The organism is Citricoccus parietis, from assembly GCF_042433045.1.
GTDB lineage: Bacteria > Actinomycetota > Actinomycetes > Actinomycetales > Micrococcaceae > Citricoccus > Citricoccus parietis.
Genome location: NZ_JBHLWH010000014.1, coordinates 230687 through 276454, shown reverse-complemented (window position 1 = coordinate 276454; position 45768 = coordinate 230687). Strand labels below are relative to the sequence as shown.

General features: G+C 69.6%; 40 protein-coding genes, 1 tRNA gene and 1 pseudogene (1 of these 42 running past the window's edge). 23 read left to right on the top strand and 19 right to left on the bottom strand.

Annotation, left to right across the window (positions count from 1 at the left end; translation table 11 throughout):
- Positions 1-127 precede the first annotated feature (127 nt).
- The 3 genes from ACFFIO_RS06245 to ACFFIO_RS06235 all read right to left on the bottom strand — a co-directional run bounded on the left by ACFFIO_RS06245 (position 128) and on the right by ACFFIO_RS06235 (position 4194).
- On the bottom strand, positions 128-1846 hold the full coding sequence (locus ACFFIO_RS06245; RefSeq protein ID WP_378040724.1) for a DEAD/DEAH box helicase: 1719 nt from the start codon (positions 1844-1846) through the stop codon (positions 128-130).
- Positions 1847-2241: 395 nt separating this feature from the next.
- A complete protein-coding gene (locus ACFFIO_RS06240; protein WP_378040723.1) occupies positions 2242-2796 on the bottom strand; it encodes an NADPH-dependent FMN reductase in 555 nt (184 codons plus the stop codon).
- A gap of 126 nt (positions 2797-2922) precedes the next feature.
- Positions 2923-4194 carry a DNA recombination protein RmuC gene (locus ACFFIO_RS06235; RefSeq protein WP_378040722.1) on the bottom strand — a complete coding sequence of 424 codons (1272 nt, stop codon included), beginning with the start codon at positions 4192-4194 and terminating at the stop codon, positions 2923-2925.
- Positions 4195-4396: 202 nt separating this feature from the next.
- Here ACFFIO_RS06235 and ACFFIO_RS06230 point away from each other — a divergent pair, with 202 nt between their 5' ends.
- A complete protein-coding gene (locus ACFFIO_RS06230; protein WP_378040721.1) occupies positions 4397-6031 on the top strand; it encodes an SLC13 family permease in 1635 nt (544 codons plus the stop codon).
- Between the two features lie 5 nt (positions 6032-6036).
- On the opposite strand, the gene ACFFIO_RS06225 is transcribed toward ACFFIO_RS06230, so the two are convergent.
- The 4 genes from ACFFIO_RS06225 to ACFFIO_RS06210 are packed head-to-tail and all read right to left on the bottom strand — an operon-like array spanning position 6037 to position 9731.
- Entirely contained in the window at positions 6037-6675 is a 639-nt protein-coding gene (locus ACFFIO_RS06225) for a response regulator (RefSeq protein ID WP_378040720.1), read from the bottom strand.
- Positions 6672-7874, bottom strand: coding sequence for a sensor histidine kinase (locus ACFFIO_RS06220; protein WP_378040719.1), 1203 nt, complete (start codon positions 7872-7874; stop codon positions 6672-6674). Before ACFFIO_RS06220 ends, ACFFIO_RS06225 begins: the two co-directional genes overlap by 4 nt.
- 4 nt (positions 7875-7878) lie before the next feature.
- Positions 7879-8721, bottom strand: a complete 843-nt coding sequence (locus ACFFIO_RS06215) for an ABC transporter permease (protein ID WP_378040718.1) — start codon at positions 8719-8721, stop codon at positions 7879-7881.
- Positions 8718-9731, bottom strand: a complete 1014-nt coding sequence (locus ACFFIO_RS06210; protein ID WP_378040717.1) for an ABC transporter ATP-binding protein — start codon at positions 9729-9731, stop codon at positions 8718-8720. The genes ACFFIO_RS06215 and ACFFIO_RS06210 overlap by 4 nt, the downstream gene beginning before the upstream one ends.
- Positions 9732-9911: 180 nt before the next feature.
- Here ACFFIO_RS06210 and ACFFIO_RS06205 point away from each other — a divergent pair, with 180 nt between their 5' ends.
- Together ACFFIO_RS06205 and ACFFIO_RS06200 are read left to right on the top strand one after the other, a co-directional pair.
- The gene (locus ACFFIO_RS06205) at positions 9912-10460 is read left to right on the top strand and encodes an O-acetyl-ADP-ribose deacetylase (protein WP_378040716.1); all 549 of its coding nucleotides are present in this window, start codon (positions 9912-9914) and stop codon (positions 10458-10460) included.
- A gap of 21 nt (positions 10461-10481) precedes the next feature.
- Positions 10482-12005 carry an amidase family protein gene (locus tag ACFFIO_RS06200; protein ID WP_378040715.1) on the top strand — a complete coding sequence of 508 codons (1524 nt, stop codon included), beginning with the start codon at positions 10482-10484 and terminating at the stop codon, positions 12003-12005.
- A 108-nt stretch (positions 12006-12113) separates the two neighbouring features.
- Here the strand turns inward: ACFFIO_RS06200 and ACFFIO_RS06195 are convergent, their stop codons facing one another.
- Entirely contained in the window at positions 12114-12677 is a 564-nt protein-coding gene (locus tag ACFFIO_RS06195; protein WP_378040714.1) for a hypothetical protein, read from the bottom strand.
- Positions 12678-12715: 38 nt separating this feature from the next.
- Here ACFFIO_RS06195 and ychF point away from each other — a divergent pair, with 38 nt between their 5' ends.
- From ychF to ACFFIO_RS06170, 5 genes are all read left to right on the top strand, one after another.
- The gene (gene ychF, locus ACFFIO_RS06190; protein ID WP_378040713.1) at positions 12716-13801 is read left to right on the top strand and encodes a redox-regulated ATPase YchF; all 1086 of its coding nucleotides are present in this window, start codon (positions 12716-12718) and stop codon (positions 13799-13801) included.
- 69 nt (positions 13802-13870) lie between these two features.
- Entirely contained in the window at positions 13871-14116 is a 246-nt protein-coding gene (locus tag ACFFIO_RS06185; RefSeq protein ID WP_378040735.1) for a type II toxin-antitoxin system RelE/ParE family toxin, read from the top strand.
- Complete coding sequence (locus ACFFIO_RS06180) at positions 14103-14405, top strand: HigA family addiction module antitoxin (protein ID WP_378040712.1); 303 nt, start codon at positions 14103-14105, stop codon at positions 14403-14405. The genes ACFFIO_RS06185 and ACFFIO_RS06180 overlap by 14 nt, the downstream gene beginning before the upstream one ends.
- A 448-nt stretch (positions 14406-14853) precedes the next feature.
- Positions 14854-15768 (top strand): NADP-dependent oxidoreductase, encoded by a 915-nt coding sequence (locus ACFFIO_RS06175; RefSeq protein ID WP_378040711.1) that lies wholly within the window; start codon positions 14854-14856, stop codon positions 15766-15768.
- Between the two features lie 83 nt (positions 15769-15851).
- Positions 15852-17507 carry an ABC-F family ATP-binding cassette domain-containing protein gene (locus ACFFIO_RS06170; protein WP_378040710.1) on the top strand — a complete coding sequence of 552 codons (1656 nt, stop codon included), beginning with the start codon at positions 15852-15854 and terminating at the stop codon, positions 17505-17507.
- A 33-nt stretch (positions 17508-17540) separates the two neighbouring features.
- Here ACFFIO_RS06170 and ACFFIO_RS06165 read toward each other — a convergent pair whose 3' ends face one another.
- The gene (locus tag ACFFIO_RS06165) at positions 17541-18170 is read right to left on the bottom strand and encodes a M23 family metallopeptidase (RefSeq protein WP_378040709.1); all 630 of its coding nucleotides are present in this window, start codon (positions 18168-18170) and stop codon (positions 17541-17543) included.
- 226 nt (positions 18171-18396) lie between these two features.
- On the opposite strand from ACFFIO_RS06165, the gene ACFFIO_RS06160 reads away from it, so the two are divergent.
- Positions 18397-18648 carry a DUF2798 domain-containing protein gene (locus ACFFIO_RS06160; protein ID WP_378040708.1) on the top strand — a complete coding sequence of 84 codons (252 nt, stop codon included), beginning with the start codon at positions 18397-18399 and terminating at the stop codon, positions 18646-18648.
- A 13-nt stretch (positions 18649-18661) separates the two neighbouring features.
- Here the strand turns inward: ACFFIO_RS06160 and arfB are convergent, their stop codons facing one another.
- Positions 18662-19102 (bottom strand): alternative ribosome rescue aminoacyl-tRNA hydrolase ArfB, encoded by a 441-nt coding sequence (arfB, locus tag ACFFIO_RS06155; protein ID WP_378040707.1) that lies wholly within the window; start codon positions 19100-19102, stop codon positions 18662-18664.
- A gap of 87 nt (positions 19103-19189) precedes the next feature.
- The gene (locus tag ACFFIO_RS06150; RefSeq protein ID WP_378040706.1) at positions 19190-19765 is read right to left on the bottom strand and encodes a 1-acyl-sn-glycerol-3-phosphate acyltransferase; all 576 of its coding nucleotides are present in this window, start codon (positions 19763-19765) and stop codon (positions 19190-19192) included.
- A gap of 146 nt (positions 19766-19911) precedes the next feature.
- Here ACFFIO_RS06150 and ACFFIO_RS06145 point away from each other — a divergent pair, with 146 nt between their 5' ends.
- Both ACFFIO_RS06145 and ACFFIO_RS06140 read left to right on the top strand, forming a co-directional pair.
- Positions 19912-20232, top strand: a complete 321-nt coding sequence (locus ACFFIO_RS06145) for a 4a-hydroxytetrahydrobiopterin dehydratase (protein ID WP_378040705.1) — start codon at positions 19912-19914, stop codon at positions 20230-20232.
- Entirely contained in the window at positions 20225-21133 is a 909-nt protein-coding gene (locus tag ACFFIO_RS06140) for a Vgb family protein (protein WP_378040704.1), read from the top strand. The genes ACFFIO_RS06145 and ACFFIO_RS06140 overlap by 8 nt, the downstream gene beginning before the upstream one ends.
- 102 nt (positions 21134-21235) lie before the next feature.
- Here ACFFIO_RS06140 and ACFFIO_RS06135 read toward each other — a convergent pair whose 3' ends face one another.
- From ACFFIO_RS06135 to ACFFIO_RS06115, 5 genes are read right to left on the bottom strand one after another with little or no spacing between them, the layout of a single operon-like run.
- Complete coding sequence (locus ACFFIO_RS06135) at positions 21236-21445, bottom strand: dodecin (protein ID WP_378040703.1); 210 nt, start codon at positions 21443-21445, stop codon at positions 21236-21238.
- A gap of 53 nt (positions 21446-21498) precedes the next feature.
- Positions 21499-22659, bottom strand: coding sequence for a cysteine desulfurase family protein (locus ACFFIO_RS06130; protein WP_378040702.1), 1161 nt, complete (start codon positions 22657-22659; stop codon positions 21499-21501).
- Positions 22656-23630: a carboxylating nicotinate-nucleotide diphosphorylase gene (gene nadC, locus ACFFIO_RS06125; RefSeq protein ID WP_378040700.1), complete on the bottom strand. Its 975-nt coding sequence runs from the start codon at positions 23628-23630 to the stop codon at positions 22656-22658. The genes ACFFIO_RS06130 and nadC overlap by 4 nt, the downstream gene beginning before the upstream one ends.
- Positions 23627-25003, bottom strand: a complete 1377-nt coding sequence (nadA, locus tag ACFFIO_RS06120; protein WP_378040699.1) for a quinolinate synthase NadA — start codon at positions 25001-25003, stop codon at positions 23627-23629. The genes nadC and nadA overlap by 4 nt, the downstream gene beginning before the upstream one ends.
- Positions 25000-25689 carry an NUDIX hydrolase gene (locus tag ACFFIO_RS06115; RefSeq protein ID WP_378040698.1) on the bottom strand — a complete coding sequence of 230 codons (690 nt, stop codon included), beginning with the start codon at positions 25687-25689 and terminating at the stop codon, positions 25000-25002. The genes nadA and ACFFIO_RS06115 overlap by 4 nt, the downstream gene beginning before the upstream one ends.
- Positions 25690-25910: 221 nt before the next feature.
- On the opposite strand from ACFFIO_RS06115, the pseudogene fdh reads away from it, so the two are divergent.
- The 4 genes and pseudogenes from fdh to ACFFIO_RS06095 form a co-directional block, all read left to right on the top strand.
- Positions 25911-29321: pseudogene (fdh, locus tag ACFFIO_RS06110) on the top strand (formate dehydrogenase); the annotation flags it as partial.
- Positions 29322-29462: 141 nt separating this feature from the next.
- Entirely contained in the window at positions 29463-30683 is a 1221-nt protein-coding gene (locus ACFFIO_RS06105; protein ID WP_378040697.1) for a 4Fe-4S dicluster domain-containing protein, read from the top strand.
- Entirely contained in the window at positions 30680-31846 is a 1167-nt protein-coding gene (gene nrfD / locus ACFFIO_RS06100; RefSeq protein WP_378040696.1) for an NrfD/PsrC family molybdoenzyme membrane anchor subunit, read from the top strand. The genes ACFFIO_RS06105 and nrfD overlap by 4 nt, the downstream gene beginning before the upstream one ends.
- Before the next feature lie 82 nt (positions 31847-31928).
- On the top strand, positions 31929-33389 hold the full coding sequence (locus tag ACFFIO_RS06095; protein ID WP_378040695.1) for a sugar porter family MFS transporter: 1461 nt from the start codon (positions 31929-31931) through the stop codon (positions 33387-33389).
- Here ACFFIO_RS06095 and selD read toward each other — a convergent pair.
- Entirely contained in the window at positions 33346-34356 is a 1011-nt protein-coding gene (gene selD / locus ACFFIO_RS06090; protein ID WP_378040694.1) for a selenide, water dikinase SelD, read from the bottom strand. The two genes, ACFFIO_RS06095 and selD, sit on opposite strands and share 44 nt — an antisense overlap.
- A 69-nt stretch (positions 34357-34425) precedes the next feature.
- On the opposite strand from selD, the gene ACFFIO_RS06085 reads away from it, so the two are divergent.
- The 4 genes from ACFFIO_RS06085 to ACFFIO_RS06070 all read left to right on the top strand — a co-directional run bounded on the left by ACFFIO_RS06085 (position 34426) and on the right by ACFFIO_RS06070 (position 39327).
- A tRNA-Sec gene (locus tag ACFFIO_RS06085) sits at positions 34426-34520 on the top strand.
- Between the two features lie 72 nt (positions 34521-34592).
- Entirely contained in the window at positions 34593-36044 is a 1452-nt protein-coding gene (selA, locus tag ACFFIO_RS06080; protein ID WP_378040693.1) for an L-seryl-tRNA(Sec) selenium transferase, read from the top strand.
- Position 36045: 1 nt separating this feature from the next.
- A complete protein-coding gene (gene selB, locus ACFFIO_RS06075; protein WP_378040692.1) occupies positions 36046-37860 on the top strand; it encodes a selenocysteine-specific translation elongation factor in 1815 nt (604 codons plus the stop codon).
- A gap of 144 nt (positions 37861-38004) precedes the next feature.
- Positions 38005-39327 carry a Na+/H+ antiporter family protein gene (locus ACFFIO_RS06070; protein ID WP_378040691.1) on the top strand — a complete coding sequence of 441 codons (1323 nt, stop codon included), beginning with the start codon at positions 38005-38007 and terminating at the stop codon, positions 39325-39327.
- Positions 39328-39349: 22 nt separating this feature from the next.
- Here ACFFIO_RS06070 and ACFFIO_RS06065 read toward each other — a convergent pair whose 3' ends face one another.
- Complete coding sequence (locus ACFFIO_RS06065) at positions 39350-39967, bottom strand: GNAT family N-acetyltransferase (RefSeq protein WP_378040690.1); 618 nt, start codon at positions 39965-39967, stop codon at positions 39350-39352.
- A 412-nt stretch (positions 39968-40379) separates the two neighbouring features.
- Between ACFFIO_RS06065 and ACFFIO_RS06060 the strand changes: the two genes are divergently transcribed.
- The gene (locus ACFFIO_RS06060; protein WP_378040689.1) at positions 40380-41213 is read left to right on the top strand and encodes an alpha/beta hydrolase; all 834 of its coding nucleotides are present in this window, start codon (positions 40380-40382) and stop codon (positions 41211-41213) included.
- A gap of 14 nt (positions 41214-41227) precedes the next feature.
- On the opposite strand, the gene ACFFIO_RS06055 is transcribed toward ACFFIO_RS06060, so the two are convergent.
- The gene (locus ACFFIO_RS06055) at positions 41228-42946 is read right to left on the bottom strand and encodes a CocE/NonD family hydrolase (protein WP_378040688.1); all 1719 of its coding nucleotides are present in this window, start codon (positions 42944-42946) and stop codon (positions 41228-41230) included.
- A gap of 196 nt (positions 42947-43142) precedes the next feature.
- Between ACFFIO_RS06055 and ACFFIO_RS06050 the strand changes: the two genes are divergently transcribed.
- From ACFFIO_RS06050 to ACFFIO_RS06040, 3 genes are all read left to right on the top strand, one after another.
- On the top strand, positions 43143-44081 hold the full coding sequence (locus ACFFIO_RS06050; protein WP_378040687.1) for an MBL fold metallo-hydrolase: 939 nt from the start codon (positions 43143-43145) through the stop codon (positions 44079-44081).
- A 41-nt stretch (positions 44082-44122) separates the two neighbouring features.
- On the top strand, positions 44123-44686 hold the full coding sequence (locus ACFFIO_RS06045; protein WP_378040686.1) for a TetR/AcrR family transcriptional regulator: 564 nt from the start codon (positions 44123-44125) through the stop codon (positions 44684-44686).
- Positions 44687-44959: 273 nt separating this feature from the next.
- Positions 44960-45768, top strand: partial view of an MFS transporter gene (locus ACFFIO_RS06040; protein ID WP_378040685.1) — the 5' end (the start) only. Its footprint extends 841 nt past the window's final position; only the first 809 of its 1650 coding nucleotides appear in the window; its start codon is at positions 44960-44962; its stop codon lies beyond the right edge, outside the window.

Here is a 45768-nt window from a genome sequence, read left to right as displayed (position 1 = left end):
GAGCGTCTGCGTGATCTACTAACAGTCACTTAACCATCAGGTGTTGCGAGGACCCCTGGAAACCGCCAGCCGGATGCGGGGGCTTCTCTCTGTGCAGGCAGGCGCTCAACCGGCGCTCGGCCGGAGATCAGCTGCGGGGAGAGCCCTGCGCGCTGGAGGAGCGGCGGCTGCGGCCACCGCGGGAGCGACCCGCGCCACCACGGCCTTCGCGGCCGCCCTCATGGTCGCGGTTCTCCCGGATGTCGGTGTTGCGTCCGCCGGACTCCGAGGAGTACACCCGGCCGCCCGACGTCGGAGTCCCGGCCGAGGAGCCCGCGCGGCGGTTGCCCGGCCGGCCGGTTCCGCGACCGCCCTGGCCGCCACCGTTGCCGGCGCGATCCTGGGAGGGACGCTCGTTGCGGGACCGTTCCGAACGCTCACCGGACGGTGCGTCGCTGCGGGGCCGGCCGCCGTCGTGCTGGCCCTCGCGCTGACCGCCCTGGCCGCCGGAGCGGCCACCGTTGCGGCCACCACGTGAGCCGTTGCGACCGCCGGAACGGCCACTGGAGGCTCCGCCGCCGCTGCGACCGCCGGAGCGACCGCTGCCCTGGCCTCCGCCGCCGTTCTGGCCGGACTGCTGGGTGCTGGGCGTGGAGACGGCAAGGAGCTTCTCGAGCTCAGCGGCCTCCAGGAAGGAGCGCTCACCCGGGGCCAGCGTCTCCAGCAGGGAATCGTCGGCGCCATCGGCATGGACGGTCGGGGTGATCTTGGCCGCGCGCATCAGGGTGCGGACCTCATTGCGCTGCTCGCGCCCGGCCAGGGTCACCACGGTGCCGGCTTGGCCCGCACGGGCCGTGCGGCCGGAGCGGTGCAGGTACGCCTTGTGCTCGGTAGGCGGATCGGAGTGGATCACCAGGGAGACGTCGTCCACGTGGATGCCGCGGGCGGCGATGTCCGTGGCGACCAGGGTTCCGGCGGTGCCGTTGTGGAAGGCGTCCAGGTTCCGGGTGCGGGCATTCTGGGACAAGTTGCCGTGCAGCTCCAGGGCGGACACGCCGCGCTGGCGCAACTGCTTGGCGGCCTTCTTGGCGCCGTACTTGGTGCGGGTGAACACGATGGTCCGGCCCGGTGCAGCGCACAGGTTGGCCAGGGCGGCCAGCTTGTCATCCCCGTCCACGGACACCACGTGGTGGTCCATCTTCGCCACCGGGGAGACGGCCGAATCGGCCTCGTGCACCACGGGGTTCTTGAGGTACTTCTTGACGAGCACGCCGACGCCCTCGTCCAGGGTGGCGGAGAACAGCATCTTCTGAGCCGAGGTGGGTACCTTGTCCAGGATGCGGCGGACCATCGGCAGGAAGCCCATGTCCGCCATGTGATCGGCCTCGTCGATGATGAGGATCTCCACGCCGGACAGGTCCACGTGCCCCTGACCCATCAGGTCCAGCAGGCGGCCGGGGCAGGCAACGAGGACGTCCACGCCGCGTGCCAGCGCCTTGACCTGCGGGTTCTGGCCGACGCCACCGAAGATCGTCAACGAGGACAGGCCGCTGGCCGCGGAGAGCGGCTTGAAGGAGTCCTCGAGCTGGAGGGCCAGCTCGCGGGTCGGGGCCAAGATGAGCGACCGCGGCCGGCGGGCCGTGGCCGAGCGCCCGCCGCTCAGACGGGAGGCCAGCGGCAGCAGGAAGGCGTAGGACTTGCCGGAACCGGTCCGGCCACGGCCGAGCACGTCCCGGCCGGTCAGTGAGTCCGGAAGGGTGGCCTTCTGGATCGGAGTGGGGGAGATGATGCCCTGCGGCACCAGCGCGGCGGCCAGGCCGGCGGGCACCCCGAGCTCGGCGAATTCCGAGTCGGATGAAGTGGGCATGGTGGAAGAACCGCCGGAAACGGCGGCAGGCTGAAGAGAAGTCACGAAAAAGGAATCCGTCCGGGTGGAAGAAAGACCCGGCCCTGGCACTGGCGGCTGCGGCATCACAAGAGCCACTCAACGCGGTGCTGGCCGGCACCGGTGAGGAAGGATCCTGACCGGCTGGCTAGCGGACAGTCTACGGCATGGCGGGTGGGATCCCGGCATCGGCGGTGGTGGGCAGGGGGTCGGACGCCGCGGCAGCACGTCGTCAGACGTCGTCACCGCACCGCATCAGGTCCGAGGCGGCAACAGCAACGAGCCCCTCGACCCTGGTGCTCGGGTCGAGGGGCTCGGGGATGCGGCGTCAGATGCAGCGTGTAGCGCTGCGCGCAACGCCTCGGGGAGGTGCCGGGTCAGACGGTGACGCGGGCGTTGGTCTCCACGTGCGCGACGAGGGCATCCATGAAGCCCTGCAGGACCGGCAGGAGCGTGGCATCCTGGACCTCGCCGGTCTCGGCGATAGCGCCTTCGCGGGCCTGGACGAATGATTCCGGCTGCCCCATGGTCTTCATGTCCAGGTGCGCCAGGATGTTGCGCAGGTGCTGCTGGGCCATGGCGGTTCCGGTGCCGCCCGGGGAGGTGCCGATGACGGCGGCGGGGACGCCGCCCCATACGGCTTGGCCCCAGGGACGGGATCCCCACTCGATGGCGTTCTTCAGCGCGGCGGGAATGGAGCGGGAGTACTCCGGGGTGACGAACAGCAGGCCGTCAGCGGAGGACACGGACTCCTTGAAGTCCAGGGCGGCGGCCGGGTAGTCGGCGTCGAAGTCCGAGTTGTACAGGGGCAGGTCGCTGATGGACACCTCGAAGAACTCCACGCCCTCGGGGGCCAGCGCCGTGAGGGCCTTGGCCAGGCGGCGGTTGATGGAGTTCTGGGCGAGGGAGCCGACGATGTAGCCGATGCGCATGGGTGTCCTTTCAGACAGGTCAGGGCGTAGACGTGAAGACGTTGAAATTTCAACTAGTCATTCGTGTTCAACTCGGAGGGGCTCAGGCCTATTCCGCCGGACGCCGTCTTTCCGGTGTGAGCTCCGTCACGCCTGACGTCGGAGATCAACTGGCAGGTCTGCTGGCATGCCCTGCTCCTCCAGCAGTTCCGCCGCGGACAGGACGCGCGGAGTGGACTCCAGGGGAGGGGCGGATGGCATCCCCTCCACGCTGGAGGGGTTCAGCTCGCCGATGCGCCGGGCCGAGGGCAGCACGCGGGTCTCGAGCGTGCCGACCATGGAGTTGTACTTCTCCACCGCCGACTTCAATGAACTCCCCAGTTTGGTGACATGCCCGCCGAGGGTCCCGAGGCGCTGGTAGAGCTGCCGGGAGACCGCGAAGAGTTCCCGGGCGTTCTCGGTCAAGGTCTCCTGGCGCCAGGAGTAGGCGACCGATTTCAGGGCGGTCAACAGGGATACCGGTGCCACCAGGGCCACGTTCTTCGAGAAGGCGTGGTCCAGCAGGCCAGGGTCGGCCTCGAGCGCGGCGGCCAGAAAGGACTCGGCCGGCAGGAAGCAGATGACCAGCTCGGGCGAGTCCTGCAACCCCTGCCAGTAGCCCTTGGCGGCGAGGGCATCCACGTGGGCGCGGACGGCCTTGGCATGGGCCTGGCGCAGGTCATCGCGCCGGCTGGCACCCTCGGTGGTCGAGTCGCCGGCGATTTCCTCGGCCTCGAGGATGGCCGCCAATGGCGCCTTGGCATCCACGGCGAGAGACTTCCCGCCGGGGAGTCGCACCACGAGGTCCGGCCGGAGGATCTGGTCCTCGTCTCCGCGCAGCACCTCCTGTTCAGAGAAGTCGGTGTGGGGCAGCATCCCGGCGGCCTCCACCACCCGGCGCAGCTGCACCTCGCCCCAGTGCCCTCGCGCCGAGGTCGACTTCAGGGTGGCGACCAGGGTCTTGGTGTTGACCAGGAGGGCCGAGTCCGTGGCGGCCGCGGTCTTGAGCTGTTCGGAGAGCTGCCCGTACTGCTCCACGCGGTCCCGCTCCAGCATGCCGACCTGCCGCTGCAGGGTCTCCAGCCGTTGCCCCACGGGGGCGAGGGCAGTCAGCACCTTGGACTCGGCGGCGGAACGGTCCCGGTCCGCTGTCCGTTCGGCAGCCAGGACCCTGCTCTCGGCCTCCGCCGCGGCCAGTGCGGCCTGGACCTCGGACAACTCGCTCCGTGCTGCCTGGGCCTCGTCCCTGGCTGCCCGCGCGGACTCCTCCCACGTCCCGCGCAGGCGCGTCCAGACCAGCCATCCGCCCGCCACCGCGCCCACGACCAGGCCCGCCACCACGCACACCACGGCCACCAACACCACTGCTGAAGTCTCCATGCCCCCAGACTGCCAAAGGCCACGGACGCGATAAGCGCGCACCGCCGCGGAGCCCGAAGGGAGGCGCTGAACGCCCGGAGGGACGGAATCAGGAGAAGGCCTGCGTTGAGGCGCAGGTCAACCATCGATCTCCCGGCGAAGCCGCCTCTACTGTGTTGCTAGTCACAGACGGTCTGACCAGGCCACGAAAGGACAGTTCACCATGTCCGACACCACGGGACAGGCTCGCTCGGAGACCACAGACGCCACACCGAAGGAATCGACAGAACCGACAGAAACTTCGGAACCGGCCGGCCGGGAGCAGCCCACCGACCACCGGTCACCGGGTGAGCAGGCATCGGCAGAGGGACGGAACCTGAACCTACGGCGGTGGATCGGCTTCGGCGCGGGACTGGTACTGGCCGCCGTCGTGTTCCTGGTGATGCCCGCGGACGTCGAGCACAACGCCCGGCTGACGGCCGCCGTCGCGGTGCTGATGGCGGTGTGGTGGATGACCGAGGCCATCCCGATCCCGGCGACCGCCCTGCTGCCGCTCATCCTCTTCCCGGCGTTCGGGCAGGACGTCGGCGTGGACGATGTGGGGGCCTCCTACGGGAACAACATCATCTTCCTGTTCATGGGCGGCTTCATGCTGGCGCTGGCCATGCAGCGATGGAACCTGCACCGCCGGATCGCCTTGGTGACGGTGCGGGCCATGGGCACCCGGCCCGGCGGCGTGGTGGCCGGCTTCATGATCGCCACTGGCTTCCTCTCGATGTGGGTGTCCAACACCGCCACCGCCGTGATGATGATCCCGATCGGCGTGTCCGTGCTGACCCTCGTGGTGGCGGCGGACAAGTCCAATCCCGTGGAGGAGTCCTCCGATCCGACCTCCGGGGAGGTCAAGGACGCCGTCATCAAGTCCAACTTCGGCACGGCCCTGATGCTCGGCATCGCCTACGCCGCCTCCGTGGGCTCGCTCGGCACCCTGATCGGCACGCCGCCGAATGCCCTGCTGGCCGGCTACATGGCCGAGTCCCACGGGGTGACCATCGGCTTCGGCCAGTGGATGCTCGTCGGCGTTCCCCTGTCCATCGTGATGATGTTCATCGTCTGGTTCCTGCTGACGCGCGTGCTGTTCAAGGCGGAGATCAAGGAGATCCCGGGCGGTCGCGAGCTCATCTCGGACGAACTGTCCAAGCTGGGGCGGATGTCCTCCGGCGAGATCCGGGTCCTGGCGATCTTTGTCCTGGCCGCCGCCTCCTGGATCACCATCCCCCTGCTGTTCGAGGACCTCATCAGCGATGCGGGCATCGCCATGGTCGCCGGACTCCTGCTGTTCCTGCTGCCGGCCGGTGCCGCCCGGGGCGTCCGGCTCCTGGACTGGGAGTCCGCGGTCAAGCTGCCGTGGGGCGTCCTGCTGCTGTTCGGCGGCGGGCTGGCGCTGTCCGCCCAGTTCAGCGGATCAGGGCTCGCCGACTGGATCGGCGAGCAGGTCGCGGGTCTGGACGGCATCCCGATCTGGCTGCTGGTCGCGATCATGGCCACGTCCATCCTGTTCCTGACCGAGATCACCTCGAACACCGCCACGGCGGCGACCTTCCTGCCGGTGGCCGGCGGCGTGGCCATGGGCGTCGGGGTCGACCCGCTGCTGCTGTGCATCCCGGTGGCGCTGGCCGCCACCTGTGCCTTCATGCTTCCCGTGGCCACCCCGCCGAACGCGATCGCCTTCGCCTCCGGCTACGTGACCATCGGCCAGATGATCAAGGGCGGGCTCTACCTCAACCTGGTGGGCATGGTCCTCATCACCCTGACCACCCTCACGCTCGGCGTGTGGGCGTTCGGCCTGGTGTTCTGACTCGTCTACAGCCAGCCGTTGTCCCGTGCCGCGAGGCCCGCCTCGGTCCGGTTGGTGGTGTGGGTCTTGCCGATGGCCGAGGACAGGTGGTTGCGCACCGTGCCGGGTGAGAGGAACAGGGCGGCGGCGATCTGGCGCACGCTGGAACCGTTCAGCGCGGCGCGCAGCACGTCCCGCTCGCGTTCGGTCAGCGGATTCGACCCGGACACGAGCGTCTCCTCGGCCAGGGACGGGTCCACGACCCGGCGTCCCGCGTGCACGGAGCGCACCGCCTGGGCGAGCTGCTCGGCCGGGGTGTCCTTCACCACGAAGCCGCTGGCCCCGGCCTCCAGGGCCCGCCGCAGGTAACCAGGCCGGCCGAACGTGGTGACGATCAGCGAGCGGCATCCCGTCCCGCCGGCGGCGATGGCCCGGGCGGCCTCGATCCCGTCCAGTCCCGGCATGTCGATGTCCAGCAGGGCCACATCCACGCGCAGCTCGGCCACGGCGGCCGCCACGGTGGTCCCGTCGCCCACCTGCGCCACCACCTCGAGGTCGGGTTCCATGGACAGCAGCGCGGCCAGGGCCCCGCGGACCAGGGCCTGGTCATCGGCCAGCAACAAGCGGATGGGCCCGACGCCGGCCCGGCCGGTCGGAGTCGTCACAGGTGCACCTCCAGCGTCGTACCCGGTCGGTCCGAACCCGGATGGGCCCGGCCCAGTGACAGGGTCCCGCCAGCCTCCGTGACCCGATGGCGCATGCCGCTGAGCCCGTTGCCGGGCGAGGCCGACGCGCCGAGCCCGGTGCCGTCGTCGGCCACGGTGAGCCGGTCCGCGGTGATGGTGACCGTGCAGTGCGAGGCTCCGGAGTGGCGGATGACATTGGTGACGGCCTCCCGGAGGCACCACGCGAAGAGTTCGCGACGGTCGGGCCGGAAGCCGGCGACGGAAGAGGCCTCTGGCAGGCGGAACGCGATGCCGGCGGCCTGGAGGGCGGTGCGGGCCGAGGCGAGTTGCGCGCCCAGGTCCGGGGCATGCAGACCACCGACGGTGGTGCGGACCTCGGCCAGGGACTGCCGGGACAACTCGAGGACCTCGTCGAGTTCGGCCTTGGCCTGCTGCGGGTCGGCGTCCACCAGGCGGCGGGCCAGCTCCGTCTTCAGGGTGATGACGGTGAGGGAATGGCCCAGGACATCGTGCACGTCCCGGCCGACCCGTTCGCGCTGGCGGGAGAGGGCGAGTTCCTCACCGAGGATGCGGGAGCCCTCCTCGCGTTCCATGGCCAGTCGCAGCGCGAGCATGATCACCAGGGCCATGACGGTGGGGACGACCAGCCAGAAGCGGCTGCCCCCGGCGTCCACGCTCAGGGCCACCACGACCCAGGCCGCGGACAGCGCCACGGAGACGGGGAGGCCGACCCTGAGCCGGTGCGGAAAGATCCAGATGGCCAGCGTGAACGGCAGGAAATTGAAGGAGTTGAGGCCACCCGCCGGGATGGTGGCGCTCACGCAGAGGAGCAGGACAGCGGTGACCGCAGCGGTGTTCACCCAATGCGGCAGGGTGCGCCATGGCCAGGGCCAGATGAAATGCCCCATGTAGACCGCGACGAAGGCCGCCAGGCCGGCGCAGCCGAGTACTTTCGTCCCGAGCGGCGCATCCCCGGTGACCATGGCCACCAGCGGCACCACCAGGAAGACCAGCCAGACCCCGGCCGTGATGAGGACGGGGGCCCGTTCGTTGGCCTTCAGGGGGACCTCGGGCCATTCACCGGCCCCGAAGGGGCCCGCCGGCTGGACGGCGATCCGGCCGGCGGGCCCCTCGGGCCCCTCTGGCCCTTTCGGCCTGGTCCTGGCCCCGCGGGGCATCAGCTCAGCCCCGCCGGGTGGAACGGCGGGAGGCGACCAGGCAGATCGCGGCGAAGAGGATGGTCCATGTCACTACGTTTAGCACGATGGCCCACAACGGGTCGCTGATCGGAGCGCCGCCGTCTTCCATGCTGACGACCGTGCCCTCCAACTGTGGCCACCGCGCCAGTGCGGCGATGCCGTAGATGGGTGTGAAGCGGGCGATCTCCAGCAGGGTGCCGGACAGCGGCATGAACAGGTTGCCGAAGAACGCGAGGACCACGAGGATGCCGGACGCCGCCGAGACGGCCGCCTCCGAGCGGAACAGCAGGGCCGCCGCGAGCCCGTAGAGCGCGAAGGGGATGGCCCCGAGCAGGGCCAGGGCACCCGAGGCCGGCCACATCCACGCCTCGTCGAAGGCCGCACCGGTCAGGGAGCCGACCGTGAAGACCACCACGATGGGCATCAGGGCGATACCCAGGGCCACCAGCACCTTGCCGAGCATGTAGCCCGTGCTGGTCAGCCCGGTCAGGCCCAGTTGGCGGCCCCACCCCTGCTGGCGTTCCAGGGCGGCTGATCCGGCGATCGCACTCGTCGCCATCGTGGCGCCGTAGACCGTCATGGCCGTCATGTTGTAGGTGGCGATGGTGCCGTTGCCGACCGGGCTCTCCCCGTAGGCGGACAGGGCACCGAACATCAGGTAGAGCACGGTGGGCAGGACCACGATGAAGAAGGTGGACTCCACCATCCGGGCGTTGCGGAGGAACTCCCAGCCGGCGAAGGCGGTGATGATCCGCAGCCGGGACTTCTTCCGGCCGTGCTGGCCGTACTGGCGCTGTTGAATCTGGGGGGAGACGGTGGTGCTCATGTCAGGGTTCCTTCCGTGGCGTCGTCGGCCGTGAGGTCGAGGAAGACCTCGTCCAGTGAGGCCGCCGCAATGGTGAGATCGTGAGCCAGTCCCGCGGAGAGCAGGAAACCGGCGAGCCGGTCCGTGTCCTGTGCGGTGAACCGCACCCGGCCGTTCTGGTGCGCGACGGCGTCGGGAAGTCCCAGCTTCGCCGCGGCCTCCTCGGGGGTGCCGGGTCCGTCCCATACACAGGTGACCGTGCGGTGACCGGTATCGAGGACCTCGTCCACGGGGCCGTCCACCACCTTGCGGCCGGCGCGCATCAGCACGATCCGGTCGGCGAAGTCCGAGGCCTCCTGGAGGAAATGGGTGGCGAAGACGACGGTGCGGCCACGCTCGGCCTCGCCCTGCATGGTCTCCCAGAACTCCTTGCGGGCCCGGACGTCCATGCCGGCGGTGGGCTCGTCCAGGAGCAGCAGGTCGGGTTCGGTCAGCAGGGCGAGGGCGAAGCGCAGCCGCTGCTGTTCGCCGCCGGAGCACTTGCGGACCTTGCGGCTGGCGATCTGTGCCGCGCCGGCCCGCTCGAGGGCCGTCTCGACCGGGATGTGGCGGGGCTGGCAGGCGGCGACCATGGACATGGTCTCCTTGACCGTCAGGTCGCTCAACAGGCCACCGGTCTGGAGCACGGCGCCGACCCGGCCCTCGAGCACGGCCTGCTTCGGAGGCATCCCGAGGACCGTGAGGGAGCCGGAGGTCGGGGCGGTGAAGCCGAGGACCAGGTCGAGGAACGTGGTCTTGCCGGCGCCGTTGGGACCGAGCAGGGCCACGATCTCGCCACGCTGGATCTGCAGGTCGACGCCGTTGACGGCCCGGACCGCGCCGGCCCCGCTGCCGAACTGCCGGTGGACGCCGGTGGCGTGGAGGGCGGTGCCGACAGTGTCGGGGCCGGCAGAGTCGGCACCCGCCGCGGGGGATCGCTGGCCGGAAGGGGGGACGGTGCCCGGGACGGTCCCGGGGGCTGTGGTGTTCATGCCTCCAGTCTGTGGAACCGGGCCCCGCAGCGGATCTGCCGGGCGTCACCGATGCTCCATGACATCCGTCATGGGTGAGTGCAAGGGAGGGAGCGGCAGGAGTGAGTGCAGGGTGAGCGGCAGAACGAGCCGGAACCGGACCTCTCGCGGCGCACCGGCGGGACGTGTCACCATCGGGGCATGGAACTGCGCATCGAACCCGGGGACATCACGGAGCAGTCCGTGGACGCGATCGTCAATGCCGCCAACTCCACGCTGCTCGGCGGCGGGGGCGTGGACGGGGCCATCCACCGCCGCGGCGGCCCCGAGATCCTCGCGGAGTGCCGAGGTTTGCGCGAGACGGAGTTGGCGGACGGCTTGCCGGCCGGCCGGGCCGTCGCGACCACGGCGGGCCGGCTGAGGGCGCGCTGGGTCATCCACACGGTGGGGCCGGTGTACGCGAAGACGATCGACAAGTCCGAGACGCTGGCCTCCTGCTACCGGGAATCCCTACGCGTGGCCGCCCGGCTCGGGGCCGGCAGCGTGGCCTTCCCGGCGATCTCCGCCGGCGTCTACGGCTGGCCGATGGACGACGCGGCCCGCATCGCCGTGCAGACCTGCCGCGCCATGGCCGCGGAGGTCGGTCCCGACGCCGGCCCGGTCACCTCGGTCGTCTTCGTCCCGTTCTCGGACGCGGCCGAACGGGCCTTCCGTGAGGTCCTGGACGGTCCGCCAAGGCCTGGACGATGAGGGACCGCCTAGGATTCCGACATGGACCCGTTGAGCCTGTCTGCCCGAGACCTGTCCGCCGCCCTGCGTCATCGCCAGGTGTCCGCCCGGGAGGTGCTTCAGGCCCACTTTGCCCGGATCGACGAGGTCAATCCGAGCGTCAACGCCGTGGTGACCCAGGTCCGTGAACGCGCCTACGACCAGGCGCTCGCCGCCGACGACCGCGCCGCCGCCACGGCCCCGGAGGACCTGCCTCCGCTGCACGGGATCCCGATGACGCACAAGGACACCCATGCCACCGCGGGCATCCGCACGACCTCCGGCTCCCCGATCTTCGCGGATCTGGTGCCCCGGGAGAGCGACCTGGTGGTCGAACGGTTCCAGCGCGCCGGCGTGATCTCCACCGGCAAGAACAACGTCCCCGAGTTCGCCGCCGGCTCCCACACCTACAACACGGTGTTCGGGACCACCCTCAATCCCTACGACCCGAGTCGCAGCGCCGGCGGCTCCTCGGGTGGGGCCGCCGTCACCCTGGCCACGCGCATCCAGCCCCTGGCCGATGGCTCGGACATGGGCGGTTCGCTGCGCAATCCGGCCGCCTTCAACAACGTCGTCGGCTTCCGCGCCTCGCACGGGGTGGTGCCCAACGCCCCGGCGCGGGACCCTCGCGCCTGGCTCGGGCAGAAGGGCGCCATGGCGCGTTCGGTGGAGGACGTCATCCTGGCGCTGTCCGTCCTCGCCGGCCCGGATGCCCGGGTCCCGGTGCCCTGCCCGACGCCGGCCGGGGACTTCGCCGAACTCCTCGCCGAGTCCGTGGGGCGGGCTCGGCACGCCACCACGCCGGACCGTCCGCTGGCCGGGGTCCGGGTGGCGGTGACCACCGACTTCGGGCTGGGCGTGCCCGTGGAAGGCGAGGTGGCCGCCGTCGTGCGGGAAGAGGCGGAGGTGCTGGCCGACCTCGGCGCGACGGTGGAGGAGGCGTGCCCGAGGCTGCGTGAGGCGGACCGGGTCTTCGACGCCACCCGGGCCTTCGACATGGCGCTCGCCCTGCGGGACGTGGTGGCTGGATTCCCCGGGCAGGTCAAGGAGGAGGTCATCTGGAACGTGGAGCGCGGGCTGGCGCTGACCTCGGCGGACCTCATGGACGTGGCCATCGCGCGGGGTCGGCTGGACCGTGAGATCGCACGCTTTTTCGGAACCGCCGGAATCACCGGAACCGTCGTCGGTGATGCCGGACGGGGCGGTGCGGCGGGTTCAACCCGGGCCGGCGCGTTCGACGTGCTGTTGGCGCCCACCGCGCAGCTGGTCCCGTTCCCGGCCGAGTGGGCCTGGCCGCGGGAGGTGGCAGGGGTGGCGATGGGGTCCTACGTGGACTGGATGCGCTCGGCCACCCTGATCTCGGCGACCGGGTGCCCGGCCATCTCGGTGCCCGGCGGGTTCACCGCGGCGGGGTTGCCCGTGGGGCTGCAGCTGGTGGGTGCGCCCGGCCATGACGTGGACCTGCTGCGTGTGGCCCGAGCCTACGACGAGGCGACGCGGTATGCAGACCGGGCCCCTGCGATCTGAGGATCTTCAGTCACCGAGGCCCGGCCGTGGGTCGTCAGATCGTGTGCCGCTTGGGCGTCTGTCCGGCACGCCAGCTGACGACTCACGCCCTGACGACCATCAGGGGGATCAGGCGCGCAGGATGTTCTCTCCGTTGGAGAACAGCTGCGGGGCGCCGACGGCCTCGGCCCCACCGGTGGCATCGGCGGGGGAGTACAGCTGGATGACGGTGGCGGAGACGCTCTCGGCGTTGTCGAAGGCCTCGAGCACGAAGGCGTCGTGGGGCTCGCCTTCGACCTCGAGGCGGGCGTCGAACACGGAGACGGCCATCTCCGGGCGGGGCTCCAGCTGGGCGACCTGTGCCCGCATCTGGTCCTCGTCGGCACCGGGCAGCTTCCACATGCCCTTCTGCTCCTCGTCGATGTAGCCCAGCAGGAACGGCGCTACGGCGTCGGAGCCTTCGGAGGCGAACTCGAGCGCCTGCTCGATGGCGAGGAAGACCAGGGGGGAGATGCGCTCGGAGGGTGGCTGCGGCTGCCCCTCGGGCAGCGGGGTTCCGGCGGCGACCAGGTTCGGGTCCGTCGTCGGGTCAGCGGTGTTGCCGCCGTCCCCGTTCTCTCCGTTCACCCGGGCGCCGGGAACGCCTGCGGGGTCGGTGGATGGGTTGGTGGTCTGTTCTGGTTGGTCAGTCACGCTCTCGACGCTATCGGTCACCGGTACCATGGACAACCGTGGCTCTCTCTATCGGAATCGTCGGCCTGCCCAACGTTGGCAAGTCCACCCTCTTCAACGCACTCACCCGCCAGACCGTTCTCGCGGCGAACTACCCGTTCGCCACGATCGAACCCAATGTCGGGGTGGTGAATCTCCCGGACGAACGGCTGGACACCCTCGCGGGGATCTTCGGCTCGCAGAAGATCCTGCCGGCCACGGTCTCCTTCGTGGACATCGCCGGCATCGTCAAGGGAGCCTCCGAGGGGGAGGGGCTCGGCAACCAGTTCCTGGCCAACATCCGGGAGTCCGACGCGATCGCCCAGGTTGTCCGCGCCTTCGACGACCCGGACGTCATCCACGTGGACGGGAAGATCAACCCCGCCTCGGACATGGAGACCATCAACACCGAGCTGATCCTCGCGGACCTGCAGACCCTGGAGAAGGCGATTCCGCGCGTCGAGAAGGAAGTCAAGGGCAAGAAGCGCGAGGCTGCCGAGCTGGACGCCCTGCGGGCCGCCCAGACCGTGCTCGAGCGCGGGGATACCATCTACTCGGCGATCGAGTCGGAGAAGTTGGACATGGACCGCCTCCGGGAGGTCAGCCTGCTGACGGCCAAGCCGTTCATCTACGTCTTCAACGCCGACGACGGCGTGCTGGGTGACGCTGCGAAGCAGCAGGAACTGCGCGACTTGGTGGCGCCGGCCGATGCCGTGTTCCTCGATGCCAAGCTCGAGTCCGACCTCGTGGAGCTGGACGAGGAGGAGGCCCGCGAGATGCTGGAGATGAACGGGCAGGAGGAGTCCGGCCTGGACCAGCTCGCCCGCACCGGCTTCCACACCCTCGGCCTGCAGACCTACCTCACCGCCGGCCCCAAGGAGGCCCGCGCCTGGACCATCCGCAAGGGCGACACCGCCCCGAAGGCCGCCGGCGTGATCCACACCGACTTCGAACGCGGCTTCATCAAGGCCGAGATCGTCTCCTTCGACGACCTGGTGGCCGCCGGTTCCATGGCGGACGCCAAGGGTGCCGGCAAGGTGCGCATGGAGGGCAAGGAGTACGTCATGCAGGACGGCGATGTGGTGGAGTTTCGATTTAACGTCTAGCGTTATTGACGGGCTCCGTTATATGCTGGCCGTGTGATCAGGTGATTCGGGTACAAAGACACTGAACGGCTGTGGCGTCGTGATCGCGTGCCTTCGATCGATCCTCGGATCCACTCGACGGCGTTGCGGAAGCTGCGTCAGGTGGGATCCGCTGAATCGCTGAACGATATCCGGCTCCCGCCAGGAAACCGGCACGAAGCGCTGAAAGGCGATCGTGCCGGGCAACACAGCATCAGGATCAATGACCAGTGGCGGATCAGTTTCGTATGGACTGACGCTGGACCAGAGGAGGTGGAGATCGTTGACTACCACTGACAAGACTCCTCCGATTCACCCCGGTGAGGTCCTCATGGAGGACTTCATTGAGGGATTCGGGATCACCCAGAACAAACTCGCTGTTTCGATTGGCGTGCCACCGCGGCGAATCAACGAAATCGTGCATGGCAAGCGGGGGATCTCTGCGGACACAGCGTTGCGTCTCGAACGCTACTTCGGCGTCTCGGCGCAGTTCTGGCTCAATCTCCAGACACGGTATGAATTGGACCTCGCCGAGGATCGTGCCGCCGAGCAGATCGCGGCCATTACGCCCCTGAAGGTTGCGTGAACGGCGCACTTGCATGACGATGCGCGCCGTTCGAGGGGTCTTCCACCGTGCGATTGATCCTGAGTTCCGTGAGTTCGCGCTCGCGGGATCAAGATCGGCGGGTCGATACTCGAGACTGGACGAGCCAACCCTGTACCTGAGCTCGTCTGTCGAGGGCGATGCACCGAAAGTCAGGATTGTGGAAGACGTTGTTGAGGCGCCTGCTGCTGAGGGCTGACACTGGCCGCGCAAGAGGTTGCTCCGTGCCGGGAGGTGGTGGAGCTCCGGTTCAACGTTTGGCGTTATCGAACTCACTGTGCAACGCGTCATCGAATGCGTGCGCAGGGGCGGGCATGCCTTGCCGGAACAGAAGATCCGCGACGGGTACGAGCGGAGAACATAGCCGTGACTCGTGGTGGGTTCCGGAATACACCCGCGGCCCGGGTCTGTTGCACCGGGCATGAAAGCAATGACCTATGCGAAGTACGGTGACGAGAACGTCCTGGAACTGACCGAGCGCCCCGAGCCCAAGGTCGGCCCGAGCCAGATCTTGGTGCGTGTGACCCGCTCCTCGGTGAATCCGGTGGACTGGAAGGTCATGTCCGGCGGCTTGGACGAGATGCTGGAGACGAGGTTTCCGGCCATTCCCGGGTGGGACGTGGCAGGGACCGTGGAGAAGGTCGGTCCGGACACCCCCGAGTTCGCCGTCGGGGACCGCGTGGCCGCGTATGCCCGCAAGATGGTCAACGAGGGCGGGACCAGTGCGGAGTACGTGACGATCCCCGTCGAGTTCGCCGCCAGGATCCCGGAGGGCGTCCCGGACGATGTGGCTGGCGCGCTGCCCCTCACCGGTTTGACGGCCCGTCGTGCCATCAGCGCTCTGGAGGTCACGGATCAGGACACCGTCCTGGTCCACGCGGCCTCCGGTGGCGTCGGTTACCTCGCCTCCCAGCTGGCCGTCCGCACCGGCGCGACGGTGCTGGGCACCTGCTCACCCGAGAACTTCGAGAAATTGCGCCGCATCGGGGTCACTCCGCTCGACTACGGCGACGGGCTGGTCGATCGCGTGCGAGACGCCGTCCCGAACGGCGTGGACGCCGTCGCTGACTTCGCCGGCGGAGTGCTGGAGAGCACCCTGGCGGTCTTGAACGACGGCGGCCGGCACGTCTCGATCACCGATCCGGCCGTCCTGGAGCACGGCGGGCGGTGGCTGTGGGTCCGGCCCGACGGGTCCGGCCTGGCCGACCTGTTGAGCCTGGTGCAGACCGGGGATCTCACGGTGGACATCGACCGGACCCTGCCCCTGGAGCAGCTGCCCGAGGCCTACCGCCTCAGCCGCGAGCGTGAGGCCCAGGGCAAGATCGTCATCCGCGTTCAGGACTGAACGTCGACCACAGCACGTGGTGGAGACTGGAGGTGGCGTTGCCTTCCCGGCCGCTCGGCAGCCGCCCCACAAAGGAGTCACGAATGACCGCAACACTGGTGGCCACGAGCTTGGCCGGCGGCTATGGCCACCGCACGCTCTTCGACTCGCTGGACCTGACCGTCGCCCCCGGCGACGTGGTCGGGGTGGTGGGCGCGAACGGGGCCGGAAAGTCGACGTTGCTGAAACTGCTCGCCGGTGTCCATCAGCCGCAAGCGGGAACGGTGTCCCTGGCTCCCGTTGACGCGTTCGTCGGGTGGCTGCCCCAGGAACATGAACGGGTGGTCGGCGAGACTGTGGCCGACTACATCGCCCGCCGCACCGGTTGCGCCGAGGCGACCCGGGAGATGGACGCGGCGGCCGAGGGCCTCGCGGACCCGGCGGATGCCGAGGCGGCTGGTGATGCGTACTCATCGGCGCTGGATCGCTGGCTGGCCAGCGGCGCTGCCGACCTGGACGAGCGGCTTCCGATGGTGCTGGCGGAGCTCGGATTCGACCTCGGTGATGCCCCGGCCGAGCAGGCACTGATGACCTCCCTCTCCGGCGGGCAGGCGGCCCGCGTCGGCCTGGCCGCCCTGTTGCTGTCCCGTTTCGACATCGTGCTGCTGGACGAGCCCACCAACGACCTGGATCTGGATGGACTGGAACGGCTCGAAGCCTTCGTACGCGGCCTCCGCGGCGGCGTGGTCCTGGTCAGTCACGACCGCGAGTTCCTGGCCCGTAGCGTGACCAGGGTGCTCGAACTCGATCTGGCGCAGAACTCGAACCGCGTGTACGGCGGCGGCTACGACTCCTACCTGGAGGAGCGCGCGACCATCCGCCGGCACCTGCGGGAGCAGTACGAGGAGTTCGCCGGCCAGAAGGCCGACCTCGTCTCACGGGCCAGGACCCAACGGGAGTGGTCGAGTCAGGGCGTGCGCAACGCCATGCGCAAGGCACCGGACAACGACAAGATCCGGCGCAAGGCCTCCACCGAATCCAGTGAGAAGCAGGCCCAGAAGGTGCGGCAGATGGAGGGCCGGATCGCGCGGCTCGAGGAGGTCGCGGAACCGCGCAAAGAGTGGAGGCTCGAGTTCACCATCGGTGCGGCGCCCCGATCGAGCTCCGTGGTGGCCACGCTCAGTGCGGCGGTGTTCAGGCAGGGGACCTTCACGCTCGGACCGGTCTCGCTTCAGGTGAATGCGGGGGAGCGCATCGGCATCACCGGGCCGAATGGCGCCGGGAAGTCCACGCTGCTGCGAGGACTGCTCGGCCACCAGTTACCGGAGGAAGGCTCCGCGAGCTTGGGGGCGAGTGTGCGGATCGGGGAGGTCGACCAGGCCCGTTCCCTGCTGGCGGGATCCCTGCCGCTCGCGGCCACCTTCGAGGCACTTGTCCCGGACCAGTCTGCCGCGGAGGTGCGAACGCTCCTGGCCAAGTTCGGGCTGCGGGCTGAGCATGTGAACCGTCCGGCGGACGAACTCTCACCGGGGGAGCGCACGCGTGCCGGATTGGCCCTGCTCCAGGCGCGCGGGGTCAACCTGCTAGTCCTGGACGAGCCGACGAACCACCTGGACCTGGAGGCCATCGAGCAGCTCGAACAGGCCCTCGAGTCCTACGATGGGGCGCTCTTGCTGGTCACGCACGACCGGAGGATGCTCTCCACGGTCCGGACCGACCGACGGTGGAACGTGGACGCCGGCCGGGTCACCGAACTCTGACCGCCACGCTAGAACCCGTACCTGCGGCTGCAATCAACCAGCGTCCACGATCTCACCGTTGCGCGGGAGGCCGCCCCGGAACGAGATCGGCACGACACTGGCCCGGCTGACGTCCCGCCCGTCCACGGCGTGGACGTGCACGTGCGGCTCGGTGCTGTTCCCGGAATTCCCGCACCGTCCGATCGCCTCTCCCTGGTGGACGGACTGTCCCGGCCTGACCACGGGACTGCCCTGCTGGAGATGGCAGAGAACGACGACGGCCGTGCGGCCATCGGCTCCACGGGTCTCGATGAGCACATGGTTGCCGCTCAACCCCCACCATCCGGCCGCCAGCCGCCGCCGCTGGGTCACTGCGTACCCGACCGAGGGAAGGCCCCGGTGGGACCGGTGGTCCGGCTCGGTGCCGTGCACGCCGACCACGACGCCGTCGACCGGGGCCGTCAGGGGACGGCCGAACCCCGGGAAGGCCGCCGCCGGTTCCGGACGCAGGAACGAGGTGAGCGTGTACGGAGCTGACCGGCCGGCGTCGTCCACCGGAATGAAATCGATCGCGTGGGAGAGGCCGAACAGCGGGGTGCCGTGACTGGGCACCCGGTTCGCCGGGCTGTTCTGCACCAGCCATCTGCCGGTGAAGGGGTAATCCAGATCGAGTGGCATGGTCATCGGGTCCACCTCTCCAGAGGGTGCGCTATATTTGATGAGCCTAAAAGATGCTGGCTGGTGTGGTTATTCCGGCCCTCGGATCCTCCGAGATGCAGTCGCCCCACTCGGAGCGAACCCGTGGCGCCCTCTCCCTCAACACAGGGATGGCGGCGCTCTCTCGGTTCCCCGGCTCGGGTCATCCAGCATGGTCATCGGAAGTGCCGTCCTCCCGGACTAGGTACCAACAATGAGCAAGAAGCACGTTTTCCTCTCCCAGGTCTTCATGACTTTCATCATGGCCGCAACGATGTCTGGTCTTCTGGGCATGATCTTCTCCGGTGGTCCGTCCATGGAATGGCTGACCCTGTGGCCACGTCAATTCATCATCGCGTGGCCGATTGCCTTCATCCTGACGATGTTCGCCTGGCCCGCGTCCATGGCTCTGGCCGGAAAGGCCCTTCGCCCTCGCCCTGACCGAGCCACGTCGCAGGCGTCCTGAGCGCCGCCCCGGCTCAATCGCGGTCAGGACGTCTGCGGTGGCGCTTGGTCTCGGCGCGCTGACGTTTGGCCTCGATCCGGCGCCGCTGTGAGCCTCGGGTGGGCCGGGTCGGCTTTCGTGTGATCTCCGGGATCAGTGCCTCACGGAGCAGGGCCGCGAGACGTTGCCGTGCTGCTGTGCGGTTGCGCCGCTGAGAACGGTGTTCCGCCGCGCTGATGGTGAGGACGCTGCCCGTGAGCTTCCCGGCGAGCCGCTCGAGGGCACGTTCGCGCTGGACGTCGCTCAGGGCCGTGGTCGTGGCCAGGTCCAGGCTGAGCTGCACTCGGGAGTCGGTGGTGTTGACGCCCTGACCGCCGGGCCCGGAGGCATGGGAGAACAGCTCGAGCAGCTCTCCCGCCGGCACGGTGAGGCCGCGGGGCGCGCCAGGGCCCGGAGGCACATGCAGATCATCCACACCACGAGTGTGCCGGATTGAGGCCGTGGGCGCTGCCACGTCGGGGAGAGTCGAGGAGAGAAGACCGGCAGGACCGCGTCCGGGTGGTCAGGCGGACTCGTCTTCCTCGCGCAGCCGCGGTTCCACACGCAACTCGGGATGGAAGCCCGTCTTGTCCGCGTAGAAGGCGCGGATGCGGTCCATATCGGTGCCGATGTTCCCGGTCAGCTCCAAGGTCGGGCCCAGGCCGGTGGTCTTCGTGGTGCGATCCACGAAGCCGAGGGTCACCGGCATGCCCGTCTCGAGGGCGATGCGGTAGAAACCGGACTTCCAGTAGGCGTGCGCCCCGCGGGTCCCGTCGGGGGTGACCACCAGGCCGAAGACCTCGCCTGACTGCACTTTCTCAACCACATCGGAGACCACGCGGCCCGGGTCTGCGCGGTCGACGGCGATGCCGCCGAGGGTGCGCATGATCGGGCCGCGCCATCCGTGAAACAGGCTCTTCTTCCCGAGCCAGCGCACCTCGATGCCCAGCTGCCAGGTGATGGCGAGCATGAACGCGAAGTCCCAGTTGGAGGTGTGCGGCGCGCCGATGAGTATGGTGGGTCGGTCCGGCGCGGGCTCAGAGACCAGCTTCCAGCGGCTGAACGTCCAGAATGCACGGGCGGTGAGGCGTTGGAGCATTCCACTACGGTAAGGCACTCTCCCGGTGCGGCGGCCACGGAGACGCTCAGGCTGCCGCTACCGCTGCCGCTGCTGCTGCCGCCAGTGCTCCGGCCGATGACCGGCCAGAGGTGGATCTCAAGCTGGGCCGGCGGCAGGATGGGTTCATGAGTGATCCGAAGCAGAAGCTGACCCCGTCCGAGATCTCCGACGCCGGCCTCACCGGCTGGCACCAGGTGGAGGAGACCCTGACGGCGAGGTTCGCCACCAAGAGATTCACCACCGGCCTGGACTTCGTGAACCGCATCGGGGCCTCCGCGGAGGAGGCCGACCACCATCCGGACCTGACCCTCACCTATCCCGAGGTGGCCGTGACGCTGTCCAGCCACGACGTCGGCGGCATCACCAGCCGGGACATCGACCTGGCGCGCATCATCAGCGAGCATGCCGCCAAGCTGGGCGTCACGGCCACACCGGACCATGACTGAACGGTCCCAACGGATGGCCCGGTCACCGACCATCGTCGAACACCGCATCACCGGTACCGGGGACGCGCCCTACGACGTTGCGGTGACCGGCGATGGTGCAGTCTGGATCACCCTGATATCCGGGCACGCCGTCCTGCGGCGCACGGTGGACGGCGCCATCAGCAGGATCCCACTGGGGGAGGCGTCTCGACCGGCCTTCTGCGCCACGGCCTCCAACGACTCTGTCTGGGTGACGGACACCGCGGGCGGCCGCCTCGTACAGATCGGTCCGGAGGGTGTCCGGAGGGCGGTCTCCGTGCCCACGCCCGACGCCGGCCCGTTCGGCGTCGCAGTCACCATCACGGGGGATGTCTGGTTCACCGAGATGCAGGCCGACTCGATCGGTCACCTTCATCCCGACGGCACCGTCACCGAGATCCCGTCGGGACCTGCCGGCGGGATGCCATCGATGATCGCGTCGTCCGGGGACGACATCGTGTTCACCCTCAACCAGGGCAATGCCATCGGTCGGCTCCCGGCCGGCGGCGATGCCGTCGAGACCTTTAACCTGCCCACTGACGCTGCCGGTCCCGTGGGCATCACGGTGGCGAGGGACGGTGCCGTGTGGTTCGCGGAGATCATCGCGGGCCAGATGGGCCGCATGGACCGGCAGGGGACCATCACGGAGTTCCCGTTGCCAGACCGCTCCAGCAAGCCCCACGCCGTTGAATCGGACCCAGCGGGCGGTTGCTGGTTCACCCTCTGGGGCTCCACCCAGCTCGGACACATCGCTCAGGACGGCGCGATGATCCTGATCGACTTGTCGACGCCGGGAAGCGAACCGCACGGGCTGGCTGTGGCCGCGGACGGTACCGTGTGGGTTGCCCTGGAGGCAGGGCTCCTGGCCGAGGTACGACTCTAGTCAGGCACGCCCCTGGCCGCGACGGGAGCGTTTGTCGTCGGACCGGCAACGCACGCCTGTACAGCCTTCACAGCACGGCCTTTCCTGGTGGGGTCCTCGGCGTCAGCCCTCGTGACGGAAACCGATCTTGACGGTGACCTGCCAGTCGGCGACGTTGCCGTCCGCGAGGTGACCGCGCACCGACTGGACCTCGAACCAGTCGAGGTTCCGCAGGGTCTTGCCGGCCTCCGTGACGGCATTGGTGACGGCGGCGTCGATGCCGTCGGGGGAGGTGCCGACGAGCTCGGTCACGTTGTACACGTTGTTGGCCATGGTGTTCTCCGTTCATCGCTCCCGAGCCGGGGTGGCCCGTGGTGCGCCACACGCTACGGGAGGCTCATCCCGGCCGGAAAGGCCTGACGGATGGCCGCCACGGACTCCACCACCGCCCGGGCGGCCCCCTCGGCTTCGGCCTCCGTGGTCTCGGGCCCGAAGGTGAACCGCACGGCGGTCCGGGCGAGATCGTCCGCTAGGCCCAGGGCCGTCAGGACGTGGGAGGGTTCGTCCGAACCGGCCGCGCAGGCTGAACCCGAGGAGCAGAGGATGCCCCGGCGTTCCAGTTCCAGCAGGACGGCTTCGCCGCCGGTCCCGTCGAAGACGAAGGACGCCGACGCCGGTAGGCGCCGTTCCGCAGGCCCGGTGAGCTGGGCGCCGGGTACCTGGCCGAGCACAATGGACGTGAACCTGGTGCGGAGTTCGGTCAGCCGTGCGGCGGCCGCCTCGCGTTCGGCCTCGGCTGCGGTGAGGGCAGTGGCCAGGGCCACGGCTCCGGGCACGTTCTCCGTGCCGCTGCGCCGGCCCCGTTCCTGGCCACCGCCGTGCAGCACCGGCTCCAGGGTGAACCGCCCGCGGACCCAGAGCAGGCCGATGCCCTTGGGGGCGCCGAGCTTGTGCCCGGACAGGCTGAGGGCATCGACGCCGAGCGCAGCCACGTTCAGGGACAGCCACCCGGCGGCCTGGACGGCGTCGGTGTGGAAGGGCACCCCGGCCGCCCGTGTCACCTGCGCCAGGTCGGCCAGTGGCTGGACGGTACCGATCTCGTTGTTGGCGTACTGCACGGACACCAGGGTGGTGTCCGGTCGGATCAGTCCGGCCAGTTCGTCGGCGGACACCAGGCCGTCCCGATCGGGCGTGAGGAACTCGACCTCGAAGCCGTGGAGGCGGGCGAGGTGGTCGGCGGAGGCCAGGACCGCTTCGTGTTCGAGCGGACTGGTGATGAGGTGACGACCGCGGGGGCGTCCGAGGGCGATCCCCTTGACGGCCAGGTTGTCCGCCTCCGTCCCGCCGCCGGTGAAGACCAGATCACCGGCCCGGACCCCCAGGACCTGGGCGATGGAGGCCCGGGCCGCCTCCAGGCCTGCGGCTGCCGCCTCACCCACCGTGTGATGGCTCGAGGGGTTGCCGAACTGACCCGTCAGATACGGCCACATGGCCTCCAACGCCTCGCGTCGCACCGGCGTGGTGGCGGCATGGTCTGCATAGATCATGGTGCGGTGGCCGGCTCGGGCGCGGCCTCATTGGGGAGGCGGGCCTCGGCGGTCGCGGGGTCCACCGAAGCAGCCACCGAAGCAGCCACCGAGGCATCCACTGCGGCGTCCACCGCGGCGTCTCTCGAGGCGACGTCCAGTCCCAGGTCCAGGGATCGGACCGAGTGTGTCAGTGCGCCGACCGAGATGACATCTACCCCGGTGGCCGCGATCCCGGCCACGGAATCCAGGTCCACCCCGCCGCTGGCCTCCACGAGGGCAGCGCCACGGATCAGGGCCACGCCCTGACGCAATTCGTCGAGGGTGAAGTTGTCCAGCATCACGGTGTCCACCCCGGCCGCGAGGACGGCCGGGATCTGGTCCAGGCGATCCACCTCGACCTCCACATGGGTGGTGTGCGGAAGACGGGCCCGCATCTGCACCAGCGCCTCGGTGACGGACAGCCCGGCCCCGAGCACAGCCGCCAGGTGATTGTCCTTGACCATGACCGCGTCGGAGAGCGTCGTGCGATGGTTGCGCCCGCCGCCGTCGCGCACGGCCTGACGTTCCAGCAGACGCAGCCCGGGGGTGGTCTTGCGGGTGTCCACGATCCGCGCGCCGGTGCCGGCTGCGGCGGCCACGAAGCGGGCGGTCTGAGTGGCGATGCCGGACATGCGCTGGACGAAGTTCAGTCCGATCCGTTCTGCCTGGAGGATGCCGCGTGCCGGACCGGAGACCTCGGCCAGGACGGCACCGGACTCGAATCGCTCGCCGTCGGCGGCCAGCAGGTGGACCCGGATCTGGGGGTCGACGAGCCGGAAGGCCGCGGCGAACACCTCGGATCCGCTGAACACCCCCGGCTCGCGGGCCACCAGCCGGGCATCGAGCAAGGCCTCCGCCGGGATGAGGGCCTCGGACGTCAGGTCACCCCAGGGGGCATCCTCGTCGAGGGCTGCGGTCACGAGGGCGTCGATGTGCCGGAGGTCCGTCATCGGGCCGCCCCGGCCGGAACCACGGACAGCATCCGTTCCAGGGCGAGGCGTGCCGGTTCGGCCACGTCCTCGGACACGGTGATCTGGTTGACGACCTCGCCGTCCAGGAGTGATTCCAGTGCCCAGGCCAGGTAGCCGGGATGGATGCGGTACATGGTGGAGCACGGGCAGATCACCGGGTCCAGGCAGAAGATCGTGTGCTGCGGGTACTGTGCGGCGAGCCGCTGGACCAGGTTGATCTCCGTGCCGATGGCGAAGGTGGAACCGGCCGGAGCCGCCTCGATGGCCTTGACGATGAAGTCCGTGGACCCGGAGGAATCAGCGGCGTCCACTACGGGCATGGGGCACTCGGGGTGCACCATCACGTGGACGCCCGGGAAGTCGGCACGGGCCTTCTCGATCTGGGCGACGGTGAAGCGCTTGTGGACCGAGCAGAAGCCGTGCCACAGCAGCACGGTGGCCTGCATCAGCTCGTCCTCGGTGCTGCCGCCCAGTGGCTTGCGCGGATTCCACAGGGGCATCTGCTCCAGGGGGATGCCCATCGCCTTCGCGGTGTTGCGGCCGAGGTGCTGGTCCGGGAAGAACAGCACGCGCTGGCCGCGCTCGAAGGCCCACTCCAGCACCTGTGCCGCGTTCGAGGACGTGCAGACGATCCCGCCATGACGGCCTACGAAGCCCTTGAGTGCCGCGGAGGAGTTCATGTAGGTCACCGGGATGACCGGCGCCCTGCCATCAGCGTCCGGCGCGGTTCCGTAGATCTCCTCGAGCTGCTCCCAGCAGTCCGTGACGGAATCGAGGTCGGCCATGTCCGCCATGGAGCAGCCCGCGGCGAGGTTGGGCAGGATCACAGACTGTTCGGGCGTGGAGAGCAGGTCGGCGGTCTCGGCCATGAAGTGCACGCCGCAGAAGACGATCGCCTCGGCCTCAGGGCGGGTGCGGGCGGCCTTGGCCAACTGGAAGGAGTCGCCCACGAAATCGGCATGGGCGACCACTTCGTCGCGCTGGTAGAAGTGGCCCAGCACCACCACGCGGTCGCCGAGCTCGTCCTTGGCCGCGCGGATGCGCTCGTGCAGTTCCTCCTCGGTGGCGTCCCGGTAGGAGGCCGGCAACTCGCCCTGGCGGGGGGCCGCTCCCGGCAGGGGATCGTCCTGCGAGGCCCCGGGGCCGTAGCCGGGCTCGGGCAGCGCTCCGGCGGGGCCGGCGTCGAGCATCCAGGGTGCGGAGTCCAAGGCGGGCGCACAGGAGGACCCGCTGGCCGAGCCGGCGGCGATGAGCTTCAGGGTCCGGTCCACGGAGGCGTCGATCGGAGCCCCGACTGAGGGAGGCGCGTCCGCGGGGGAGTACTGGGGGATGGTGGTGGGATGGGCCGTCATGGTCGGACCCTTTCTGCGGTGGGATTCTCGGGTTGGGCGTCACGGTGCCGGGTGGCGTGCGTCTGGTTGCGGTAGCGGTAGAGCTTGGGTGGCCGGTGCGGGGTGCCGGCCATCAGCTCACCGGTGGCCACGATGTCGGGGGAGGCGGCCATGGAGCGGCGGAAGTTCGCGGCGTCGAGCTCCTGTCCGAGCACGGCCTCGTGGACGGACCGGAGCTGGGAGAGGGTGAAGGTCTCGCCGAGGAAGGAGTGGGCGATGTGCGCATACTCGACCTTGGTGCGCAGGCGCTCCAGGGCGTAGTCGACGATCGCGTTGTGGTCGAACGCGAGCCGGGGCAGCCGGTCGGCGCGGAACCACCGGACGTTCTCCCCGGGGGCGGCCTGTTCCACCTCGTCCGTGCGGACCAGGGCGGAGTAGACCACGGTCACCACGCGGCCGGTGGGCGAGCGGTCCACCCCGCCGAAGGTGTAGAGCTGCTCCAGGTAGCTGGGATGCAGCCCCGTCGTCTCGCCCAGGGTGCGGGCGGCCGCCGATTCCAGTTCCTCGTCTCCCGGAAGCCACCCCCCGGGCAGGGCCCAGCGGTCCAGATGCGGTTCACGCGTGCGCAGCACGAACGGTGTCCACAGTGACGGTGTGGAACCAGCGGCATCGCCTTCCGGCCGGAGCGCGAAGATGACGGTGGACACGGCGATCGCGGGGGCCGCTCCCTGCGGCCCCGACCCCTGGGATCCCCGCGATCCCGATCCCTGAGGTCCCCGCGATACCGGAGGATCCGGCTCCTGCTCCATCGTGACACCCCTTCTGGTCAATCAGACTTTAAGCTCCGTCACATCTTAGGGTCGAAACGACTGAAAGGAAAGAGGGGCGGCTCCTGACGTGGGGCCTGACATCGACTAGGGTGGGGCGCATGTCACGGAAGACTCCAATGGGATGGCCGGTGCTCCGGCAATTCCTGGGCGGCGACCCCCTGGGCCGCAGTTCTTCCGTGGTGTCCAGGAAGACCACGGAGATCACCCCGCGCACCACCACGGCGGATCACGCCGTCCAGAGCGTGTGTCCCTACTGCGCCGTCGGTTGCGGACAGAAGGTCTTCGTCTCGGACGAGAAGGTCGTCCAGATCGAGGGAGACCCGGAATCGCCGATCTCCCGCGGCCGATTGTGCCCCAAGGGCTCGGCCAGTGAGCAGCTCGTCAACTCGGACACCCGCCAGACGACGGTCCTGTACCGCGCCCCGCGCGCCAAGGACTGGCAGGAGATGGACCTGGAGACGGCCACGGAGATGGTGGTCGACCGGTTCCTCGAGTCACGCCGCAACAAATGGCAGGACGTGGACGAACACGGACGTCATCTCGGGCGCACCATGGGCATCGCCTCCCTCGGTGGGGCCACTCTGGACAACGAAGAGAACTACCTGATCAAGAAGCTCTTCACCGCGGCCGGAGCGATCCAGATCGAGAACCAGGCCCGTATTTGACACTCCGCCACGGTCCCCGGTCTGGGGACCTCCTTCGGGCGCGGCGGCGCCACCCAAACGCTGCAGGACATGGCCAACGCTGACTGCATCATCATCCAGGGCTCGAACATGGCCGAAGCCCACCCCGTGGGCTTCCAATGGGTGACCGAGGCGAAGGCCCGCGGCGCCAAGGTCATCCACGTCGATCCCCGGTTTTCCCGGACCTCGGCCGTGGCGGACAAGCACGTCCCGATCCGGGCCGGCTCGGACATCGTCCTGCTGGGCGCGCTGATCAACTACGTGATCCAGCACGAGAAGTGGTTCAAGGACTACGTGGTCGCGTACACGAACGCCGCGTCCGTCATCAATGAGGACTTCCGGGACACCGAGGACCTGGACGGCCTGTTCTCCGGCTTCGACCCGGAGACCGGCGGCTATGACATGTCCAGCTGGTCCTATGAGCCCGATCGCTCCGCGCACTTGGGAAACCCCGGAGATCCAAGCGACTCAGGAGCCACAACAGCCGCAGTGAACGACGGCGACGGCCCGGCCGAGCAGGACGGCGCCGAGGAGACCACTGAGGCCGCCGGAGACCAGTACGGCATGGGCGGGCCTGAGCTGGACGTGAGCAAGCCGCGGCGGGACGAGACGCTGCAGCACCCGCGTTCGGTGTTCCAGATCCTCAAGCGGCACTACTCGCGGTACACCCCGGAGATGGTGCGGGACGTCTGCGGCATCTCCATCGAGGACTTCGAATTGCTGGCCCGGACCGTCACGGAGAACTCCGGGCGGGAGAGGACCACGTGCTTCGCCTATGCCGTCGGCTGGACCCAGCACACGGTCGGCGCCCAGTACATCCGCACCGCCACGATCCTGCAGTTGCTGCTGGGCAACATGGGCCGTCCGGGCGGCGGCATCATGGCCCTGCGCGGTCACGCCTCGATCCAGGGCTCCACGGATATCCCCACCCTCTTCAACCTGCTGCCCGGCTACCTCCCGATGCCGACCGTGGAGAAGGAGGACCTGACCACCTACCTGGACGGGATCGCCTCGAAGAAGCAGAAGGGCTACTGGGCCAATGCGGACGCCTACACCATCAGCCTGCTCAAGGCCTGGTGGGGAGACGCCGCCACCGAGGAGAACGACTGGGGCTACGGCTACCTGCCGCGGCTGACCGGGCCACACGGGACCTACCAGACGGTCGAGGGCATGATGGCCGGGGAGGTCGAGGGCTATTTCATCCTCGGACAGAACCCCGCAGTGGGTTCCGCCAACGGCCGCATGCAGCGGATGGGCATGGCGAACCTGAAGTGGCTCGTGGTCCGCGACTTCCAGCTGATCGAGTCCGCCACCTGGTGGAAGGACGGGCCGGAGATCGAGACCGGTGAGCTGCGCACCGAGGACATCGAGACCGAGGTGTTCTTCTTCCCTGCGGCGAACCATGTGGAGAAGGCCGGCACCTTCACCCAGACCCAGCGGCTGGTGCAGTGGCGTCACCAGGCGGTGCAGCCACCGGGGGACGCGCAGAGCGAGCTGCAGTTCTTCTACGAGGTCGGCCAGCGCATCCGGGCCCGCCTGGCCGGCTCCACTGATCCGCGAGACCGCGCCCTGCTGGACCTGACCTGGGACTACCCGGTGGACGAACACGGCGAACCGGATGGGGATGCCGTGTTGCAGGAGATCAACGGACGGCACCTGACCGGTCCCGACGCCGGCAAGCACCTGTCCACGTTCAATGAGATGAAGGCGGACGGCTCCACCGAGGGCGGCTGCTGGATCTACACGGGCGTCTACGCGGACGGCATCAACCACGCCGCGGACCGGGAGACCGGTGTGGCGGACGGACCGGCCGGCAAGGAGTGGGGCTGGGCCTGGCCGGCCAACCGCCGCATCCTCTACAACCGCGCCTCTGCGGACCCCGAGGGCAAGCCGTGGAGTGAGCGCAAGAAGCTCGTCTGGTGGGACGAGGAACAGGGCCGCTGGGTCGGCAATGACGTGCCCGACTTCCCGGTCACCCTGGCCCCCGGCACGATGCCGGACCCGGAGGCCGGCGGTCCTGCGGCACTGGCCGGGGACGACGCGTTCATCATGCAGGCCGACGGCAAGGGCTGGCTGTTCGCCCCGAAGGGCATGGTGGACGGGCCCTTGCCCACGCACTACGAGGCCCAGGAGTCCCCGGTCCCGAACGTGATGTACGCGCAGCAGCACAACCCCACCCGGGTGACCGTGCCGCGTTCCGACAACTACAGCAAGCCCAGTGCGGGGATGCCCGGTGCGGACGTGTATCCGTTCCTCTTCACCACCTACCGGCTGACCGAGCACCACACGGCCGGCGGCATGAGCCGCTGGCTGCCGTACCTGTCCGAGCTGCAGCCCGAGATGTTCTGCGAGGTCTCACCGGAGCTGGCGGCCGAGCGCGGGCTGGAGCCCTACGGCTGGGCGACCATCGTCTCGCCGCGGGCGGCCATCGAGGCGAAGGTGCTCGTCACCGAACGCATGCGGCCGCTGAGGATCGGCGGGGCGGACGGGCAGACCGTCCACCAGATCGGCTTGCCCTACCACTGGGGAGTGGGCGGCAACGCCGTGGTCAGCGGGGATTCCGCCAACGACCTGATCGGTGTGACCTTGGATCCGAACGTGCTCATCCAGGGTTCCAAGGTGGGTGCCTGTGACATCATCCCGGGCCGTCGGCCCCGCGGTACCGACCTGTTGGACTTGGTCACCGGCTACCAGCGGCGGGCGGGCCTGACGGTTGACAGCGGCAACGAGGGCGTGACGGGATCCGGTGAGGACGCCGGTCCGGCGGCGGACCCGATGGCACCGCCGGAGATGACGAGCGCACGGCCGCACCCGCCCGCGGACGGGCCGGTGGTGCCGCACGATCCACCGGGTCCGCTCGGCCGGCATCCGGGCCAGCTGGGCAGGCAGCAACCGAGCCAACAACCCGGACAGCAACCCAGCCACCAACCCCCGGCCACAGAACCACGCATAGGAAGGGAGGACTAGATGGTGCAGCTGACCCAGGGGCCGGATGCGGCGGTGGAGGGCAACCCCACGGCGGACGCCCACTACGAGCACCCGCACCCGCGCAAGGGCTTCTTCACGGACACCTCCATCTGCATCGGCTGCAAGGCGTGCGAGGTGGCCTGCAAGGAGTGGAACCGCAACCCGGTCGACTCGGACTACACGCTCTCCAACTCCTCCTTCGACAACTCCGAGGGCCTCGGGGCGGACACCTGGCGCCACGTGGCGTTCGTGGAGCAGGACCGGCAGCGCGTGGAAGAGGCCCGCGAATCCGGACGCGCGCTGGTCAGCCTGGGCATGCCCACCCTCCGGCGGGCGCCCGGAAGCGTGGCCGGGGGAGCGGACGACGCCGGCGCCATCCGTCCCAGCACCCGCACCGGTGCCCGCTCGGGTCCGTTGGACGGCCCGATCGACGCCAGCCTGGTCGGCGGTCTGCAGGCCGGACCCGATATGGGCGGTCTGGACGTGCTGTCCTCCCTCGGCTCGGCGGTTGATTCCTCGGCCGTGGACATCACCCCGCCGGACACTCCCGAGTTCCGTTGGCTGATGTCCTCGGATGTCTGCAAGCACTGCACCAACGCCGGTTGCCTGGACGTGTGCCCCACCGGTGCGCTGTTCCGTACCGAGCACGGCACCGTGGTGGTCCAGGACGATGTCTGCAACGGCTGCGGCACGTGCGTGGCCGGTTGCCCGTTCGGCGTGATCGAGCGCCGTAAGGACGGCATCGCCCAGCCCAAGACGGACCGGTCGCCGGCGCCGGGTGTGCACGCTGAGAAGCCGTCAAAGGCAGACAAGGCAGACAAGCCGAAGAAGAACAGGAACGCCGGCATCGCGCAGAAGTGCACGCTCTGCTACGACCGCATGACGGACGGGCAGACGCCCGCCTGTGCTCAGGCCTGCCCCACCACCTCCATCCGGTATGGCGAACGGGAGGACATGGTCGCCTCCGCGCAGGAGCGGGTGGCCCAGCTCCACGCGCAAGGCCGCACCGAGGCCCGCCTCTACGGCGCGAACCCGAAGGACGGGGTCGGTGGCACCGGGTCCGTGTTCCTGTTGCTGGATGAGCCCGAGGTCTACGGCCTGCCACCGGACCCCCGGGTCCCCACCCGGGATCTGCCCCGGATGTACGCCCGCGCCGGGATCGCCATGGCCGGCATGGTCGCCGCCGCGGGACTGGCGTTCCTCGGTGGAGGTCGCCGGTGACCACCTCCGAGTTCGACAGCTACCGCCCGCCCGAGGAACCCCGCCGGCGCCGGCGCAGGGACCGCCCGGACGGGCGCGAGAAGACGGACGGCCGGGAAGACGGCCGGGAACAGGGCAACCGCCGGCACCGCAGTGGCCTGGCCCCGTCCACCTCGGACGGCGGCCGCGAGATGGCCATGGTGCCCGAACCGCAGTTCAGCAACACCGCATCCGACTCCTACTACGGCCGTCCCATCGTCAAGGCCCCGCCGTGGGACGAGCGCGTCGCCGCCTATCTCGTGTGCGGCGGCATCGCCGGGGGATCCTCCCTGCTGGCCTTCGGTGCCCAGCTGACCGGCCGCGACGTGCTGCGCCGGAACACGCGTATCACCGCGCTGGCCGCGGCCGGCGTCGGCGCCGTGGCCCTGGTGGCGGACCTCGGACGCCCGGAGCGGTTCTACAACATGATGCGCACCGTGAAGCTGTCCTCGCCGATGAGCCTGGGCTCCTGGGTGCTGGCCGGCTTCAGCACCGGTGCCGGCGTGGCCGCGGCGGCGGACGTGGACCGGATGCTGGGGGAGAAGCTGCCCCTGGGACCGCTGCGCGGGATGCTGCGGGCCGTCGAGGCGCCGGCCGGCGGACTGGCCGCACTGCTGGGGGCCCCGCTGGCCGGGTACACCGCGGTGTTGCTCTCAGACACCGCCATGCCCACCTGGAACGACGCGAAGGAGGACCTGCCGTTCGTGTTCGTCAGTTCCGCCTCCATCGCCGCCTCCGGGATGGCGATGATCACGACGCCGGTGCGCCAGACCGCGCCCGCCCGGGCTCTCGCGGTGCTCGGCGTGGTGGCGGATGTGGTCGCCACCCGCTACATGGAGGCCCGGATGGACCCGGTCGCGGTGGAACCGCTGGAGACCGGCCGCCCCGGGATGCTGATGAAGTGGAGTGAACGGCTGGCGATCGCCGGCGGCATCGGCACCCTGCTGGGCGGCCGCAACCGCGTGGTCGCTGCGGTGTCCGGCGCCGCCCTGGTGACGGCTTCCGCGTTCACCCGCTTCGGGGTGTTCTACGCCGGCAAGGACTCCGCCCAGGACCCGAGGTACACCGTCGAGCCGCAGAAGCGGCGCCTGGCCGCCCGCCGTCGGGCCGGCATCACGGACGACTCGATCACGACCGTCCGTTAGCGGCCGTCCCTTCGAATCACCGGGGGCAAGGCGTACGGTGTTGCACATCACACCATCTGTCCTCGTCACCGCAAGGAATCCCATGGTCACCAAAGACCCCACCAGCAGGCTCAACGCCCGCGTCATCGGCATCTGCATCGCCGCTGCGCTGGGCGGTTTCCTGTTCGGTTTCGACACCTCGGTCATCAACGGCGCCGTCGATGCCCTGTCCGAACAGTTCTCGCTCGGGGCGGGTCTGACCGGTTTCGCCGTGTCCTCGGCCCTGATCGGCTGCGCCGTGGGCGCCTGGTTCGCCGGACCCGTGGCCAACCGGTTCGGCCGCGTGCCGGTGATGCTGCTGGCTTCGGTCCTGTTCCTGGTGTCCGCCATCGGCTCCGGCCTGGCCTTCGGCGTCTGGGACCTGATCGTCTGGCGCGTGATCGGCGGTCTGGGCGTCGGAGCGGCGTCGGTGATCGCCCCGGCCTACATCGCCGAGGTCAGCCCCGCCGGGGTCCGCGGCCGCCTGGGCTCCCTCCAGCAGCTGGCCATCGTCACCGGCATCTTCGTGGCACTGCTCTCCGACGCGATGTTCGCCAACCTGGCCGGGGGTGCCGCCGAACCGTTCTGGTGGGGGCTGGAGGCCTGGCGTTGGATGTTCATGGCCGAGGCCGTCCCCGCGGTCCTCTACGGGATCTTCGCCTTCCGGTTGCCCGAGTCGCCGCGGTTCCTGGTGGGTCGGGGGAAGCTGGACCAGGCCGCCCAGGTGCTCTATGACTTCACCGGGGTGGAGCAGGTCAACCTGAAGATCGAGGAGATCAAGAACACCCTGGACTCCGAGAAGCGGGAGTCCCTGCGTGACCTGGCCGGATCGTTGATGGGTCTGAAGCCGATCGTGTGGGTCGGCATCGCCCTCTCAGTGTTCCAGCAGTTCGTCGGCATCAACGTGATCTTCTACTACTCCACCACGCTCTGGCGTTCCGTCGGGTTCGAGGAATCCGATGCCCTGACCGTCACGGTGATCACCTCGGTGACGAACATCGTGGTGACCATCATCGCGATCCTGTTGGTGGACAAGGTCGGCCGGCGGCCCATGCTGCTCGTGGGTTCCCTGGGCATGGCGGTCTCCCTCGCCCTGATGGCCGTGGCGTTCTCGTTCGCGACCACCACCACGGCTCCGGACGGCACCACCAGCGCCGAGCTCGGCGGACCCTGGGCGACCGTGGCCCTGGTGGCGGCCAATGCGTTCGTGGTGTTCTTCGGCGCCACCTGGGGCCCCCTCGTGTGGGTCCTGCTGGGGGAGATGTTCCCCAACCGGATCCGCGCCGGTGCCCTGGCAGTGGCTGCGGCAGCCCAGTGGGCGGCCAACTTCGCGGTGTCCACCACGTTCCCGATGCTGGCCGACGTCGGCCTGAGCCTGGCCTACGGCCTCTATGCGGCGATGGCGGCGCTGTCCTTCGTCTTCGTGTGGAGGTTCGTGACGGAGACCAAGGGCCGGGAACTGGAGGAGATGACCGACTCGGTCAGCGTACGGCGATCCCGGACCCGCTCACCGTCTCCCCGATGACCGGGTAGCCCGGCACCTCACCGACCACGAGCAGTCCGCCCGAGGTCTGCGCATCGGCCAGGAGCAGCAGGTCGTCCTCGGTGATGCCGGCCCCGGCTGAGACATGCGGCCGCACCCAGTCCAGGTTGCGGCGCGTGCCGCCCGAGACGTAGCCGTCCCGCAGCGCCTCGGCGGCCCCCTCGATCAGGGGCACGGCGGCACGGTCGATCACGGCGCCGACGCCGGAGGCCCGGGCCATCTTGTGCAGGTGTCCGAGCAGCCCGAAGCCGGTGACGTCCGTGGCGGCGGTGCGGCCCGCGGCGAGGGCGGCCTCGGCGGCGTCCTTGTTCAGGGAGGTCATCGACTCGATGGCGGCCGGGGAGGGCTCGCCGGTCTGCTTCACCCGGTTGTTCAACAGTCCGACGCCGATCGGTTTGGTCAGGGTGATCGGCAGCCCGGGCTGCGCGGCGTCGTTGCGCAGCAGCCGGTCCGGATGGGCAGTACCGGTCACGGCCATGCCGTAGATCGGTTCAGGGTTGTCGATGGTGTGGCCGCCGATGACGGGGGTGCCGGCGAGCCGGGCCACGTCGAGACCCCCGCGGAGCACCTCGGTCAGGACCTCCATCGGCAGCACGCCCCGGGGCCAGCCCACGAGGTTGATCGCGACCACGGGGATGCCGCCCATCGCGTAGATGTCCGAAAGGGCGTTGGCGGCAGCGATCCGGCCCCAGTCGTAGGCGTCATCCACCATGGGGGTGAAGAAGTCCGCGGTGGACAGGACGGCCAGTCCGTCCCGGACCAGCACGGCGGCGGCATCGTCACCGTCGTCCAGGCCCACGATGACGCCCGGATTCGTCTGGCCGCCGAGCCCGCGGACGGCCTCTTCCAACTCACCCGGCGGGATCTTGCACGCGCAGCCGCCGCCATGGCCGTACTGGGTGAGCCGGATCTGGGAAATGTCGTCACGAGTGGTCGCGTTGGGCTCCATGGCCACACCCTAGCCCGCTGCCTGACCCGTTGCCGGGCCCGCTATGGATCTGCTGGTAGTTTCAGGGACGGAAGCGTCTGTGTCCTGGTGGTCACCCCGGTCTTCAAAACCGGTGAGACCGAGTATCTCGGTCTGGCGGGTTCGATTCCCGTCCGCTTCCGCCAACGTCACCCCACGCCCGCCGGCACGGCCTGGTCGATCACCATCACCGCAGGGCGGTACCGGAAGGAGAACCCGTGACCGCTGTACCATCGGGGCGCTCGGAGGATCCCCGGCGCCGGATCCCGCGCACGGACACCCTGCTGACCCTGCCGGAGGTCGTCGACGCGCGGTCCCGCCTCAGCGAGGCGGTTCTCCGGTCGCTGATCACGCAGGCCCAGTCCCGCGCCCGGAGCGGAGAGATTACCCCAGAGGACGTGCCACCGGTCGTCCGCGCCGCCGTCGCCTCCCGGACCGCCACCACCCTTCGGCCCGTCCTCAACGCGACCGGTGTGGTGGTTCACACGAACCTGGGCCGGGCCCCGCTCTCACCGGCCGCCGTGGAGGCACTCGTCGCCTCCAGCGGTTACGTGGACGTCGAACTGGATCTCGTGAGCGGCCAGCGCTCGAAACGTGGCACCGGCACCCGGCAAGCCCTGCTCGCCGCAGTCCCCGCTGCCGTGCACGAGGCCATCCCGGAAGGCCTGGACGCCCTCGTCGTCAACAACGGGGCCGCGGCCCTCGTTCTGGCCACCACGGCCCTCGCCGGGACCGGGGAGCTCATCGTCAGCCGCGGCGAACTCGTGGAGATCGGTGCCGGCTTCCGCCTGCCGGACCTCATCGCCTCCACCGGGACCCGGCTGCGCGAGGTCGGCACCACCAACCGCACCCACCGGGCCGACTATGCCGACGCCATCGGCCCGCAGACCACCGGCCTGCTCAAGGTCCACCCCAGCAACTTCCGCGTCGACGGCTTCACCTCCTCCGTCTCGATCGCGGAACTGCGCACGCTGGTTGACGAGGCGGCGGCCGACAGCGGCGACGGTCGGTCGTTGCCGCTCATCGTGGACATCGGCAGCGGCCTCCTCACACCGGACCCCCTGCTGCCGGACGAACCGGACCTGTCCGGCGCCCTGACCGCAGGGGCGGACGTCGTGATCGCCAGCGGGGACAAACTGCTCGGCGGGCCGCAGGCCGGGATCCTGCTGGGCCGCCGCCGCACCATCCAGCGGCTGGCCACGCACCCGCTCGCCCGCGCCGTGCGGGCGGACAAGCTGACCCTGGCCGCGTTGGAGGCCACCCTCACCGGCGGGCCCAGCCCGGTCACCCGGTCCCTGCACGCGGCCCCCGCGCGACTGCGCGAGCGCGCGGACCTGCTCGCTGCCGCTGTCGACGCACCGGTGGTGGCGCACGAGGGCCGCGTCGGGGGAGGGGGCGCCCCGGGGGTCCCCCTGGCCGGGTGGGCGGTCCGTCTCCCCGAGGAACTGGCCCCACTGCTGCGCACCGGGGAGCCCGCCGTGCTGCCCCGAGTCCATGACGGTGCGTGCCTGGTGGACCTGCGCTGCATCCCCGAGTCCGACGACGGCCGGCTGGCCAGCGCGGTCCGCGCCGCCCAGGCACTCCTCGCCAGCACCAGCAGTCCTGGCAGCACACGCAGCACCGGCAGCACCGGCGATCATCCCGACCAGCCGCTCGGACCCGGGCACTGACATGTACGTCGTCGCCACCGCGGGCCACGTGGACCACGGCAAATCCACCCTCGTCCGCGCCCTGACCGGCATGGAGCCGGACCGCTGGGCCGAGGAGAAGCGCCGGGGGCTGACCATCGACCTCGGATTCGCCTGGACCACCCTGCCCTCGGGGGCGGGTGTGGCCTTCGTGGACGTCCCCGGCCACGAGCGGTTCCTCGGCAACATGCTCGCCGGCCTCGGCCCGGCCCCGGCCGTCTGCTTCATCGTCGCGGCGGACGAGGGCTGGCAGGCCCAGTCCGCTGACCATCGGGACGCCATCGCCGCCCTCGGGATCGAGCACGGGCTCATCGTGATCACCAAGGCGGACCGCGCCCCGGAGCGGGTGGACGCCGTGCTGGCGCAGACCCGTGCCGAGCTCGCCGGAACCGCGCTGGCCGGGGTGCCGGCCGTCGTCGTGTCCGCCGTGACCGGTGCGGGACTGGAGGACCTGCGGCACCAGCTGGGCCGCGTGCTGGCGGACCTTCCCGCGCCCGCGGTGGCAGGACGTGTCCGGTTCTGGGTGGACCGCTCGTTCACCGTCAAGGGCTCCGGCGCGGTGGTGACCGGCACCCTGACGGCCGGGACCCTGGCCGAGAACGACCGGCTCGAGGTGCTCGGCGCCGACTCCCCGCGTGCCGTCTCGGTGCGTGCCCTGCACAGCCGCCATCGCCCGCACCCATCGATCGGGCCGACCCAGCGCGTGGCCGTGAACCTGCGCGGCACCACCGCCGAGGAGGTCCACCGGGGGGATGCCCTGGTGACGCCCGGAGCCTGGCCGGTGGCCGGCGTCGTGGACATCCGGCGCACCACCGGCGCCGATCTCACGGAGGCGCCCGGGCAGTTGCTGGTGCATGTCGGCACGGCGACGGTGCCCGCGCACGTGCGGCCCTTCAACGCCGGGCACGCCCGGCTCACGTTCGATCGGACCCTCCCGCTGGTGCCGGGAGACCGGCTGGTGCTGCGTGACCCCGGCAGTCGTTCGGTGTTCGGTGGTGCCCAGGTGCTGGACGTGGACCCGCCGGAACTCACCCGGCGCGGGGCCGGTACCCGGCACGCGGCCTGCCTGGAGACGGTGCCCGACGGCGGCGACGCCCGACTCGAGGTCGTGCGGCGGAGTGCGGTGCGGGTGGGGTTCCTCCAACGACTCGGACTGGTGGGTCCGGAGGCGGGGGCGTGGGGTGAAGAGAACGGGATTCCGGCGGACGTCCGGGTGTTCGGCGACTGGTGGGTCCACGCCCCCGTCATGGACCGGTGGGCCGCAGGACTGCGGGATGCCGTGGAGTCGCTGGTCGGCAGCGACCCCCTGGCCGCCGGGTTGAGCCGGGGTGCGGCGGCCGCTCTGCTTGAGGTGGACGGGGACGACACCCTCCTGAACGCCGTCGTCGCTGGGGCAGGTATGGAACAGCGGGGTGGCTACATCCGCCTGCCCGGCCAAGGCACAGTGCTGGGACCGGCGGAACAGGCCATCGCCACCCTCGAACACCGCCTGGCGGCACACCCCTTCGACGCCCCCGAGGGTGACGACCTCACCGCCCTGAACCTCGGCGCCAAGGAGCTGGCGGCCGCCGAACGAGCCGGCCGGATCCTGCGGCTGGACGGGGCAGTGGTGCTGCTGCCCACCGCCCCGGGCCTGGCCATGCGCGAGCTGGCCCGGCTCGAGCAGCCCTTCACCACCAGCCAGGCCCGTCAGGCGCTGGGGACCTCCCGGCGGGTGGCGATCCCGATGCTCGAGCACCTCGACGCCCGCGGCTGGACGCGCCGGGTGGACGGCAATCACCGCGAGGTGGTGCGCTGAGGGAGCCATCCGACCGTACCTCAGCGGCCGGTACGCCCTTCGACCGGTACACTTTCGGGGGCGCGAAACCGCTGGCGCCACGGTGCACTCGTGCATTGCCACCGCGCTGTCGCATCGCCCCCACGAAACCGAGGTCCCACCACCGTGCTCCTGAATCCCGTCGTCGTCTCCGTCGTGGTCCTCGCGGCCCTGAGCCTGGCCCGGGTGAACGTGATCGTCGCCCTGCTCATCGCGGCACTGGTGGCCGGGCTGATGTCCGGACTGAGCGTGGAGGACACCATGTCCACGCTCGTCGGCGGTCTCGGCGGGCAGGGGGAGACAGCGTTGAGCTACATCCTGCTCGGCATCCTCTCGGTCATGGTCGCCCGCTCGGGCATCACAGAGAAGCTCATCCGTTGGATCCTGCCGCGGATTCAGGGCAAGCGGGCCATGACCCTGTTCGGGATCGCCGGGCTGGCCTGCTTCTCCCAGAACCTCGTTCCGGTCCACATCGCCTTCATCCCCATCCTCATCCCGCCGCTGCTGACGGTGTTCAACCGGATGAAGATCGACCGCCGGGCCGTGGCCACCGCCCTGACCTTCGGACTCAAGGCGCCCTACATGCTGATCCCGCTCGGGTTCGGGCTGATCTTCCAGAACATCATCGTGGGGGAGATGGCCGCCTACGGCATGGAGATCGAGCTGTCCCAGATCCCGCTGGCCATGGCCATCCCCGTGGCCACCATGGTGGTCGGCCTCGTCATCGCGATCCTGGTGACCTACCGGCGTCCGCGCGAGTACCGGGACGCCGCGCCGGACCTCGGGGTGGCGGCCTTCGGCACGAACGGCGCCTCTGGATCGGACACGGGATGGACGCGCCAGCACGTCGTCGTGCTGATCGCGCTCGCGGTCACCCTCGTGCTCCAACTGGTGTTCGGCTCCCTCGTCATCGCCGCACTGGGCGGGGTGCTCATCATCTTCATCTTCCGCGGGGAGAGGTGGCGGGCCTCGGATGAGCTGGCCCACGGCGGCGTGACGATGATGGGCACCATCGCCTTCATCATGCTGGTGGCCTCCGGCTACGCCTCCGTGCTCACGGAGACCGGGGCCGTGGATGACCTGGTCACCGCCGCCTCCGGCTGGATCGGGGACAGCCAGCTGCTGGCCGCAGTCGTGATGATGACGGTCGGCCTGCTCGTGACGATCGGCATCGGCTCCTCCTTCGGCACCATCCCGATTCTGGCCGCGATCTTCGTGCCGCTGTGCGCCGCCGTCGGGTTCTCCCCGCTGGCCACCGCGGCCTTGGTGGGCGCGGCCGGAGCCATCGGCGACGCCGGCTCGCCCGCCTCGGACTCGACGCTCGGCCCCACCTCGGGGCTGAACGTGGACGGCCAGCACCACCACATCTGGGACACCTGCGTGCCGACGTTCGTGCACTTCAACATCCCGCTGTTCTTCGGCGGCATCATCGCCGCGATGGTGCTGTAGCCGTCTCTCGGACGGTGGCTCGTCAGGTCAGGTCCCGGCGCATGACCAGCCGGGGCAGTCTGCTGGCCTTGGCCTCGGTGGTTCCGATGACGCGGAATCCGACGTTCTCAAACATGGAGCGGGTGCCCACGAACGCCATGGTGAGGTCCATGCGGCCCTCGGGATCCACGGGATGGGCCTCGACGGCCGGGGCGCCCCGGGACGCGGCGTAGGCCACGGCGCCCTCGAGCATTCGTGCGGTGACGCCCTGCCTGCGGTGTCCAGAACGGACAACCACGCAGATGATGCTCCAGACGGGGAGCTCGTCCACGGGGCGCATGAGCTTTGAGGCGGCCAGCAGCGGGATCTCCGCGAGGGGACCGATGCTGCACCAGCCGACCGGGATGCCGTCCCGGTACGTGACGACCCCGGGCGGGTTCTCCCGCTCGCAGAGCCGGCGCATGGCCGCCTCGCGGTCGCCGCCGCCGAGCTCCTCGATCTGAGGGGCCCGTAGCCGGTGGGACAGGCACCAGCAGTGCGTGTCCCGGCGGTTGGCGTTGATGACGTCGACGAAGTCCTCGAAGCGATCCGGAGTGACCGGATGGGTCTCCCAGACGGACTCAGTGTCGTTCGCGCGGGAGTCGGACGTGGTGGTGGACATGGCGGAGGGCCTCTCATCGTCACCACCAACCATGGCGAGGAGGGGGCCCGGGTGTCCAGATCCCACCGGACGGCCCACCGGTCTGAGGGTGTCCGCGACCTTCAAGCAGTTCGCTTTGACGAAGGTGCTGAGGCCTGGTGCGAGGTGATGACAAGCGCTACTTTAACCTCGCATGTACTGACAGAACCTCCTCCATCAGTCCTCGGAGGGGATTGCAGACGCTCGCGGCCGGTACCCGTCACGCCGTCGAGTGCATCGCGGCCTTTTCGGCTACCGACTTCCGTCAAGGCCCCGCCAGCGTCGCCGTTCCGACCTCGTCATCCACGGCGACGACGATCAGATCGTCCCGTTCGAGATCAGCAGGAAGCCCTCCGCGCAGCTGAGCACGGCCACCCGAAAGGTCATCGTCATCATGAGCACCCTTGAAGCACCCGACACGATCGTCCTCGTGCACGGCCTATGGGTCACCCCCCGCAGCTGGGAGGGCTGGAAGGCCCGCTACGAGTCTGCGGGCTATACCGTCATCACCCCGGCATACCCGGGGTTCGAGATCGAGGTGGAGGCACTCCGCGAGCATCCCGAGATCATCGCCGACCTCACCGTCCCCGAGACCCTGGATCACCTCAGCAGCGTCATCGAGGCGCTGCCGAAGCCCCCTGTCATCATGGGCCACTCCTTCGGGGGACTGCTCACACAGATGCTCCTGGCTCGTGGGTTGGGGGCGGCCGGGGCCGCCATCAACTCTGCCCCCACCGAGGGCGTCCGCGTCACTCCGCTCTCCCAGGCACGGTCGCTGTTCCCGGCGCTGAAGAACCCGGCCAACTTTCGCAAGGCGGTCGGGTTCACCCCTGAGGAGTGGCACTATGCGTTCACCAACACCCTCAACCGGGAGGACTCAGACGCCGCGTACGAGCGCTACGCGATCGCTGCACCCGGCAATTGGGTGTGGGCCTACGGTCTGCTGGCGAACTTCCAGCCCGGCCACCAGGCAACGTGGGTCGACTACTCCGTTGACCGGGCCCCGCTACTGTTCATCGGCGGAAGCAAGGATCACATCATGCCGCCCTCGGTCAACAGGTCCAACGCCAAACACTGGGGGAAGTCTCCGGCGCTCACCGAGTACCACGAGTTCGATGGCCGCGGCCACTGGACCTGTGCAGAGCCCGGTTGGGAAGACGTCGCCGACTACGCGCTGACGTGGACACTCGAGCATGCGCGGACCGGTATGGGCCGGGCGATGGCCTGACCCCTCGCCGCCGTCTACTGGGTGGTGAACGGCAGGACCAGCCGGGACGGGTGCTCGGCGTCGCGGTAGATCTTGTGCGTCACCGGCCGGCCCACCGGCAGGTGGAAGGCGTCCGGGGGCAGCAGCGAGTTGTGCTCGTCCGCCAGGGGCTCCGCGTTGGACAGCTCCGCCGTGAGCCGGTGGCCCGGCATGAAGGTGGCCGCGAACGGGTAGAGGCGGATCACGTACTCCTCGATCGTTCCCGGTTCCACCGGCACGGACCGCGTGTGCGGGTGCCGCGGATCGCCCTCGGAGGTCCGGGCCTCGTCTAGCTCGCGGTGCGAGGCCTTGAGGTAGCCGGTGGTGATCAGCTGGCGCATGCCGGTCGGAGCGTAGTCCCACAGACGCAGGATGAAGTTGGTGTCCGGCTGGTCGATCTCCACGAAGACGTGCGCGGCGCCGGTGCCGATCATCTCGACCGGCTCCTCGAACACCGGGGTGGACCAGCTGAGGATCTGGACGTCGTCGGTCACGGTCAGCGGGGCCTGGTAGAAGCCGTCCGGGTGGGCGAACTCGGTGCCCATCAGCTCCGGCTCGGTGGAGAGCGTGTGGCGCGGGCGCAGGTACAGGGGCCGGTGCTCCACCGGCTTCGGGGGCCATTGCTCGGCGGTGACGACCTCGCGGGAACCCTCCACGAACACGTCCACCGCCGGCTCGTCCATGATCCCGTTGTCGATGCCCTTGAGCCAGTAGTCGTACCAGCGGAACATCTTGTCGTGCTCCTCCACGAAGGGCCGCGACTGCATGGGCGGGTAGGAGCCGATGGTCAGCTTCTTCGGGCCCTGCACGCGGTCGAAGACCTCGATGGTGCTGTCCAGCGTCCACCCGCGGCCCTGGTCCAGCTGCAGCCAGACCGGGATGTCGATCTGGCCGGCGAGCTCGTTGGGGTTGCGCTCCTCGTACCACTCGCCGTCGAACTGGTTCATCACGATGTCGAACCAGGCCTCGTGGTTCTTCGGGTAGTTCAGCACGTGGACCAGGTTCGGCCACCCGGCCACGTCCGGGTCTGCGAGCCGCTCATCCACCTTGGCCTTCAGCTCCTCGGGGCTGAACTCCTCGATCATGCGGGACTTCACGCCGTCGGTGAAGGCCCAGCCCGAGTCGCCGCCCCGGCCCTCGCGGGCGGCCCGGGGCATGAACCACATGATGCCGCCGTGGTACGTGGTCTCATAGAAGTCGTAGTGACCGCCGGAGACGAAGACCGCCTTCAGCGAGGGCGGGCGCTCGGCCGCGGCCAGGACCTGCATGGAGCCGAAGTAGGAGATGCCGACCATGCCCACGTTGCCGTCGCACCAGGGCTGCGCGGCCACCCACTCGATGAAGTCGTAGGCGTCCTGGCCCAGGGAGACTCCGCCGGCGTTGTAGTTGCCGATGTGCTCTCCGCCGGAGCCGCCGGATCCGCGCAGGTCGCCGATCACGTGGACGTAGTCCTCGTTGACGATCCGGGCGATGTCACCGGCCTCGATGCAGCCGTCCCACATCGGGGAGGGGCGCCGCTGGGGCGGGGTGGTCAGGGCCAGGGCCTGCAGCTCCTTGCCGTAGGGGCTCAAGGCCACCAGGGCCGGGCGCGGCTTCTGCTCGGTTCCCTCGTAGGCATCGGCCACGAGCTCGAGCCCGTCCCGCATCGGGACCCGCAGGTCCTTGCGGATGGTGATCGGCGTGCCGCCGGCGTTCCAGGTGAGGTTCTCCGTCATGGGGTGGACTCCTTCTCAGCGTGGGGTCACCGTTCCAGCGGGTGATCGTGATCTCCCTGGATCGTGACATGCACATATTATTATACTAAAGTCTCGTGAGCAAGACCACAGGCGGAACGGTGCCCGGTAGGGTGACCGGACCTCCGTGCCATCCCGTTGCGTCCCTGACGGGGCGCCCGACGACAAGGATCATCAGATGTCCGCACCGGTTGCCATCCACCCGCTGGTCTCCCCATGGGGCCGGTTCGGGCTCTACAGCTTCTTCATCGACGCCCCGGAGCCCGCCATCGTGGACACCGGCATCACCACCTCGCCGGCCGAGGGCATGGTGCCGGAGCTGGAGAGGCTGGGCCGGAGCATCGAGGAGGTGCGGTGGATCCTGCTGACCCACGGGCACATCGACCACCTGGGCGGGGCGCATGCGCTGTGGGAGCTGACCGGCCGGAAGGCGAAGGTCGTGATCCACGAGGCGGACGCGCCCCTGCTGCGCTCCCGGCGGGCGCACGTGGACCAGTACCTGGCGGGGCGGAACCGGTACCTGAAGAACCCCGAGGGGGAGCAGCAGCAGCTGGCGGCCACGGCGCACGCCATCTCCGGGGAGATGGAGCCGCACGTGCTGGTGCAGGGCGGCGAGACACTCGACCTCGGGGGCGTCGCCGTCTCCGTGCGTCACATCCCGGGCCATACGCCGGGCTCGGTGGCCTACGTGGTGGAGGACCAGGACGCCGTCTTCGTGGGCGACGCGGTCCAGGTCCACGGGGCCGCCAACCACTTCCCGGGGTACGAGGACCCAGCCGCCTACCGGTCCTCCCTCGAGTACCTGAAGGACGAGGTGCGTCCGCAACGCCTGTATCTCGGCCACCCCTACCGCTCCACCGCGGGGGTCCCCTTCGAGATCGGTATGGACGCGGACACTGCTCGGGCGGCCCTGCAGGAGTCCCTCGAGATCGAGGCGCGAGTCCGCGAGGCGGCCGTCAGGGCGCTCGATGCCGGCCCGGTCGAGTCCGATTCGCCGTACTCGCCGTTCGCCTCGGTCGCCGAGGACCTCGGCTACTCCGGCGACCCGACCCTGGAGCCCTCGCCCTTCTTCACCACCCTCGGCGGTTACCAGCGGGAGCGGGGGGCCGGACGCTAGGCTGGGTGACCATGGCCAACCTCCGAGAAGCGCAAAAACGCATGACGCGTCAACTCCTGCTGGACGCCGGTGTGGAGGTCATGACGGAGAAGGGCTACGGGCCCACCACCGTGGACCAGATCGCCCTGGCGGCCGGCGCCACGCGAGCCACGTTCTACCTCCACTTCACTTCCAAAGCTGAGCTCGTCCGCTTCATCGTGGAGCGTGCCGACGAGCTGCTCACGAGCGCCGACCGGCCGCCGCTGCCGGAGATGGTCGCCTCCAACGATCCGGCGACGATCCGGGCCTTCCTCGGGCTCAAATTCGACCAGTGGCCGGAGATCAAGCCGTACATGATGATCTCCCTCCAGGCCGCCGCGGCGGATCCCGAAATCCAGGGCGCGATGGATGCCTGGCATGACCGGGCCATCGGTGCCATGGAGTCAGGGCTTGACGCCGCCGACCGGTTCGGCCCGGACAGCCGACGGATCCGCTGTGCCATGGCCTTCGGACAATTGGTCTACATGTCCCAGCGCTGGTTCCGCCTGGGCTGGTCCATTGACCGCGAGGAACTCCTCAACCGGATGACCGCTTCCTGGACCGAACTGCTGTGCGATCCCCAGTGATGGCCTACTGACCAGCCACTGAAGCTCTTCGCTGGCCCCTCGCTACGATCACTGCCCCGCCGGATTCAATCCGGCGGGGCAGTGTGGTTTCACTCACACAAATAACTTGACAGACTGTCTTGTGAGTGGTGATACTGATCACGGCTGCCCGTGGCGTCAGTCACGGGCAGCCGGAGCCTTTTTGCATCCCTGTCTCACCCGCGCTCTTCCACGCCAGTCCACCCCACCTGTCGTCTGTCCTGTGCACACACGCACCGTCTTCCAGGAGTCCCCATGACCACTTCAACTGCGGACCAGTCAGTGCCCGGTCCCGCCACTGCCGGGCGCGCCGCGCCCCACACGGCTAAGATCAACGGAACGATTTTCGCGGCGGCCGTCGCCGTCTTGGTGGCACAGCTGGCCAACGCCCTGCCGGGCGCCCTGAACGGCACGTTCCAGCAGTACTTCGGCACGGTCGGATCCCAGCTGACCTGGATCACCGCCGGGTTCATGATCCCCGTGGTGGTCTTCGAGCTGACCTTCGGCATGCTCGGTGACCGGTTCGGCCACCGCCGCCTGACCATCTTCGGTGCCGTGGTGCTCGCCATCGGCTCCCTCGTCTGCGCGCTCGCCCCGTCCGTTCAGATGATGTGGGTCGGATCGGCCATCAACGGCCTCGGCGCCGGGGCCATGTACCCGGCGTCGCTGGCCCTGGTCGCCGCCGTGACGGTCACCCCGCAGCAGCGGGCCCGGGCCATCGCCGTCTGGGCGGGCTGCCTGTCCGCCGGCGGCATCGTCGCCCCGCTGCTCGGCGGCGGGTTCGCGCAGGCCGGCGCCTGGCAGTGGTCCTACGGCGTCGTGGTCGTCCTGGGCCTAGCGGTGGTGGTGACGTGCCTGGCGTTCTCCGCCGAGTCGACCTCCCAGTCCGGGCGGCGCATGGACCTGTGGGGCCAGATCACCTTCGCGCTGGGCCTGATCCTGGTGCTGTTCGGACTGGTCCAGGGGCCGGAGTCCGGCTGGAGCACCCCCTCGGTGATGTACAGCCTGGTGGCCGGTGTCATCCTGCTGGCCGTGTTCGTGGTCATCGAGACCCGCGTGGAGCA

What these genes read in the sequence shown, in the direction of transcription:
- ACFFIO_RS06140 (WP_378040704.1), top strand. Translation starts at nt 20,225, where the DNA reads ATGACTGAACGGTCCCAACGGATGGCCCGGTCACCGACCATCGTCGAA.
- ACFFIO_RS06215 (WP_378040718.1), bottom strand. Translation starts at nt 8,721, where the DNA reads ATGAGCACCACCGTCTCCCCCCAGATTCAACAGCGCCAGTACGGCCAG.
- selD (WP_378040694.1), bottom strand. Translation starts at nt 34,356, where the DNA reads ATGGAGCCCAACGCGACCACTCGTGACGACATTTCCCAGATCCGGCTC.
- ACFFIO_RS06175 (WP_378040711.1), top strand. Translation starts at nt 14,854, where the DNA reads ATGACCTATGCGAAGTACGGTGACGAGAACGTCCTGGAACTGACCGAG.
- ACFFIO_RS06055 (WP_378040688.1), bottom strand. Translation starts at nt 42,946, where the DNA reads ATGACGGAGAACCTCACCTGGAACGCCGGCGGCACGCCGATCACCATC.
- selB (WP_378040692.1), top strand. Translation starts at nt 36,046, where the DNA reads ATGTACGTCGTCGCCACCGCGGGCCACGTGGACCACGGCAAATCCACC.
- ACFFIO_RS06200 (WP_378040715.1), top strand. Translation starts at nt 10,482, where the DNA reads ATGGACCCGTTGAGCCTGTCTGCCCGAGACCTGTCCGCCGCCCTGCGT.
- ACFFIO_RS06220 (WP_378040719.1), bottom strand. Translation starts at nt 7,874, where the DNA reads ATGCCCCGCGGGGCCAGGACCAGGCCGAAAGGGCCAGAGGGGCCCGAG.
- ACFFIO_RS06130 (WP_378040702.1), bottom strand. Translation starts at nt 22,659, where the DNA reads ATGATCTATGCAGACCATGCCGCCACCACGCCGGTGCGACGCGAGGCG.
- ACFFIO_RS06245 (WP_378040724.1), bottom strand. Translation starts at nt 1,846, where the DNA reads ATGCCCACTTCATCCGACTCGGAATTCGCCGAGCTCGGGGTGCCCGCC.
- ACFFIO_RS06235 (WP_378040722.1), bottom strand. Translation starts at nt 4,194, where the DNA reads ATGGAGACTTCAGCAGTGGTGTTGGTGGCCGTGGTGTGCGTGGTGGCG.
- ACFFIO_RS06240 (WP_378040723.1), bottom strand. Translation starts at nt 2,796, where the DNA reads ATGCGCATCGGCTACATCGTCGGCTCCCTCGCCCAGAACTCCATCAAC.
- ACFFIO_RS06050 (WP_378040687.1), top strand. Translation starts at nt 43,143, where the DNA reads ATGTCCGCACCGGTTGCCATCCACCCGCTGGTCTCCCCATGGGGCCGG.
- ACFFIO_RS06145 (WP_378040705.1), top strand. Translation starts at nt 19,912, where the DNA reads ATGAGTGATCCGAAGCAGAAGCTGACCCCGTCCGAGATCTCCGACGCC.
- ACFFIO_RS06230 (WP_378040721.1), top strand. Translation starts at nt 4,397, where the DNA reads ATGTCCGACACCACGGGACAGGCTCGCTCGGAGACCACAGACGCCACA.
- ACFFIO_RS06160 (WP_378040708.1), top strand. Translation starts at nt 18,397, where the DNA reads ATGAGCAAGAAGCACGTTTTCCTCTCCCAGGTCTTCATGACTTTCATC.
- ACFFIO_RS06095 (WP_378040695.1), top strand. Translation starts at nt 31,929, where the DNA reads ATGGTCACCAAAGACCCCACCAGCAGGCTCAACGCCCGCGTCATCGGC.
- ACFFIO_RS06205 (WP_378040716.1), top strand. Translation starts at nt 9,912, where the DNA reads ATGGAACTGCGCATCGAACCCGGGGACATCACGGAGCAGTCCGTGGAC.
- ACFFIO_RS06150 (WP_378040706.1), bottom strand. Translation starts at nt 19,765, where the DNA reads ATGCTCCAACGCCTCACCGCCCGTGCATTCTGGACGTTCAGCCGCTGG.
- nadC (WP_378040700.1), bottom strand. Translation starts at nt 23,630, where the DNA reads ATGACGGACCTCCGGCACATCGACGCCCTCGTGACCGCAGCCCTCGAC.
- ACFFIO_RS06210 (WP_378040717.1), bottom strand. Translation starts at nt 9,731, where the DNA reads ATGAACACCACAGCCCCCGGGACCGTCCCGGGCACCGTCCCCCCTTCC.
- ACFFIO_RS06065 (WP_378040690.1), bottom strand. Translation starts at nt 39,967, where the DNA reads ATGTCCACCACCACGTCCGACTCCCGCGCGAACGACACTGAGTCCGTC.
- ACFFIO_RS06045 (WP_378040686.1), top strand. Translation starts at nt 44,123, where the DNA reads ATGACGCGTCAACTCCTGCTGGACGCCGGTGTGGAGGTCATGACGGAG.
- ACFFIO_RS06170 (WP_378040710.1), top strand. Translation starts at nt 15,852, where the DNA reads ATGACCGCAACACTGGTGGCCACGAGCTTGGCCGGCGGCTATGGCCAC.
- ACFFIO_RS06060 (WP_378040689.1), top strand. Translation starts at nt 40,380, where the DNA reads ATGAGCACCCTTGAAGCACCCGACACGATCGTCCTCGTGCACGGCCTA.
- nadA (WP_378040699.1), bottom strand. Translation starts at nt 25,003, where the DNA reads ATGACGGCCCATCCCACCACCATCCCCCAGTACTCCCCCGCGGACGCG.
- ACFFIO_RS06135 (WP_378040703.1), bottom strand. Translation starts at nt 21,445, where the DNA reads ATGGCCAACAACGTGTACAACGTGACCGAGCTCGTCGGCACCTCCCCC.
- ACFFIO_RS06165 (WP_378040709.1), bottom strand. Translation starts at nt 18,170, where the DNA reads ATGACCATGCCACTCGATCTGGATTACCCCTTCACCGGCAGATGGCTG.
- ACFFIO_RS06105 (WP_378040697.1), top strand. Translation starts at nt 29,463, where the DNA reads ATGGTGCAGCTGACCCAGGGGCCGGATGCGGCGGTGGAGGGCAACCCC.